This window comes from Pseudomonas sp. NPDC085632, from assembly GCF_044541255.1.
Lineage (GTDB): Bacteria > Pseudomonadota > Gammaproteobacteria > Pseudomonadales > Pseudomonadaceae > Aquipseudomonas.
On record NZ_JBITSX010000019.1, the window covers coordinates 1 to 56,856 of the forward strand.

Sequence of the window (56,856 nt, forward strand, 5' to 3'; positions counted from 1 at the left end):
CACTTAAGAGATATTTGCGCTGAACTAAGTTTCAGCAATGCCTTCAAATTTCTCACGAAATTTATCTAGAGCACGTTTGTAACGCATTTTTGTCGCACTCAAACCCATGTGCATGATGTCTGCGATCTCCTGAAATTCCAGCTCTGCGACAAATCGAAGCACCAGAATTTCACGGTCAATCGGGTTCACATACACCAGCCAGCGATCAAGCCCGCCCTTCTCCTCGGGTTTCGGCGCCTTTTCTTCGGACGCTTCCTCGAGGGGGTCAAGACTCAATGCGTCCATCAAGCGACGCTTTCGCCGTTCCTTCCGATACTGCGTAATACATTCGTTGTACGTGATGCTGTAGAGCCACGTTTTGAACTTCGATTTCCCCTCGAAGTTCTTCAGGCCATACAGCACCTTCAACATGACTTCCTGACAGACATCGTCTGCGTCGCGATCGTTCCCAAGATATCTCGCACAAACGTTAAATAATGTTCGCTGGTAACGCCGCATCAGTTCTTCATAGGCGCGCGTTACGTGAAAAAGCTCGGTATGCGAGCGCGCGACCAACTCCTCATCAGAGAGCTCGCGGGGGTCGTAGCGCGTGGATAGCGTTTGGGCTTTATTCAAAACAAGTCGTGCCGACAGTCAGGTCAATGTCCACCGCAACCAGCATCAGCTGGCATTTTGCGGCGGCATACATTAGCAGGGTTTGCCGGATTAGCGGCTACTCACATGCTGTTCCAGCAGGATCCGATTGGAAAGAGAGACTAGCTCACCCTCATCGGTCAGCAATGTGGTTTTCACCGTGCCGATCTCCTCGATCTGCCCTTCGACCTCGCCAACACGCACTTGTTGCCCAACCTGATACAACTCACGCACATAGATTCCCGCAAGAATCTGACCGGCAATTTCCCGGCTTCCCAAACCCATGGCCAGCGCAACCGCCAGACCAACGGTAATCAATACAATGACAATCACATGGTTCAGCAGGTCGGTTTTGACTTCGAGCTGACTGATTGCCACCGAGATACTGATGATGATCACCAGCCCCTGAGCAATTCGCCCAAGCCCCGAAGCGTAGTCCAGGCCTACGCCTTCTGCCGCCCCGCGTACCAGCCCGTTGGCCAGTTGCGCGAGCAAAACACCCACCAGCAACACCAGTGCGGCGCCGAATACTTTCGGCAAATACAGCGCCAACATATCCAGCGTAGCTGAAACTCGCTCAAGGCCAAGGGATTCTGCTGCAGAAACAAGAAAAATCAGCAGAACGAACCAGTAAACGATTTTGCCGATCAGGGTCGAGATCGGAACTTGCAGCCCGGCTCGCGACATCAATTTGGTCAAACCGGTGCCGCCCATCAGGCGATCGAGGCCGAGTTTTGCGAGCAGTTTCGACAGCAAGGTATCAAGCAGTTTGGCCACGACGAAACCCAACAGCAGCACGACCAGTGCGCCGAACAGGTTCGGAATGAAGTTGGCCACTTTGGTCCACAACGCAGTCATTGCAGTGACGAGGCTCTGAGTCCAGAGGTCGAGTTCCATATTCAATCAGCCTTATCAGCAGTGCGAGCGGTAGGTTTACGAAGACGGGAAACCGGCGAGACATGGGCCGATCCGTTATTCAGGGCGATCATCAGCGCGGGCAGCCAGCGGCCCAGCAGGCTGAACAGATCACCGGCGCCGACCTGGCGGTTGGCGGTTTTGAGTACGCGGCCCAGACAGGCATCGTCGTCGCGGCTGGACGGCGAGGCGTTGAGCATGTCGCGCAAAGACTGTTCAAACGGATCGTGCATACGCACCTCTCGTGATGTCTGTGAAAGACGCGGGCAAATTTGGTCGGGTCACATGCGCCATGTTCAGACCCAGCGCAAACGACGGAATAACCACCACTGACCGAAGGCCAGGGCGAGCACCGTCAAACAGGCAATCAGGAAACCATAAGGGCTGCTGGAGAACGGAATTCCGCCGACGTTGATGCCCAGCAGACCGGTGATGAAACTCATCGGCAAAAAGATGCAGGTGATGATGCCGAAACGGTACATCGTGCGATTCATGCGCTCGCTCAAACGTCGGTCTTCCGCCTCCAGCACAAGCCCCACGCGCTCTCGGGTCAATTCGAGCTCTTCGAGATAGCGGGTCAGGCTGTTGTTCAACTCGTTCCAGTAATCGGCATCGTCATCGACAAACCACGGCAGTTTTATCCGCGTCAGTTGCCCGAAAATATCCCGCTGCGGCGCAAGGAAACGCTTCAGCCCGGCGGCCCTGCGGCGGATGTGCAAAATGGCGCCATGCTCGGGAGTATACCGTTCGTCGGCATCCATCTTTTCTTCTTCCTCATCGGCGATTTCCGAGAGGCAAGTGACCAGATCCTGCACCTTGTTGGTGAGGAACTGCGCCAGGTAAAGGATGAGTTCAGAAGCCGTTTTCGGGCCTTTGCCGTCCGCCAATTGCACCAACAGTTCATCGGTAGCGCGCAACGGGCGCAAACGCAACGAGATTACCCGTTGGGCGGAAGCGAAAATCCGCACCGAGACCATGTCTTCCGGCTCCGCACCCGGATTGAGATTGACCCCACGCAGAAACAGCAGCAGCTCGGAATCCGGCAACGGCAACAGGCGCGGTCGAGTGTTCTCTTCCAGCAGCAGATCGCAGGTGAATTCATTGAGACCGCTGGATTTGCGCAGCCAGGTCTGGGTTTGCGGATGGCTGCGATCCCAATGCAACCACAGGCTTTCGTGGGCCTGCAGCTGCAAATCGTCGAGTTCAGTCCGGACTATCGAACGCGCACCGCCTTTACCGTCCAGCACCAGGGCATGCACCAGCCCCCACTGCGCGTTTTCTTCCTCGAACATCCGCATCCCTTTGTCGAAAATCTTATTCAGGCATCTGCAGCGGGCTCGGCGAGATGATCACGCCGTTGTTGTCCGCATAAATGTAGTGGCCCGGGTGGAACGTCACACCGGCGAACGTCACCGGGACGTTGAGGTCACCGAGACCGCGTTTTTCGGTTTTCATCGGGTGACTGGCCAGTGCCTGCACGCCCAGATCAGTTTGCGCGATAACGTCGACGTCACGGATGCAGCCGTAGATCACCAGCCCTTCCCAGCCGTTTTTTGCAGCTTTCTCGGCAATCATGTCACCCAGCAACGCACGGCGCAGCGAACCGCCGCCATCGACGACCAGCACCTTGCCGTTGCCTTTGAGTTCGGCTTGTTCTTTGACCAGCGAGTTGTCTTCGAAGCATTTGATGGTCACGATTTCGCCGCCGAACGAATCACGGCCACCGAAATTGCTGAACATCGGTTCCAGCACCTGCACCAGCTCCGGATAGGCGTCGCACAGGTCAGGCGTAAGGTAATGGTTCATCGAAAAACTCCTGTAAAAAGCAAGACGATCAAGAATGCTGCGTTCTGAAGAGACGAGTTCCGCTGGTCGCTGTTTACCTTAGCTCATTGAATGTTCGCTGAATGAACCTGAACAAACGCTGAAACGTAATCGCTAAACAGTCACCGAATATGACCGGAATCGCAAAATTCGTCATATCTTAGCCGCAAGCCGACCTGAACGAAATGCCCTTTACCCAGACCTCATCTCAGACTGCAGCAGCCAAATCCGGCTTGTCACCCAGCAACGGCGTCTGCTGATCATTCAACCAGCGCGCCACCAACGGCCACACTTCAGTCTGCGCCGCTTTACTCACCAACATTTCAACATGGCCGAAATTATCGTTGAAGCCTTGCTCGCGCCCCAGATTGATGAATTGCTTGTGATCGGCGCCAATCTGCTCGAACAGTTTGCGGCAGGCCCACGCCGGATCCTGGTGATCCCCCGCCGCCGACACTGCCAGCACCGGCACCTTGACGTCGGCAAGGCCCGCCCACCAATCCTTGTCCTTGTCACCGAAGCGGCCGAACAAGCCGTACCAGCGCATGCTTTCCAACGCCAGACCAATCGGCTCATCTTCCGGACCACGTTTGAGGCGTGAACCCGACAATTGCGCGAAACGCTTGAGAATGAAGCGTCCGCTCCATTCCACCGGCGGAATTTTCAGCGGCCAGTAAGTGCGGCTGACCTGGGTGCCGAAAAACGCTGCCGATGCCACGGCAGGGTCGCCAAGGTATTCACCGCCAAGCGCAGCCGCCAGGGTGATGCCGCCGAGCGAATGGCCGATCCAGTGCGGAACCTGCCCGCTCTGCTCACGAACGAACGCGGCAATCGCCGGCAGATCGTAACGGGCATAGTCGGCGACACGGTTGCGCCGGTATTCCTCGTTGCGCTGCGACAAGCCGTGGCCGCGCATCTCCGGAATCCACACGTCGTAGCCCAGACGCGTCAGATACGCGCCCAGGCCAAGGCCTTTGGGTGAAAACCAGAAGCGCCGATTGGAAAAACTGCCGTGCAGCAAAATGACCGGCACACCGCGAGAGGCCGAGTCATCGGCCATGCCCAAACGGGTCACGGCGATTTCCACGGACCAATCAGGGCTGTTGCCGGGTTTCAAACGATACACGTCTTCGCTCAGATCGCCGCGCCGTTCGGCGCTGATCAGGGCGACAGGAAATAGGTTGCTGCTGCTTTGCATAATGCTCTTGCACAAAAAAGGGCGGCATCTACAGGAGCCCGCCCTACTTGAATCTCAAAGCCCACCCCCACAAAGGGAGCGGGCCGTTCACATACTCATTAAGCCGGGGCCTGGCCTTCGGCAAGGAAGAACCAGGTTTCCAGCACGGTGTCCGGGTTCAGCGACACGCTTTCGATGCCCTGCTCCATCAGCCACTTGGCCAGATCCGGGTGGTCCGAAGGACCCTGACCGCAGATACCGATGTACTTGCCGGCCTTGTTGCACGCGGCAATCGCGTTGGCCAACAGCTTCTTGACCGCCGGATTACGCTCGTCGAACAGGTGCGCGATGATACCGGAATCGCGGTCCAGGCCCAGGGTGAGCTGAGTCAGGTCGTTGGAACCGATCGAGAATCCGTCGAAGAATTCGAGGAATTCTTCAGCAAGGATCGCGTTGGATGGCAGTTCGCACATCATGATCACGCGCAGACCGTTTTCGCCGCGCTTCAAGCCGTTTTCGGCCAGCAGATCGACGACCTGGCTGGCTTCGCCGAGGGTACGCACGAACGGCACCATGATTTCGACGTTGGTCAGGCCCATCTCGTTGCGCACACGTTTCAGCGCGCGGCATTCGAGTTCGAAACAGTCACGGAACGATTCACTGATGTAACGCGAAGCGCCACGGAAGCCCAGCATCGGGTTTTCTTCTTCAGGCTCGTACAGCTTGCCGCCGATCAGGTTGGCGTATTCGTTGGACTTGAAGTCCGACAGGCGCACGATGACTTTCTTCGGCGTGAACGCCGCCGCCAGGGTGCTGATGCCTTCCACCAGTTTGTCGACGTAGAAGTCGACCGGGTCGTTGTAACCGGCGATACGCTTGTCGACGCTGTCCTTGATTTCCTGCGGCAGACCGTCGTAGTTCAACAGCGCTTTCGGGTGCACACCGATCATGCGGTTGATGATGAATTCCAGACGGGCCAGGCCGACACCGGCGTTCGGCAGTTGCGCGAAGTCGAAGGCACGATCCGGGTTGCCGACGTTCATCATGATCTTGAACGGCAGCTCCGGCATGGCGTCGACGGAGTTCTTCTTGATGTCGAAGCCCAACTCGCCTTCGAAGATGTAACCGGTGTCGCCTTCGGCGCAGGACACGGTCACACCCTGGCCATCCTTCAGCAGTTGGGTGGCGTTGCCGCAACCGACCACTGCCGGGATACCCAGCTCGCGAGCAATGATCGCTGCGTGGCAGGTACGACCGCCACGGTTAGTGACGATGGCGCTCGCGCGCTTCATGACCGGTTCCCAATCCGGGTCGGTCATGTCGGAAACCAGCACGTCGCCCGGCTGGACTTTGTCCATCTCGGAAACGTCTTTGATGATGCGCACTTTACCGGCGCCGATGCGCTGGCCAATCGCGCGACCTTCCACCAGCACGGTGCCGGTTTCTTTCAGCAGGTAACGTTCCATGACGTTGGCCTGGGTGCGGCTTTTCACGGTTTCCGGACGCGCCTGCACGATGTACAGCTTGCCGTCGTCACCGTCCTTGGCCCATTCGATGTCCATCGGGCAGCCGTAGTGCTTCTCGATGATCATCGCTTGCTTGGCCAGCTCGCTGACTTCAGCGTCGGACAGGCAGAAACGCGCACGATCAGCCTTGTCGACATCGATGGTCTTGACCGAACGACCGGCCTTGGCCTCGTCGCCGTAGATCATCTTGATGGCTTTGCTGCCCAGGTTGCGACGCAGGATCGCCGGACGACCGGCCTCCAGCGTGCCCTTGTGCACGTAGAACTCGTCCGGGTTGACCGCGCCTTGTACGACGGTTTCGCCCAGGCCGTAGGCGCCGGTGATGAATACCACGTCACGGAAACCGGATTCTGTATCGAGGGTGAACATCACGCCGGCGGTGCCGGTTTCCGAACGCACCATGCGCTGCACGCCAGCCGACAGGGCGACCAGTTTGTGGTCGAAGCCCTGGTGCACGCGGTAGGAAATCGCACGGTCGTTGAACAACGAAGCGAACACCTCTTTGGCGGCGCGGATAACGTTTTCCACACCGCGGATGTTCAGGAAGGTTTCCTGCTGACCGGCGAACGAAGCGTCCGGCAAGTCTTCGGCGGTGGCGGAGGAACGCACGGCCACGGCCACGTCAGGGTTGCCGGCCGACAGCGCGGCGAACGCGGTGCGGATCTCGGCATTCAGTTTTTCAGGGAATTCGGCTTCCATGATCCATTGACGGATCTGTGCGCCGGTCTTGGCCAGGGCGTTGACGTCGTCGACGTCGAGCGCGTCGAGGGCCGCGTGGATCTGGTCGTTGAGGCCGCTCAGTTCGAGGAAATCACGATAGGCCTGAGCCGTCGTGGCGAAGCCGCCGGGGACCGAAACACCGGCGCCTGCCAGGTTACTGATCATCTCGCCCAGGGATGCGTTCTTGCCCCCCACATGCTCAACATCGTGTTTGCCGAGCTTATCGAGGGAAACTACGTACTCTACCAAGGTGATCTCTCCACTACTGTGTTGGAAAAGCTCAGAAACCGGCGGCCCGGGGGAGCCTTGGCCGGTTGTATGGCCTGGACCTGGAAAATAAGTGAGAATGCGGGCCAGTCGCGGCCGACAAATCGCGCCTATCATATCCAAGATTCGTTACTAGCTTAAGGCCCAAGGTGCAAATGAAACGATCTGCTTTCTTCATCTCCGATGGCACCGGCATCACTGCCGAAACCCTGGGTCAAAGCCTTCTGGCGCAGTTCGAAAACATTACCTTCAGCAAATTCACGCGACCGTACATCGACAGCGTGGATAAAGCGCGGGCCATGGTACAACAAATCAACAAAGCCGCTGAAACCGACGGCTTCCGGCCGATCATCTTCGACACCATCGTCAATCAGGACATCCGTGAGATTCTCGCAACGTCCAATGGTTTCATGATCGACATTTTCTCGACCTTCCTCGCCCCACTGGAGCAGGAACTGACCGAGCATTCTTCCTACACCGTCGGCAAGTCCCATTCGATAGGGCACAACTCCAATTACATGGAGCGCATCGAGGCGGTCAACTTTGCCCTCGACAACGACGACGGCGCGCGCACGCACTATTACGACAAAGCCGACCTGATACTAGTGGGCGTGTCGCGCTGCGGTAAGACACCGACGTGTCTGTACATGGCCATGCAATTCGGCATCCGCGCGGCCAACTATCCGCTGACCGAAGACGACATGGAACGCCTGACCCTGCCAGCCGCCCTGCGCGCCCATCAGCACAAGCTGTTCGGCCTGACCATCGACCCGGACCGCCTTACCGCGATCCGCAACGAGCGCAAGCCCAACAGCCGCTATTCGAGCTACGCCCAGTGCGAGTTCGAGGTGCGCGAAGTGGAAAACCTGTTTCGCCGCGAGAACATCCCCAACATCAACTCCACGCATTTTTCGGTGGAAGAGATTTCGGCGAAGATTCTGGTGGAGAAAGGTGTGGAGCGGCGGTTCAAGTAAATCTATGGTGCCTGATCCGTCCCTATCGCTAGCAGGCTAGCTCCCACAGTTTGATCGGGTTCCGCGAGATGGAACGCGGTCGAATGTGGGAGCTAGCCTGCTAGCGATGAACGATCACACGGTCTCTGTCAGAGCCCGGCTTAAAGCTTCAAAGCCTGCCAGCAACAACCCATCATCCCCCACCGCATTGCACACACTCACCCGCACAAACTGCGGCACCGCTGCATGCCCGACCGCAAACGCCTCAGCCGTGGCGACCAGATAGTTGTTCTCCTTCAACTCCGCCGCAATCTGCGACGCCCGCCACAGCTCAGGCACCTCCACCCAGAAATGCGGGCTGTAAGGGTGAGTCTTGTAATTCAAACCCTGCAGCACAGGCGCCACCAAGGCCTTGCGCCGAGCGATCTCGCTGATCTGTTCGTCCAGCAACTGCTTGGCCATGCCGCTTTCGATCCACAGACTGGCCACTTCCATCGAGAGCGGATTGGCCATCCAGCACGTTGCGCGAATGGCGGCACTCAAACGCCCGATCAACGCCTGCGGCGCGTGCAGATAACCGACTCGCAATCCCGCCGAAACAGCCTTGCTCAGGCTGCCGATCAATACCGAACGCTCCGGTGCGAAATAACTCAGCGGCAACGGACGCAGGCGATCCAGCACCGCATGGGCTTCGTCTTCGATAATCAGCAGATTGTGCTGGCGACAGACCTCGGCAATCGCCTCGCGCCGTGAGACGGACATCACCGCCGCCGTAGGATTCTGAATCGTCGGCGTGCAATACAGCGCCGAAACCCGATGCTGACGGCAGATTTCTTCCAGCGCCGACGGCAACAGCCCTTCGTCATCCATCACCGCGCCAATGAGTTTTATCCCGAGTTGACGTGCGACGCCGATCAATCCCGGGTAGGACAATTGCTCGGTGACCACGGTATCGCCGGCCTTGAGCAAGCCCATCAACGCGCACAACAGCCCATGTTGGCCACCGTTGACGCACAACACCTGATCGGCGTGCGGCACGAACGCCGCATGCTGCAACCACACCGCCCCGGCCAATCGGTGCCGGGCCAACCCGGCTTCAGCGGTGTACCCGGTCAATTGCTGCAACACCCGCGGATCGCTGGCGAGGTCTTGCAGGCTCTGGCTCAAGAACGCCGCTTCCTGCGCCGGAATCGGCTGGTTGCGGCTCATGTCGAAGCACGCTGACGGCTCATCGCTGACATTGCGAAAGCCTTTGTCCTGCGGCCGCTCCATCCCGCGCTGACGCACGTAGGTGCCATCTCCGACACGGGCGACGACCAGTCCTACACGCTCCAGTTCACCGTAGGCCCGACTGATGGTGCCGATGGTCACACCAAGGCTGTCGGCCAACAACCGGTGCGGAGGCAGTTTGCTGCCGGCTTCGATAACGCCTTCGTCGATGGCTTGCTCTACCGCGTCAGCGAGGCGTTTGTACTTCACGCCGACGCCGTTGCTGAGGCCATCACGGAGGATTGACACCATGGCAATACTTACTTTGACAGTCATTCTCGCCCCGAATAGCGTGCTTAAAACAAGTTCAATCAGAAATAGACTCTTTCTGTGACCAGGTCAATTCTGCGGTTCGGAGTACCCCCCATGTCGACAGCTGTCAGCGCCCCGATAAACATCAGCAAACCCTGGCTCGCCGGATTGATCACCGGCGTGCTGTTTCTCATCGTCTGCCTGAGTTGGGGTACCACGTGGTTGGGAATCAAGATTGCGGTGGAAAGCGTGCCGCCGCTGACCGCCGCCGGCCTGCGCTTTCTGATCGCTTTTCCGCTGTTTCTGAGCTTCGCGATGGTACGCAAGGAACCATTGCTGTTCCCTCGGCAAAGTCGCTGGTTTTTTGTATTCGTCACACTGTCGTATTTCAGCCTGCCCTACTACCTGCTCAATTACGGCGAGATGCACGTGTCGTCCGGCTTGACGGCGCTGCTGTTCAGTTGCATGCCGGTATTTATCCTGCTGTTTTCCGCGCTCTTTCTGCGCGAGAAAATCTATCCCTCGCAAATGCTCGGCATTGCCATTGGTTTTGGCAGTCTGTTCATGATTATTCGCAGTCAGGGTCTGCACCTGGATCAGGCGGAATGGCTGGGGGTGCTGGCGATTTTGTGCGCGGCGGTGATGCATGCGCTGTGTTACGTGGTGACAAAAAAACACGGCAGCGCGATCACCGTCATCACTTACAACACGCTGCCGATCGGCATTGCCGGGTTGATGTTATTTATTGTCGGCTTGAGTGTTGAAGCGCCGGTGTTTGCGCAAGTGACCACGCGTTCGTGGGGCGCCCTGCTCTACCTCGGACTGGTGGCGTCGGTGGGTGGATTCATCGTTTATTTTTTGCTGCTGAAACGTCTGAGCCCGATCATTCTGTCGTTCGTGTTTATCATCTTCCCGGTGTTCGCCGTGATCATCGGCGCCTGGTACGAAGGGCAAACCCTGTCCCGGGAGCTGATGATCTATTCGGCGATTTTATTGAGCGGTTTTGCGATCACCAAACTGCCTGTAGAAAAGTGGTTCAGATAACCAACATATCCACAAAGCGGTTGACCGGCGTCGCTTCGAGCTGCGCCGGATCCTTGCACAAAGCGAAGATTTCGCCGCTGCGCTGGCCGGTGAAACGCGTGGCCAGATTGGCCTTGAACTTGTCTTCGAGTAATGGAATGCCCTCGGCGCGACGGCGGCGATGGCCGATCGGGTATTCCACGACAACGTTTTCCGTGCTGCTGCCGTCCTTGAAAAACACCTGCACGGCATTCGCAATCGAGCGTTTGTCGGGCTCCAGGTATTCGCGGGTGAAACGCGGCTCTTCGACGATGACCATTTTTTCGCGCAGCACATCGATGATCGGGTGCGACTTGTGGAAATCGTCTTCGTATTGCTCGGCGACCAGATTGCCGAACGCCAGTGGCACGGCAGTCATGTACTGGATGCAGTGGTCGCGGTCGGCGGCATTGGCCAACGGCCCGACCTTGGAAATGATGCGGATCGCCGATTCATGCGTGGTGATGACGATTCTGTCGATTTCGTGCAGGCGATTGCGCACCTGCGGGTGCAGCGTCACCGCCGCTTCGCACGCGGTTTGCGCATGAAATTCAGCGGGGAAGCTGATCTTGAACAGGACGTTTTCCATCACATAACTGCCGAATGGCCGCGAGAAACTGAAGGCGCGTTTATCTTGCGGTTTCAGCGCCAGATCGCTGTTGGTGTGGCTGAACAGCACGTCATAAAAGCCCCACTGTTTCGCAGTCAGCACCCCGGGAATGCCCATCTCTCCGCGCATGGCAATGTCAGCCAGACGTACACCACGACTCGTCGCATCCCCCGCCGCCCAGGATTTTCGCGAACCGGCGTTCGGCGCATGACGATAAGTGCGCAGGGCCTGACCATCGGCAAACGCGTGGGACAACGCCGATAACAGTTGCTCACGATTGGCGCCCATCAGCTTGGCGGTAACGGCGGTCGAGGCGACTTTCACCAGAATGACGTGATCGAGTCCTACACGGTTGAAGGAGTTTTCCAGGGCAATCACGCCTTGGATCTCGTGGGCCATGATCATCGCTTCCAGCACGTCGCGAATCGTCAGCGGCGCTTCAGCGTTGGCCAGACGCTTCTGCGACAGATGATCGGCCACCGCGAGAATCCCGCCGAGGTTGTCGGATGGATGGCCCCACTCGGCAGCGAGCCAGGTGTCGTTGTAGTCGAGCCAGCGGACGATACAGCCGATGTCCCACGCGGCTTTGACCGGGTCGAGGCGATAGGAGGTGCCGGGAACACGCGCGCCAAACGGCACGACGGTGCCCTCGACGATTGGCCCAAGATGCTTGGTGCATTCGGGGAAGCGCAGTGCCAGCAGGCCACAGCCCAGCGTGTCCATCAGGCAATTGCGGGCAGTGTCGAGGGCTTCGGCAGAGGTGACTTTGAAGGTAAAGACGTAGTCGGCAATGTCCTGCAGGACAGGGTCGTAGTCGGGGCGGTTGTTCAGGTCGACGTTGGCGCTCATTGCGGTTCTCCTGTGCGGGAATGATGAGTGGGTGCGGTCTTCCTCAGGGCTTGGCGGTTTTGGGTGATTGCAGGTCTGGGGTGCCTGCTTGTTTTGGGTTTCTTCAGTGGGTGGCCCCTCACCCTAGCCCTCTCCCGAGGGAGAGGGAACCGATTGGGGGATGCTGTAGAGGTTCACCGACGTGAGCGATCTGCGCTGAATCCGTAATCGATCTGGTCAATGAACAACTTCAAACACCTCGATGCCCTCTTGAATCCATAATCGACTCGATCTTTCAGGTCGCTATACAACCTCAGACACCTCGGTCGGCCCCTGAATCCATAATCGCCTCGATCTTTCAGGTCAATGTACTACTCCAGACACCTCGGTCGGCCCCCTCTCCCTCCGGGGGAGGGCTGGGCGGGCGGCGTTCCGATGAGGGTAAAACTTTCGGATCAGAACGAATCTCCGGGGACGCGTACATAGCCTTCCATCAGCACGCGCGCACTGCGGCTCATGATCGCTTTTTTGACGATCCACTCGCCGTTTTCCAGACTGGCTTCAGCGCCAACGCGCAACGTCCCGGACGGATGCCCGAAACGCACGGCATTGCGTTCAACGCCACCGGCCGCGAGGTTTACCAACGTGCCGGAAATCGCTGCCGCAGTCCCGATCGCAACGGCCGCCGTGCCCATCATCGCGTGATGCAACTTGCCCATCGACAACGCACGCACCAGCAAATCCACGTCACCAGCGCCAATCGCTTTGCCACTCGACGCCACGTAATCCGCAGGCTTGGCGACAAACGCGACTTTCGGCGTGTGCTGCCGTTTCGCTGCTTCATCGAGATTGGCAATCAGGCCCATGCGCAAGGCGCCGTAAGCCCGAATCGTCTCGAACATCTGCAGCGCTTTCGGATCGCTGTTGATCGCGCTCTGCAACTCGGTCCCGGTGTAACCGATGTCTTCGGCGTTGACGAAAATCGTCGGGATGCCGGCATTGATCATGGTTGCCTTGAAGGTGCCGACACCCGGCACTTCCAGCTCATCGATCAGGTTGCCGGTAGGAAACATCGAGCCACCGCCGCCCTCTTCTTCCGCCGCGGGGTCCATGAATTCCACTTGCACTTCGGCCGCCGGAAAGGTCACGCCGTCGAGTTCGAAATCACCGGTTTCCTGCACTTCGCCATTGGTGATTGGCACGTGGGCAATAATCGTTTTGCCAATGTTCGCCTGCCAGACGCGCACCACCGCAACACCGTTGTGCGGAATGCGGCTGGCATCGACCAGACCATTGCTGATGGCGAACGAACCGACCGCTGCCGAGAGGTTGCCGCAGTTGCCGCTCCAATCCACGAAGGGCTTGTCGATGGAGACCTGACCGAACAGGTAATCGACGTCGTGATCAGCCTTGATGCTTTTCGACAGGATCACGGTTTTGCTGGTGCTCGACGTCGCGCCGCCCATGCCGTCGATTTGTTTGTCATACGGGTCGGGGCTGCCGATCACGCGCAGCAATAAAGCGTCGCGAGCCGGGCCGGGAATCTGTGCCGTTTCGGGCAGATCCTTGAGGCTGAAGAACACGCCTTTGCTGGTGCCGCCGCGCATGTAGGTGGCGGGGATCTTTATTTGTGGTGCGTGAGCCATGATGCTCCTTACCGAGGACACGGGACTAAAAATCCCGTGCCCACATCAGTTGATTTAAACGGCAACCGCCGACTCTTCAAGGAAGTCCTGAGCGAAGCGCTGCAATACGCCGCCAGCCTCGTAGATCGACACTTCTTCAGCGGTATCCAGACGGCAGGTCACCGGCACATCAACGCGCTCGCCGTTCTTGCGATGGATCACCAGCGTCAGCTCCGCACGCGGTTTGCGCTCGCCGATCACGTCGTAGGTTTCGCTGCCGTCGATGGCCAGCGTGTGACGGTCGGTGCCCGCCTTGAACTCCAGCGGCAATACGCCCATGCCCACCAGGTTGGTGCGGTGGATGCGCTCGAAACCTTCTGCGGCAATCGCCTCGACACCGGCCAGACGCACGCCTTTCGCCGCCCAGTCGCGGGACGAACCCTGACCGTAATCGGCGCCGGCAATGATGATCAGCGGCTGCTTGCGTTCCATGTAGGTTTCGATGGCTTCCCACATGCGCATGACTTTGCCTTCCGGCTCGACCCGCGCCAGTGAACCCTGTTTGACCTTGCCGTTTTCCACGACCATTTCGTTGAACAGCTTCGGGTTGGCGAAGGTGGCGCGCTGTGCAGTCAAGTGGTCGCCACGGTGGGTGGCGTAAGAGTTGAAGTCCTCCTCCGGCAGGCCCATTTTCGCCAGGTATTCGCCAGCGGCGCTGTCGAGCATGATCGCGTTCGATGGCGACAGGTGATCGGTGGTGATGTTGTCCGGCAGCACCGCCAACGGGCGCATGCCCTTCAGTGGACGAGCGCCGGCCAGCGCGCCTTCCCAGTACGGCGGACGGCGGATGTAGGTGCTCATCTCGCGCCAGTCGTACAGCGGCGTAACCTTCGGGCCGGTGTCTTCATGAACGGCGAACATCGGAATGTAGACCTGACGGAACTGCTCAGGCTTGACCGAAGATTTCACCACGGCGTCGATTTCTTCGTCGCTCGGCCAGATGTCTTTGAGGCGGATTTCCTTGCCATCGACCACGCCCAACACGTCCTTCTCGATGTCGAAACGGATGGTCCCGGCGATGGCGTAAGCGACCACCAGTGGCGGCGACGCGAGGAACGCTTGCTTGGCGTACGGGTGGATGCGGCCGTCGAAGTTGCGGTTACCGGAAAGCACGGCGGTGGCATACAGATCGCGGTCGATGATCTCTTGCTGGATCACTGGATCGAGCGCGCCGGACATGCCGTTGCAGGTGGTGCAGGCGAAGGCGACGACACCGAAACCGAGCTGTTCCAGCTCAGTGGTCAGCCCCGCTTCGTCGAGGTACAGCGCGACGGTTTTCGAACCCGGCGCCAGCGAGGATTTCACCCACGGCTTGCGGGTCAGGCCAAGCCTGTTGGCATTACGTGCGATCAGGCCGGCGGCGATGACGTTGCGCGGGTTGCTGGTGTTGGTGCAACTGGTGATGGCGGCGATGATCACTGCGCCGTCAGGCATTTGCCCCGGCACATCATCCCACTGGCCGGAGATGCCTTTGGCCGCCAGATCCGACACTGCAACGCGAGCGTGCGGGTTGCTCGGGCCGGCCATGTTGCGCACTACCGAGGACAGATCGAAGCTCAAACCACGCTCGTATTGCGCGGCTTTGAGGCTGTCGGCCCACAGGCCGGTGAGCTTGGCGTATTGCTCGACCAACTGCACTTGCTGGTCTTCACGACCGGTGAGTTTCAGGTAATCGATGGTCTGCTGATCGATGTAAAACATCGCTGCGGTGGCGCCGTATTCCGGGGCCATGTTGGAGATGGTCGCACGGTCGCCGAGGGTCAGCGCAGCGGCGCCTTCGCCGAAGAACTCCAGCCACGCGCCGACGACTTTCTGTTTACGCAGGTATTCAGTCAATGCCAGCACCATGTCGGTGGCGGTGATGCCCGGTTGCAGCTTGCCGGTCAGTTCGACGCCGACGCTTTCCGGCAGGCGCATCCACGACGCGCGACCGAGCATCACGCTCTCGGCTTCGAGGCCGCCGACGCCAATGGCTATCACACCCAGCGCATCAACGTGCGGCGTGTGGCTGTCGGTACCAACGCAGGTGTCGGGGAACGCCACGCCTTCACGCACCTGGATCACCGGAGACATTTTCTCCAGGTTGATCTGGTGCATGATGCCGTTGCCCGGCGGGATCACATCAACGTTCTTGAAGGCTTTTTTGGTCCAGTTGATGAAGTGAAAACGGTCTTCGTTGCGACGGTCTTCGATGGCGCGGTTTTTCTCGAACGCCTGCTTGTCGAAACCGCCCGCTTCCACCGCCAGCGAGTGGTCGACGATCAATTGCGTCGGCACCACCGGGTTGACTTGCGCCGGGTCGCCGCCCTGCAAAGCGATGGCGTCGCGCAGGCCAGCGAGGTCGACCAGCGCGGTCTGGCCGAGAATGTCGTGGCAGACCACACGCGCCGGGAACCACGGAAAGTCGAGGTCGCGTTTGCGTTCGATCAGTTGCTTGAGGGAATCGTTAAGCGTGGCCGGGTCGCAGCGACGCACGAGGTTTTCCGCCAGCACGCGGGAGGTGTACGGCAGAGTGTCGTAGCTACCGGGCTGAATCGCTTCGACAGCCGCGCGGGCGTCAAAATAATCCAGAGGGCTGCCGGGCAGGGTTTTGCGGAATTCTGTGTTCATCGGGTCAGGACTCGGGTCACGGTAGTTTCAAAGGGTGGGCCTGATACCGACCTCAAATTCACACCGAACCCTGTGGGAGCTGGCTTGCCAGCGATAGCGGTGGGTCAGTCAGCATCATTGTTGGATGTGACGCCGTCATCGCTGGCAAGCCAGCTCCCACAGGGATTTAGGTGAGCTTCGAGATCAGTATTCGGCACTCACCATTTCAGCGACGTTCGATTGGCACGAACTTGCGCTGTTCGACGCCGACGTATTCGGCGCTTGGGCGGATGATGCGGTTGTTGGCGCGCTGCTCGAACACGTGCGCAGCCCAGCCGGTCAGGCGCGAGCAGACGAAGATCGGCGTGAACAGCTTGGTCGGGATGCCCATGAAGTGGTACGCCGAGGCATGGTAGAAATCGGCGTTCGGGAACAGTTTTTTCTGCTCCCACATGGTCTTGTCGATGGCCTCGGAAACCGGGAACAACACCTTGTCACCGACTTCATCAGCCAGCTGTTTCGCCCAGCCTTTGATCACTTCGTTACGCGGGTCGCTGTCCTTATAGATCGCGTGACCGAAGCCCATGATCTTGTCCTTGCGCTCAAGCATGCCGAGGGTGCCTTTGATCGCCTCTTCCGGCGACGAGAAACGCTCGATCATTTCCATCGCTGCTTCGTTGGCGCCGCCGTGCAATGGGCCGCGCAGCGAACCGATGGCTGCAGTCACGCAGGAATACAGGTCGGACAGGGTCGAGGCGCAAACCCGGGCGGTGAAGGTCGAGGCGTTGAATTCGTGCTCGGCGTAAAGGATCAGCGAGACGTTCATCACTTTGACGTGCAGTTCGCTCGGCTTCTTGTCGTGCAGCAAATGCAGGAAGTGGCCGCCGATGGTTGGCTCGTCGCTGACACAGTTGATGCGCTTGCCGTCGTGGCTGAAGCGATACCAGTAGCTCATGATCGCCGGGAACGCGGCGAGCAAGCGGTCAGTCTTGTCGCGCTGCTCGGAGAAGTCTTTCTCCGGTTCGAGGTTGCCAAGGAACGAGCAACCGGTGCGCATCACGTCCATCGGGTGGGCGTCGGCGGGGATGCGTTCGAGCACTTCTTTCAGCGCTGGCGGCAGGTCGCGCAGCTTGCTCAGCTTGCCTTGGTATTCGTCGAGTTGCGCTTTGGTCGGCAGCTCGCCATAAAGCAGCAGGTACGCGACTTCTTCAAATTGTGCATCGGCTGCCAGTTCGCGCACGTCGTAGCCGCGATAGGTCAGCCCGGCACCGGCCTGGCCCACGGTGGACAGTGCGGTTTGCCCGGCAACCTGGCCACGGAGCCCGGCGCCACTGAGTACTTTTGCTTCGGCCATTTCTATCTCCAATCTTGAATTTGTTAGGGAGTGTGGCGAAAAGATCGCAGCCTCGTTGCACTCGTCAGCTCCTACAGGGGAATGCGGTTCATGTAGGAGCTGCCGCAGGCTGCGATCTTTTGATCTTTATTTCTTTGCGGCAAACAACGCGTCGAGCTTCTGCTCGAAGGTGTGGTAATCGATGCGATCGTAAAGCTCCATGCGAGTCTGCATGGTGTCGATGACATTCTGCTGCGTGCCGTCGCGGCGGATCGCGGTGTAAACGTTTTCGGCAGCCTTGTTCATCGCGCGGAACGCCGACAGTGGATACAGCACCAGCGACACGTCGGCGCTGGCTAGTTGTTCGGTGGTGTACAGCGGTGTCGAACCGAACTCGGTGATGTTGGCCAGGATCGGCGCTTTCACGCGGCTGGCGAACAGCTTGTACATTTCCAGTTCAGTGATGGCTTCCGGAAAAATCATGTCAGCACCAGCCTCGATGCACGCGGCGGCGCGGTCCAGTGCCGATTCCAGACCTTCCACCGCCAGCGCATCGGTGCGCGCCATGATCACGAAGCTGTCATCGGTACGCGCGTCGACCGCGGCTTTGATGCGGTCGACCATTTCCTGCTGACTGACGATCTCTTTGTTCGGACGGTGGCCACAGCGCTTGGCGCCAACCTGATCCTCAATATGAATCGCCGCCGCGCCGAACTTGATCATCGACTTGACCGTGCGCGCCACGTTGAACGCCGACGAGCCGAAACCGGTGTCGACGTCGACCAGCAACGGCAGATCGCAAACGTCGGTGATGCGGCGCACGTCGGTGAGCACGTCATCCAGACCGGTGATGCCCAGATCCGGCACGCCGAGCGAGCCTGCGGCCACCCCGCCACCGGACAGGTAGATCGCCTTGAAACCGGCGCGCTTGGCCAGCAGCGCGTGGTTGGCGTTGATCGCGCCGACCACTTGCAATGGATGCTCGCTGGCGACCGCATCGCGGAAACGCTGGCCTGGAGTGCTGTGCTTGGAACTCATGACTCACCTCGTTCAGTGGCTGTCTTATTGTGGGCGCCGTCCTGGTAATGACGGGCGATGTTGCGTTTCGAGGCGCCGATGTGACGGCGCATCAACAATTCCGCGAGCTCGCCGTCACGGTCGGCGATGGCATCGAGAATCCGGTGGTGTTCGGCGAAGGCCTGGCGCGGGCGATTCGGCGTGGTGGAAAACTGGATGCGGTACATGCGCACCAGTTGATACAGCTCGCCGCAGAGCATCTGGGTCAGCGTGCGGTTACCGCTGCCCTGGATGATCCGGTAGTGAAAGTCGAAATCGCCTTCCTGCTGGTAGTAGCCGACGCCAGCCTGAAACGCGGCATCGCGTTCATGGGTTTCCAGCACGCGGCGCAGTTCGTCGATTTCTTCGACGCTCATGCGCTCGGCCGCCAGACGGCAGGCCATGCCTTCGAGGGATTCGCGGATTTCGTAGAGTTCGATCAGCTCGGCATGGTTGAGCGAAACCACCCGCGCGCCGACATGCGGGACGCGTACCAGCAACCGCTGGCCTTCGAGACGGTGAATCGCCTCACGCAGTGGCCCACGGCTGATGCCGTAAGTGCGCGCCAGCTCCGGCTCGGAGATTTTGCTGCCCGGGGCGATCTCGCCTTTGACGATGGCCGCCTGAATACGCCGGAAGACGTTTTCCGAGAGTGTCTCGGAATCGTCGCCGCTGATGACCGGGGGATCGAGTTGATCCAGCATGATTGTCGACACCTTTAAATCCAATGCGGCAAAAACTAGCTAATTCAGCCGAATCAGTCAAAGGATAAATGGGTATTGTCGACAATCGTCTAATAACCCTAAAAGATCTCAGACTTCGGCAGCTCCTACAGGGATCAGTGCAGGAGCTGCCGCAGGCTGCGATCTTTTGATCTTTTATAGACCGGCCCCAGCGCTGGCGCCATAAAACCACCGTGCTAGAATGCCGCCCGCATTTGCTGGCCATTTGTACGGCTTGTCATAAAAAGCTGATAGGCACACGAAGGGCCTTGCGCAAGTTTTGCCAAGGACCTGAACCGACAACGGAACGCTGCGCACCAGGATTTATGAGACTCAAGCCTTTTCCCACATTCTTTGCCCTGTTTTGCCTGCCCGGCCTCGCCGCCGCGGGGGAAAAAACCGTGTACGGCCTCAACGAATACGCTTCGCTTGACGGCATCAATCTCGAAGTCGCGGCCAAACTCGATACGGGTGCGAAAACCGCCTCGCTGAGTGCCCGCGACATCAAACGCTTTAAACGCAACGGTGAATCCTGGGTGCGCTTCTACCTGGCCATCGACGCTGCGCATTCGCACCCGATCGAACGGCCGCTGGCCCGGGTCAGCAAGATCAAGCGCCGCGCCGGCGACTACGACCCGGAGGAAGGCAAAAAGTACACCGCCCGTCCGGTGATCGAGCTGGATATCTGCATGGGCACGGCGTTGCGCAGCATCGAAGTGAACCTGACCGACCGAAGTGCGTTCCAATACCCGCTTTTGATTGGCTCCGAAGCGCTGAAACGCTTCGACGCGCTGGTCGACCCCAGTCTTAAATACGCTGCCGGCAAACCCGCCTGCACCATCGCCGCTCATACCGCCGAGTAATTTCCATGCGTTCTCTAACCTTCCACCTGAAAATCCTGATCACCATTTTGGTGCTGCTGGGCGTTTCGGTTACGGCCTATCAGATTTTCGTGCTCGGCATCCCGGTAACCGAAGATGCGACCGACGACTTGTGGAACATCGACGCCAAGGTCGAGTTCGTCGCCAGCACCAAGGATCCGGTGAAGATCCAGATGTTCGTGCCACCGTTGAGCCGCGACTACGTCAGTCTCAATGAGAGTTTTATTTCCAATAACTACGGCGTGGCCGTGAACCGTGTCGACGGCAACCGCAAGGTCACCTGGTCGGCACGCCGGGCCAAGGGCAACCAGACCCTTTATTACCGTCTGGTGCTGACCAAGCGTTACACCGCGGAAAAATCCAAGATCAAAGGCCCGACCTTCCGCGACAGCATCGCCATCGAAGGCCCGGAGAAAATCGCCGCCGAAGCCCTGCTCGCGCCGATTCGCCAGCACTCGGCCGACGTCGAAACCTTTATTGGCGAGGCGATCAAACGCGTCAACAACCTCAACGACGACAACGTGAAACTGCTGCTGGCCGGTGACCCGTCCACCGCGCACAAAGCCAAAATCGTCGAACTGCTGCTGTCCATCGCCCACGTGCCGGTGGAAAAAGTCCACACCATCCGCCTCGTCGCCGACCAGCCGCAAATGCCGGAACTTTGGCTGCGCAGCTTCAACGGTAACGACTGGCTGTACTTCAATCCGGAAACCGGCGAGCAAGGCCTGCCGACCGACCGCCTGCTGTGGTGGACCGGCGATGAAAACCTGATCACCGTCGACGGCGGCAAGAAAGCCAACGTGACCTTCAGCCTCAACAACAGCGAGATGAACGCGATTCGTCTGGCCAAGCTGACCGACGAGAACACCGACGCCAACTTCCTCGAGTACTCGCTGTACGGCCTGCCGCTGCAGACCCAGCAGACCTTCATGATCATGGTGATGATCCCGATCGGCGTGCTGGTGATCCTGATCCTGCGCAACCTGATCGGCCTGCAGACCCTCGGCACGTTCACCCCGGTGTTGATCGCCCTTGCCTTCCGCGAGACGCAATTGGGCTTCGGCATTCTGCTGTTTACCGTGATTACGGCGCTGGGGCTTTCGTTACGCTCGTACCTGGAACACCTGAAGTTGCAGATGCTGCCGCGACTGTCGGTGGTGCTGACCTTTGTCGTGGTGCTGATCGCGGCAATCAGTCTGTTCAGCCATAAGCTCGGTCTGGAACGTGGTCTTTCGGTGGCGCTGTTCCCGATGGTGATTCTGACCATGACCATCGAACGCCTGTCGATCACCTGGGAAGAACGCGGTGCCAACCATGCGCTGAAAGTCGCCATCGGCACGCTGTTCGCCGCTTCTCTGGCGCACCTGATCATGACCGTGCCTGAGCTGGTCTACTTCGTGTTCACGTTCCCGGCGATCCTGCTGATTCTGGTTGGCTTCATGCTGGCGATGGGACGTTATCGCGGTTACCGCCTGACCGAACTGGTGCGTTTCAAGGCGTTCCTGAAGAAGGCAGACGCCTGATGTTTGGTTTCTGGAAGACCTGGAAGGCCCTGGAGGCGCGGGGCATCATGGGCATTAATCGGCGTAACGCCGACTACGTGCTCAAGTACAACAAGCGCAGCCTGTACCCGATCGTCGATGACAAGATCATCACCAAGGAGCGCGCCATCGAGGCCGGCATTCACGTGCCGGAGTTGTATGGCGTGATCTCCACCGAGAAGGAAATCGACAAGCTCGACGAGATCATCGGCGGGCGCAACGACTTCGTGATCAAACCGGCGCAGGGCGCGGGTGGCGACGGCATCATCGTGATTGCCGACCGCTTCGAGGGCCGCTATCGCACGGTATCGGGCAAAATCCTCGCCCACGAAGAGCTTGAGCATCACATCTCGAGCATCCTCACTGGCCTGTATTCGCTGGGCGGCCACCGTGATCGGGCGCTGATCGAATACCGCGTGACCCCGGATCAGATCTTCAAAAGCATCAGCTACGAAGGCGTGCCGGACATCCGCATCATTGTGCTGATGGGTTATCCAGTGATGGCGATGCTGCGCCTGCCAACCCGGCAATCCGGTGGCAAGGCCAACCTGCACCAGGGCGCCATCGGTGTCGGCGTGGACCTGGCGACCGGTTTGACGTTGCGTGGCACCTGGCTGAACAACATCATCACTAAACACCCTGATACCACCAACGCGGTGGACGGCGTGCAACTGCCCTACTGGGACGGTTTCATGAAACTCGCGGCGGGCTGTTATGAGCTGTGCGGGCTGGGCTATATCGGTGTTGATATGGTGCTGGATCAGGAGAAAGGCCCGCTGATTCTGGAGCTGAATGCGCGGCCGGGGCTGAATATCCAGATCGCCAATGACTGCGGGCTGACGTTGCGTACGCACGCGGTTGAAGCGCGACTGGAAGAATTGAAAGCGCGTGGGGTGACGGAGACGGCTGAAGAGCGGGTGGCGTTTACGCAGGAGATGTTTGGGCATATTCCTGCCGTCGAAGGCTAAAAGCTGAAAAGCCCCTCCACCCTAACCCTCTCCCAAAGGGAGAGGGGACTGACCGAGGTGGATGTTCGAGGTACGCCGACCTGAACGTCTTGAGTCGAACTCAGGTCTTGAAAGCATGAAGATCGGCGCCCTTTCCCCTCGCCAGCTTGAGATATCGAGCTGAACTCGAATCTTGAAAAGCATGAAGATCTGCCCCCTTTCCCCCTCGCCCCCTTGGGGGAGAGGGTTGGGGTGAGGGGGTAGGCTTTTGATTTTGATCTGACAGCCGAGAGAGGACTACAATCCCCTCCCCGCCTCCACGGCCGATCTGCCCCGCCCATGTTGACCTGTTCCGTACACCCGCTGCCCTACCGCGCCAATCCCGCCGACTACTTCGCGGCCATCCGCAACGCCCCCGGCGCCGTGCTGCTCGACAGCGGCCGGCCAAGTGCCGACCGTGGCCGTTATGACCTGCTCAGCGCCTGGCCGCTGGAACAACTGGCGGTGTGGCCGGACGAGAGCGGCGAGCACTTCCTGCAACGTCTGCGGAACAATCTGAGTCGCCTCGGCGAGGCTGATTTGCCTGCCGGTTTCGAGCTGCCATTCGCCGGCGGCTTGATCGGCTACCTGAGCTACGACTTCGGCCGGCATCTGGAAAACCTGCCAAGTCAGGCGCTGGATGACCTGCAATTGCCGGATGCCCGCTTTGGCCTGTACGACTGGGCACTGATCAGTGATCACCAGACAGCCACCAGCCAATTGGTCTTTCATCCGACAGTGCTCGACAGCGAGAAACACCGGCTGATCGCGCTGTTCACCCGGCGACACGCTGACACTTTGGTACCGTTCAAACTGAACAACGCGATGACCGCCGACCTCTCGGCCGACGATTATCGTCAGGCGTTCGAACGCATCCAGCATTACATCCAGGCCGGTGACTGCTATCAGGTCAACTTCGCCCAACGATTCCGCGCTTCGTGCCAGGGCGACCCATGGCTGGCTTATTGCGCATTGCGCGAAGCCTGCCCGACACCGTTCTCCGGTTTCCAAAGCCTGCCCGAGGGCGGCGCCGTGTTGAGCCTGTCGCCAGAGCGCTTCGTCAAAGTCAGCGAACGTCAGGTGGAAACCCGCCCGATCAAAGGCACTCGCCCGCGTGGCCTGACACCTGCCGAAGACGCGGCCAACGCCGCCGAATTGCTGGCCAGCCCCAAGGATCGCGCGGAAAACCTGATGATCGTCGACCTGCTGCGCAACGACCTCGGCCGCACCTGCCGCATCGGTTCGGTGCGGGTGCCGGAGTTGTTCAGCCTGGAAAGCTATCCGAACGTGCATCACCTGGTCAGCAGCGTGACCGGTGAATTGGCGGATGATCGCGACGCATTGGACTTGATTGCCGGCAGTTTCCCCGGCGGCTCGATCACCGGCGCGCCGAAGATCCGCGCCATGCAGATCATCGATGAGCTGGAGCCAACCCGGCGTGGATTGTATTGCGGGTCGCTGCTATATCTGGACGTGCGCGGCGAGATGGACAGCTCCATCGCGATTCGCAGTCTGTTGGTCAAGGATGGGCAGGTGTGCTGCTGGGGCGGCGGCGGGATTGTTGCCGATTCGGACTGGCAGGCCGAGTATCAGGAGTCGATTACCAAAGTCAGAATCCTCCTCGAAACCCTGCAGAACCTCTGAGTAATGATCGTTCCCACGCTCCGCGTGGGAATGCAGCCCGGGACGCTCCGCGTCCCAAGCGGACGCGGAGCGTCCATTGAGACATTCCCACGCAGAGCATGGGAACGATCGTCAGGTGGCGGGGTTTACAGACTGAGGTCGCGGTTGGAGGCTTTGAGGAATTCCTGCTTCAACTCAGCGAAGGTGTGCACTGCAGGGAATTGCGGAAACTCGCGAATCACATTCTCCGGCGCATGGAACAGAATCCCCGCGTCCGCCTCGCCCAGCATCGTCGTGTCGTTGTACGAATCCCCCGCCGCAATCACCCGGTAATACAGGCTCTTGAACGCCAGCACCGACTGGCGCTTCGGGTCTTTCTGCCGCAACTGATAGCTGGTCACCCTACCGGTTTCATCAGTAATCAGCCGATGGCACAGCAACGTCGGGAAGCCCAGCTGACGCATCAACGGCTGCGAGAACTCGTAAAACGTATCCGACAGAATCACCACCTGAAAGCGCTCACGCAGCCAGTTGACGAACTCCACCGCGCCGTCCAGCGGCTTCAGTGTGGCAATCACTTCCTGAATGTCCGACAGCTTCAAGCCGTGCTCATCGAGGATGCGCAGACGCTGCTTCATCAGCACGTCGTAATCGGGAATGTCCCGGGTCGTGGCCTTGAGGGATTCGATTCCGGTTTTTTCGGCGAAGGCGATCCAGATTTCCGGCACCAACACCCCTTCAAGATCCAGGCAAGCAATTTCCACAAGACACTCCCGTTTGTATTGATTATTTGAGTCGAGCGAGGCCGAACTCTAGCGACTCACATGCAGACGCGCAACGCACAGCACGCCCCGAGCCACGCAGCTTTTTGTTACCATCAGCCCATATAGAGCGCCCAGCGCCACCGACCTGTAGGAAGCCGCCCTGATGAGTGCAACGTTCGACGTCGTGGAACTCGCCACGACCTATGCCAACAAATCCGCGCAAGACATCCTCAAACTCGCCTTTGCCGAGTTCGGCGATGACTTGTGGATATCTTTCAGCGGCGCCGAGGATGTGGTGCTGGTGGACATGGCCTGGAAGCTCAACAAGAACGTCAAGGTGTTCAGCCTCGACACCGGCCGCCTGCACCCGGAAACCTACCGCTTCATCGATCAGGTGCGCGAGCACTACAAGATCGACATCGAACTGGTGTCGCCGGACTACACGAAACTGGAACCGTTCGTGAAGGAAAAAGGCCTGTTCAGTTTCTACAAGGACGGCCACGGTGAATGCTGCGGCATCCGCAAGATCGAGCCGCTGCGGCGCAAACTGTCCGGCGTCAAAGCCTGGGCCACCGGCCAGCGCCGCGACCAGAGCCCGGGCACCCGCAGTGCCGTGGCGGCGATGGAAATCGATACCGCGTTCTCTACCTCCGAGCGCACGCTGTACAAGTTCAACCCACTGGCGCAGATGACCAGTGAAGAAATCTGGGGTTACATCCGCATGCTCGAGCTGCCGTACAACAGCCTGCATGAACGCGGCTTTATCAGCATCGGCTGCGAACCGTGCACCCGCCCGGTGCTGCCAAACCAGCACGAGCGTGAAGGTCGTTGGTGGTGGGAAGAGGCGACGCAGAAAGAGTGTGGGCTGCATGCGGGCAATATCATCAGCAAGTCCAACAGCTAAAAGATCGCAGCCTGCGGCAGCTCCTACAGGTGACCGCATTCCCCTGTAGGAGCTGCCGCAGGCTGCGATCTTCTGATCTTGAAAAATGTGTACACACGAATGTCACCATCGGTGCCATTTATGTGTGCACTTTTTTGTTTCCGCGCCCTGAAAAGTTACATCCCTGCGAAAACTTCTTCTCCATCGCCTGCCGACAAAATCCCCCGATAAAAATAAATACCTGTTCAAACGGTCAAATTTTAACCAACCATTTTCAAAGACTTAACGCTCACCGATAACCATTCGAAATGAGCAAGGCTGCGCATAGATCCGCAATTGGCACAAATCTGGCTTTAGTGCATACATGTTTTGTATACAAAACTGCAAAACATAAACACTTTCGATCCGCAAGCCTGAAGCGCCCTATCCCGTACAGGCTGCAGATGCCCCGTAACCAGTGATGCTTTCACTGCCGCGACGAAGATTTGTCGAGCCTGACGGCTTATGCACAGTCATCGCGGCCCTGAACATCAGGAGCCTGCCGGAATGCGTACAAGTCTCTCGAATAACATCGCGCTGAATCTGCCCGCCTCTGCCCTCGATCAACCGTTACCCCATGACGGTCTGAGCGAGCCGTTACAACTCAGTCCGCGTCTGCACAACAGCGATCTCGCGCCGACCAAGGCCGAAGGACGGCGCTGGGGCAAATACAGCATCTTCGCCCTGTGGACGAACGACGTGCACAACATTGCCAACTATTCCTTCGCCATAGGCCTGTACGCCTTGGGCCTTGGGGGCTGGCAGATTCTGCTGTCGCTGGGGATCGGCGCGGCGCTGGTGTATTTCTTCATGAACTTGTCCGGTTACATGGGGCAGAAAACCGGTGTGCCGTTTCCTGTCATCAGCCGGATCAGTTTCGGCATTCATGGGGCGCAAATTCCTGCACTGATCCGGGCAGTTATCGCCATCGCCTGGTTCGGCATTCAGACGTATCTGGCGTCGGTGGTCTTTCGTGTATTGCTCACAGCGGTACACCCCGGTTTCGCCGAATACGACCACAACTCGATTCTTGGACTGTCGACCTTGGGCTGGGTGTGCTTCGTGGCGATCTGGTTCGTGCAACTGGCGATTCTCGCCTACGGCATGGAAATGGTGCGTCGCTACGAGGCGTTCGCCGGGCCAGTGATTCTGCTGACTGTCGCCGCGCTCGCCGCGTGGATGTACTTCCAGGCCAACGCGACCATTGCTTGGTCGACTCGCGACCCGCTGACCGGTGGCGAGATGTGGCGCAACATCTTTGCCGGAGGCGCACTGTGGCTGGCGATCTACGGCACGTTGATTCTCAACTTCTGCGACTTCGCCCGCTCTTCGCCGTGCCGCAAGACCATCAAGGTAGGAAACTTCTGGGGTTTGCCGGTGAATATTCTGGTGTTCGCCACGATTACCGTCCTGCTGTGCGGTGCGCAATTTCAGATCAATGGCCGGATCATCGAGAGCCCTACCGAGATCATCGCCTCGATTCCCAACACCTTCTTCCTGGTGCTCGGTTGCCTGGCATTCCTGATCGTCACTGTGGCGGTGAACATCATGGCCAACTTCGTCGCCCCGGCCTTCGTGCTCAGTAACCTGGCGCCGAAGTACCTGACCTTCCGTCGCGCCGGGCTGATCAGCGCCACCATCGCCGTGTTGATCCTGCCGTGGAATCTCTACAACAGCCCGTTGGTGATCGTGTACTTCCTGTCTGGCCTCGGTGCCCTGCTCGGCCCGTTGTACGGCGTAATCATGGTCGACTACTGGCTGATCCGCAAAGGCCGGATCAATGTCCCGCAGCTTTATAGCGAAGATCCCAACGGCGCTTATTACTACAGCCGAGGCGTCAATTTCCGCGCAGTGGCGGCGTTTATTCCTGCGGCACTGATCGCCATTGTCCTGGCGCTGGTACCGGGTTTCCACAGTGTCTCGCCGTTCTCCTGGCTGATCGGCGCCGGGATCGCCGGAATGCTCTATCTGATCATCGCCAAACGCCAACCGCACTACGCCGACGTCAGTGGCGAATCGATTGCGGTCGACAACGTCTGCCATTAACTCCCTCGCGGCCCGGACTTCGGGCCGCCGAACTGCCCGCTATAAGGATTTCCCCATGCGTATTCTCGTGGTCAACGTCAACACCACCGAGTCCATCACCGAAGCCATCGCCCGTTCGGCGCAGGCTGTTGCGTCACCCGGTACCGAAATCGTCGGTTTGACGCCGTACTTCGGTGCCGACTCGATTGAAGGCAACTTCGAAAGCTATCTGGCTGCCATCGCCGTGATGGATCGGGTGATGGCCTACGATCAGCCGTTCGACGCGGTGATTCAGGCCGGTTACGGCGAGCATGGCCGCGAAGGCTTGCAGGAATTGCTTAACGTGCCGGTGGTGGATATCACCGATGCAGCGGCGAGCACGGCGATGTTTCTCGGCCATGCCTATTCGGTGGTGACGACGCTGGATCGCACCGTGCCGCTGATCGAGGATCGATTGAAATTGTCTGGCCTGTGGGATCGTTGTGCTTCGGTCCGGGCCAGTGGTTTGGCCGTTCTGGAGCTGGAACACGAGCCGCAGCGTGCGCTGGAAGCAATTGTGTATCAGGCTGAACTGGCGGTGACGCAGGACAAAGCCGAGGTGATTTGCCTGGGTTGCGGCGGCATGGCCGGGCTGGATGAGCAGATTCGTCGACGCACTGGCGTACCGGTGGTGGACGGGGTGACGGCGGCGGTGACGATTGCGGAATCGCTGGTGCGCCTGCGCTTGTCAACGTCGAAAGTGCGGACTTATGCGACGCCACGGCCGAAGAACATTATTGGCTGGCCGGGGCGGTTTGCCCGTTAGACCGCGTTATCGTTCATCGCGGGCAAGCCACGCTCCCACAGGCTCTGAGTTGCCCACAGATTTTGTGCACAACACAAAACCCTGTGGGAGCGGGCTTGCCCGCGATGGCAGCGACTCGGTCTAAAGCCTTGCTCAAATCGCACTGAACCGCCGCGCCAACCCCCGCTCCACGAACTGCTCAATCACAAAATCGACAAATGCCCGTGTCTTTCCCGGCAACAACTTGTGCTCGGCGTAGTAAATCGAAATGTTGCCATCATCAACAAACCAGTCCGGTAGCACCCGCTGCAACGTCCCCGCCTCCAGATACCCCACCGCAAACGGCATGCTCACCAGCGCGATGCCCAAACCTTGTGCTGCCGTCCTGCAAGCGGCTTCGGAATCACTCATGGTCATCCGCGCCTTGAGCATCAACGGCCGACAGTTTTGCGGATTGCGCCCGACCAATTGCCAGGAACGCACGCGCCCGGTTTGCGGCGAGCGAATCAAAATACCGTCGTGATGATTAAGTTCGTCCGGTTCGATGATCGGCGGATTGGCCTGTAGATAGTCGGTGGAAGCGACCAATATCCGGTGCGCCGGACTCAGCTTGCGCGCGATCACGCCTTGCGGCAGTTCAAAGCCGCCACCAATGGCCGCATCAAAGCCCTGCCCGATCAGATCGACCTGTCGATTATCGAAATGCCAGTCCGGATTGATCCCAGGGTATCGCTGCAGAAACTCACCGAGCATCGGCACGATATGCAGACAGCCAAAGGCGGCGCCCATGCTGACTTTCAGCGTCCCCGCCGGAAGCCCTTCGACACTGGACAGGTTGGCCACGGCATTTTGAATGGTGGTCAGGCTACCGCTGACTTGGTCCAGAAACAGTTGTCCAGCCTCAGTCAGCGTCAGGCTGCGTGTACTACGCTGGAACAGCCGCACGCCGAGCCGCACTTCGAGTTTGGCCACGCTCTTGCCAACGGCCGCCGGGGTCAGACTCAAACGTCGCGCGGCCTCGGCAAAGCTGCCGACTTCGGCACTGCGCACGAAGCATTCGATGCTGCTGAAAGTTTCCATGGTCACCACTATAAACTTCTGGTTTACACAGACTATAGCAATCATGGTCTACACAGTTGTCGATACCACGCCGATACTCGGCACCAACACCAAGGCATTCCGCCTTGAATAGTCTGGAGATCGAACATGACCACTCAACACCTCCGCGGCAAAGTTGCTCTGATTCAAGGCGGTTCCCGTGGTATCGGCGCTGCCATCGTCAAACGTCTGGCCGCTGAAGGCGCTGCAGTAGCCTTCACTTACGTCAGCTCCGCCGCGAAAGCCGAAGAGTTGCAGAACAGCATCACCAGCAACGGCGGCAAAGCTCTGGCGATCAAGGCCGACAGCGCCGATGCCGCCGCCATCCGCCACGCGGTCGACGCCACCGTTGAAGCCTTTGGCCGTCTCGACATTCTGGTCAACAACGCTGGCGTGCTGGCTGTTGCACCGCTCGAAGACTTCAAACTCGAAGACTTCGACCAGACCGTGGCGATCAACATTCGCAGCGTATTCATCGCCTCCCAGGAAGCCGCCAAACACATGGGCGAAGGCGCACGCATCATCAACATCGGCAGCACCAACGCCGACCGCATGCCCTTCGCCGGTGGCGGTGTGTATGCGATGAGTAAATCGGCGCTGGTCGGTTTGACCAAAGGCCTGGCCCGCGACCTCGGCCCACGCGGCATCACCGTCAATAACGTGCAACCAGGTCCGGTTGATACTGACATGAACCCGGCGCACGGTGATTTCGCCGAAAGCCTGATTCCGCTGATGGCCGTCGGTCGTTACGGTAAAGCCGAAGAAATCGCCAGTTTCGTTGCCTATCTGGCAGGCCCGGAAGCCGGTTACATCACCGGTGCCAGCCTGACCATCGACGGTGGTTTCGGCGCCTGATATCCCGCGTCGCCTGAACGAAAAACGCCGCCCCTCCTTTCACAGAGGGGCGGCGTTTTTTATGCGTTAGTTGTTTAAGCCCATTCCAGCGCGGGCAAACCACAGGCACTTGGCGTGAACGCTTTCAAACTCCGAAGAATCCCGTCAGCGTGCGCGTACTTTTCATCGGCCATGGCCGCGTCGGGAATGGCGATCGCGGTCATGCCTGCGGCTTTCGCGGCGGTCACACCGAACGGCGAATCCTCGAACACCAGGCAATCTTCAGGCGCGACACCCAAACGACGGGCAGCGGTCAGGAAGATATCCGGCGCCGGTTTGGCCGCGCCGACTTCCGGATCGTCCGCCGTGACGATGAAGTCGAACAACGCAAACCAGTCGCGGTGCAACGTGGTTTTCTGGCCGAACGATTGACGCGATGAACTGGTGCCCACCGCGATTGGAATATTGTGCGCCTTGAGGTGGCGAATCAGCTCCTCGGCACCGGGCATCGCTTGCGCTGTTGGGAAACGCTCACGCATCAGTGGTTCGCGGATCACCAGAAATTCTTCGGCGGTGATCGGCAGATCCAGTGCCTGCACCACGTAATTAGCCAGATCGTTGGCCCCACGACCAATGATGTTCTGCTTGATGCTCCAGTCGAAGGTTCGCCCATAGCGCCCGGCAATCAGCGAGGTGACTTCGGTGTAAATGCCCTCGGTGTCCAGCAGCAAACCGTCCATATCGAAAATCACGGCCTTGATTGGGCCGAACGCCTTCAGCGGTGCATTCATCATCGGATCCGTTAACAAAGACATCCCAGGCGGCACGGTTGGCGCCGCTACGCGGATCTGATTAAAGGGTTCAGCAGCATAACGAGCGTGGCGGACATTGAGCAACGGGCAATGTTCTTTGAACCGATGAACTACTCGCAACAATTTAGCGAAACATCCTACAGGCATTACCTACTCGCCCGACTTCTTTCCTGATTGATCCCCCGCAAAGTCCCCGCACCTTTTTGACGTGCGCGAGAGACTGCGAATGCTTCCAACCGATCGGCTTCTAGCCCTGAACAACAGCATCGGCCTGCTCGTTGTTGCTGCTTTGAATCCCGATGAGCCGGACTTCGACAATCTGATCCGCGAATTCCGCCTGTGCCTGAACAACTATGAGGCATGGGCCGAGCAGTTCTGGACCGGGACGGCGCTGGATGTCGAGCAGGTCTTCACTGTCGGCAACGACGTGCGCCTCAGCGCGCCGATCAAATCGCGCCAACCGCTCAGCTCATCGGTGGCCATGTGCTCGGCCAGTGGGTCGCTGACGCTGGTGCACATGTTCGAAGCCGCGCGGTTCGTGCCGATCGGCGATACGCCGGTGACACTCGAACCGGTGCTTGCCAATGTCGGCGGTGAGCTGACTTTCGGCGAAGCGCTGCATTACACCATCGGCCCCAGCGGCATTCTGCAGGTGACCGATTGCGATCGGGGCCAGCGTTATCGCATCACCTTCTTTCCCGATGTGTCCACCGACCATGTGCGTGCCCTGTATGCCTCTTATGAGGGTGTCATTGCAGGCCTGGAAGGCTGGTTGCGCGCTGAATGGGCCGGGTTTCAGCCGCAGTGGGCGGAGTTTTCCAGCGCCGGGTTTCTGGACCGTTACGGGCAGTTGCAACAGGCCGATTGGCGTGGACTCGAGAAAGCCCTGAATGACGTTTGGGACGACATCAAACAGGTATTCGCCCTCCTCGCTGACTTGCAGGCCAACAGTGAAAAATTGCTGGAATACCTCAGCGAGGCCGAGTTGGAGGCGTTATTGAATGCCTCCAGCTCGGCCATCGCCAACGGCTTGCTGATCCTCAGTGACGAACCCCTTCTGTTTATTCATCTGGCCGCGTTCACCAGTTGGTTGAAGATGCTGCCGCCGCAATACCTGGCCGAAGTGGTGGCCGAGGTGCGGGTCGAACTGCTGATCAGTTTTCTGCTGATGGGGTTGTCGGGTGGTGTCGGCGTGCCGCTGCGCTTGAGCAGCAAAGTGCTGGCGAAGGTCAAGTCGCCGCGCGCGCGGGAATGGCTGGCGGCTTCGGCTTTGCGACTCGCGGAATTAACGTCAGCGCCGGAACTGAACAAACATGCGGGCGCGTTGAAGCCGCTGATGTTTCACGCGCGTGACGTTGAGTTGAAACCGACACCGTCGATACCGCTGAACATTCGTCAGGCCGACTCGCTGGTGTTGACGGTGCCGAATCCGGCGCCTGTTGTGCGGAACAAGCCTGGCGGTTCGAGCCGGATCGAGCGGCATGAGCCGCATGACGATTCTCCGGATCAGGCGAAAAACCCTAACGGTGACAGCGCTGATTGCGTGCCCTTCACCTGCACCAATGGTTGTCCGGTGTCGATGGTCACCGGTGAAGAGTTACTGACCCTGACTGATGCGGTGCTCGATGGCGTGTTGCCGTTTGAGTTCAGCCGGTTGTATCGCTCCAGTGCCGCCGAAATCGATGTTGGGTTGGGCTTTGGCTGGAGCCATTCGCTGGCGCATCGGCTGGAGTTTTTCGCTGATGAGGTTGTTTGGGTCGATCACGAAAACCGTCGAACACAGTTTCCGTTGCCGAATAGCGAGCGACCGGCGATTCACAACAGCCTGTCACGGACAGCGATTTTTCTGGGTGATGAGCCGGAGGAACTGATCCTCGCATTGGCCGGCGAAACGGCGCGGTTTTATCACTTTCGTGCAGGACGGCTGACGGCAATCAGCGATGCCTACGGCAATCGTCTGACGGTGCAGCGCGATCGGTCTGACCGGGTGCAGCGCCTGGACAACGGCGCCGGGCGTTCGCTGCTGTTGCGCTATGACCGGGCGCAGTTGTTGGGTGTCGATTATCAGGTGTTTCGCGACGGTGCCTGGAGCACTGAACAAGCGCTGGTCAGCTATCGCTATGACGCCTATCAGCACCTGATCGAAGCCAGCAACGCCGTCGGTGACAGCGAGCGTTACGACTACGACGACGCTCACGTGATCCTGCAGCGGCAACTGGCGGGCGGCGCGAGTTTTTTCTGGGAGTGGGAGCGGTCGGGGAAGGCTGCCCGTTGCGTGCGCCATTGGGCGTCGTTTTCGCAGATGAACACGCGTTACGTCTGGGCGGACGACGGCAGTGTTGCGGTGCATTACGTCGATGGCACCGAAGAGACATTCGTCCACGATGAGCGTGCGCGATTGGTGCGCAAGGTCGAGGCGGATGGTGGTGAGCAGCTCAAGGCTTATGACTCATCGGGCCGTTTGATCGCCGAGCAGGATGCCTTGGGCGCGGTCACCGAATACCGCTACGACGAAGTCGGACAGCTGGTGGCGCTGATTCCACCTGTTGATGCGCCCACGTCCTACGAGTATCGCAACGGTTTCCTGCATCGGCGTTCACGCGGTGACGCGGTATGGATCTATCGGCGCAATGCCGAGGGCGATGTCACCGAAGCGGTCGACCCCGATGGCCAGGTCACCCATTACTACTACGACACCCGGGGTCAGTTGCTGTCGATTCGTTACCCGGACAGCAGCCGGCATCGCTTGGTCTGGAATAGCCTCGGCCAACTCATTGAAGAGACCTTGCCCGACGGCGGCGTGCGGCGTTTTTCCTACGATGCGCTGGGGCGGCGGACCACGACTGCGGACGAACACGGTGCGGTCACCCGACAACATTGGGATGCCGTTGGCCGACTGATCCAGACGACGTTTCCTGACGGTGCGACCCGCGCCTACAGCTACGGCGCTTACGGCCAGGTGACCGCCGAGCGCGATGAACTGGGGCGCATTACTCGTTATGAATATGACGACGATCTGCATCTGGTCTCGCGGCGGATCAACCCCGACGGCACGCAGGTGCAGTACCGCTACGACCATGCGCAACTGCTGCTCACCGAGATTGAAAACGAATCCGGGGAAAAGTATCGCCTGGACTACACGCCGACCGGGCTGATTCGTCAGGAAAGCGGTTTTGAAGGCCGGCGCACGGCGTACGCCTACGACCTCAACGGCCATCTGCTGGAGAAGACCGAGTTCGGGGATGACGGCTCGCAACTGGTCACTGCCTATGCACGCGATGCTGCCGGGCGCCTGTTAATCAAGACCCTGCCCGACGGCATCAAGGTCACCTATCAATACGACCGCCTTGGCCGTTTGATCGGTGTCGACGATGGCCAGAACCATCCGCTGGCCTTCGAGTACGACCGTCAGGACCGCTTGATCACCGAGCATCAGGGCTGGGGCACCCTGCGTTACCGCTACGACGCCTGCGGCCAGCTCAAACGCCTGCGCCTGCCGGACAACAGCGTGCTCGACTACCGCCACGCCAAGGGTGGCGCGCTGACCGACATCGACCTCAACGGCACGCCGCTGACCCGTCACGTCTACCAGTCCGGACGCGAACGGCAACGCCAACAAGGTTTGCTGCTCAGCGAATATACCTACGACGATCAAGGACGATTACTCGCCCACGCCGTAGGCCATCAGCGCGCTGCGCTGTACCGCCGCGATTATGCCTACAGCGCCAACGGCAATCTCGCGCACATCGCCGACAGCCGCCACGGCCAGCGCACCTACGGCTACGACACCCTCGACCGCCTCATTCGCGTACGCCATTCCCGCGACGAACTGCCGGAAAGCTTCGCCCACGACCCGGCCGGCAACCTGCTGATGCAGGACCGCCCCGGCCCGAGCCGGATCAAGGGCAATCGCCTGCTGATGCAGGGCGACCGTCACTACGATTACGACGCTTTCGGCAACCTGATCCGCGAACGCCGCGGCCGCGCGCAGACCCTCGTCACCGAATACCGCTACGACAGCCAACACCGCCTGATCGGCCTGACCCGCCCCGACGGCCAGACCGCGTCCTACCAATACGACGCCTTTGGCCGACGCATCCGCAAAACCGTCGGCGACGCCACCACCGAGTTCTTCTGGCAAGGCGACCACCTCGTCGCCGAAAGCAGCGAAAGCGAATACCGCAGCTACATCTACGAACCCGGCACCTTCCGCCCCCTCGCGCTGCTCGACGGCAAAGGCCCGAAAAAAGCCTGCCCGTTCTACTACCAGCTCGACCACCTCGGCACCCCACAGGAACTCACCGACTACAGCGGCGACATCGTCTGGTCAGCGCAATACGACGCCTACGGCAAAGTCGCCGCACTGACCCTGGCCGGCGAGGACTACCTGAACCAGCCGCTGCGTTTCCAAGGGCAGTATTTCGATGCGGAGAGTGGCCTGCATTACAACCGGCACCGGTATTACGACCCGCGGCTGGGACGGTATCTGACGCCGGATCCGATCAAATTGGCCGGTGGGTTGAATCAGTACCAGTACGTGCCGAATCCGACGGGGTGGGTGGATCCGTTGGGGTTGAGTTCCAATTGCCCACCCAAAGGCCGAAAATCGATCAATTGTTCAAAACCTGATGATGTTGAGCTACCACAGGTTTCCAGACGCGGTGCATTCAGGCAGGCAAAAGTTGATGCAGGAATACCGAAAGGACAACAGCCTGACATTCAAATTGATGAGGTAAGTGGCAGGCAGAAGCAGTTCACCTATGTCAACATGACGGATAGAAAAGGCAATAACATTCTAGACGGCAGTGGAAAGCCGATTACAACCAGAGAATATAGATTCATCCGAGAGGATGGTTTTATATTGACACTCCAAGACCACTCAGCGGGACATAAGTATGGAGATATGAATAACCGAGGAGATCAAGGACCTCACATAAACATACGACCCGCAGATGACACGCGCAATGGCAAAGTAAAAAACACGAACGATCATTATCCATTCAAGGGACGCTAATGAAATACTGGAATGAGATAGAAGGCAGCAAATTCTTCAACATGGTATTCAGCAGGAATATACCCATTGGGGAGGTCAAGCTATTTGCCTTAAACATCGACAACAATCTTTCAATATTGACCTTGGCATTTGATATCAAAGAAACTCCGGACACTCCCCCGAAAAAATGGGAACCCATGGGATACAATGCGTGCCGAATCGGACTAACATGCGGTGAAATTAGAGACTTGACGACATCCAACATTCCAACTCAAAAAAACTTAAATCTATCCATACAAAGCATTGGGGACAGATATATGATTTCCGCGGTATCAAGCACTTCGAATGTAACATTTACCACATCATCATTAAGACTGAGAGAACCTAGCGTATATTTAACAGACTTACCTTTCTGAATTTCATTGATCGACGAGCTTTCTGTTGCCGTGAGGCATCGTAAAACTTTATGCATATACCGAAACCAGTTCAACATTCACTAGCTCAGCATAAATCCAGACAGGTTAAAAAGCTCTAAACTTGAGATTCAGACACCTCACATTTCTAGTACGATAAAAAATCGCCTCTACCTGATTCGCTTCACCAACTTCCAATACTGACGAGCAGCCTTTTTGAGTCACCAATACCTCTGTAGGGCCTGTTGAACTCAGGCCCTTGAAATCGGAGTCACACTCTCAAATCTTCACGAACAGCCGATCACTGCTCATCCTCATCCTCTTCATACTCCATATCCGCCTCATCCGAATCATTCAACGGCACTGTCGCATCATCCATCAGCGACCCCGGATCCTCATTCCCCGGATCATTGATAAACGGCAATCCACTCGAGCCTTTCTCTTCCTTGCCCTCAGTTTCGGGAGTCATGGCAAACCTCATCATCTCGTGGCGTGTATAACGTTCGAAAGGCCCTACGGCCAATCGTTCCGGAGTCCGGCGAGCAAATACAAAAAACCCGGCAAAATGCCGGGTTTCTGCTGAACCACTTGTCAATGATGGCGATTCTTGTGTTTGTTCTTGTGTTTGTGGCCACCACCGGAGTGAGATCCGCCATCGTCGCCCAGGTTATTGCCGACCGCACCGCCGGCCGCGCCGCCCAACCCCGCACCGACCGCCGATCCGGTTGATCCGCCGAGGCTATTACCGACCACTGAGCCACCCGCAGCACCTAGACCACCACCAATGGCAGCCTCGGTGCGATTGCGCTTATTCGCACCAACAGCACTACCCGCCGCGCCACCTACACCAGCACCAACCGCTGCACCGGTGCTGCCGCCAAGCTGACCGCCGACTACGTTGCCCAGTACGCCACCCAATCCACCGCCCACGGCAGCCGAGCCATCCCCGGCGGCCATCGCACCTTGGGTGACCAGCAATCCGAAAAACAGTGCAGATAATGACAAGCGCATATGAACCTCACAGTTCCCGAAGCGGGACAGTCGGCCCGGACAAGGACCTATGTACGATTGGAGACGCAAACGGGAAAAACGTTCAGCCATGAAAAAGCCCGGCATCAAGCCGGGCTTTGTCTGACAAACGATCAAATGATCGATCTCAGTGACGCTTATGACCTTTGGACAAATTGCTACCAACCGCGCCGCCAGCTGCACCGCCCAAGCCTGCACCAATCGTGGCGCCGGTTCTGCCGCCCAGGCTGTTGCCGATCACCGAACCACCGGCCGCGCCAACACCGCCGCCAATGGCCGCTTTAGTCCGGCTCCCCTTGCGCGCGGCCATTGCGCTGCCCGCCGCGCCTGCTACACCAGCGCCAATGGCTGCGCCAGTGCTGCCGCCCATTTTCTGGCCGACGACATTACCCAATGCGCCACCCAGACCACCGCCCAGCGCCGCAGTACCATCACCCGCAGCCATTGCACCTTGAGCAACCAGAAGGCCCAGAACCAGAGCCGGCAGTGTTAAACGCATGACGAAAACCTCAAAATTGGGATGACAAAAAGGGCCGGGATTTAATGCCTTCGACGCGCAAAAGTCCAGCCGAAAACAAAGGCTTCGCGCACTCGGCGCCGATTGGACAGCGATTATGGAAAAGGTTTTATAACAGGCAAAAAAAAGCCCGCTGGGGAAACGGGCTGGAGACTTGCTTTCTAACGGATGGCTTCACCCTACTGCGGTAGACGTGAAAAGTTTGTGAAAGCTCAGCGAATTCTTTGCCATCGCCTGTAAGAGATTTCTTCACTCGTTCAGCCATAAAAAACCCCGTTCAATGACGGGGTTGTTCAAAAAAAGTTTATTTTCTGACTCGCGCGGTGACCTTGGGCAAGAATTTTGCCTTTGGTCCTTTCGGTGCCGTGGATTTGATCTTGCCGGTCTGAACCGGATCCTCGCCAAAGCCTGCCTGATACTCGGTCTGGCCGCACCGTACGCAGTTATTGAAGGAAAATTCAGCACCATCGTCTTCGATATACGGATCAGTCATACCCTCGCCCCTTCGCAACAGGTCAACACCGGCAAACCCTTTTGCCTGAAAAAATATCGACCTCCAAGGCTTTTGAGACTAGCTGGTCATTAGTGGACTTGTTATTCAGATCAGCTGATGACCGACGAATGGCCTACAAAAAATCAACGCGATGAAGTGCCATTGGCCCTACACCGCTAAGATTTCCGGAGACAGGCCATTGCCCTTTTTCATACAAATGAATTTCAAGGAGAGAACATGCAAATCAACGGATTCCCGAATCTACCCGTCGTAAAGCTCACGGACGAACAAATCGAAGCCGGCAAGGCTGGCGCGGAAAAACTCAAGGAAAAGATCGATTCCGGTGAAGTCACCATTAAATATCCGGGTCCAGGTACACCGGTTCTGCAACCAGGGGTCATTTACCATCCCAGCACGCCAGTCGAACCCAACCCACCTTCTGATACACCCCCTCTCGTCGCCATCGATACACCACTGACCTATGACGAAAGAGGCACCGTGATCCTCAAGCTACAAGGCTGATTAAACAGAAAGATTGAGCCCATTCAACTTCTGAATGGGCTCACACCCCCGTCAAACAAACTCAGCGCAACTTCACCGCCGTCCCCGTCACAAACACCACAACCATCCCGCCCTTGCCGCCGGGCATGCTGATCTCGAAATCCACCCCGACCACCGCATCAGCCTGCAGAGCACGCGCACGCTCCCGTATTTCTTCGGTCGCCTGAATACGCGCCTCCTTCAAAGCCCGCTCCAGCGTCTGCGAACGCCCGCCGAAAAAATCGCGCATACCGGCAAACAGGTCACGGATCACATTGACGCCCTGCACCGACTCGGCACTGACGATGTCCAGGTACGCAGTGATCGGTCGGCCTTCGATGGCATGCGTGGTGGAAATGATCATGGAATGGCGTCCCTTTACTGATAAATAAGCCGGCGATTGTAATCGCTCAACGCTGTTCTCAACTCGCCGCTAATAAAATCCAAACGCCAGAATGCACAAAACCCCGGACTTCTTTCGAAATCAGGGGTTTTGCGTACTAAATGTGGCGGTGAAGGAGAGATTCGAACTCTCGATACAGTTTCCTGTATACACACTTTCCAGGCGTGCTCCTTAAGCCACTCGGACACTTCACCGTATCTCTTCAAACATGTTCTGTCTGTCGAGGCGCGCTAATGTAGTCGAAAGCTTTTCCAATGGCAAACTTTTTTTCAGAATTTTCATGTGGTTAAGAGAAAAAGTCGTTTCGCCCATGGTCAGGCCATGGCAAACCGGCCAATCTTCGGTGGGCGCGGCCCTTCTATATAGAAGCGGAATGCCTCGCTACGCTGGGTGGGCCGGGAAACGGTGACTGGCGGGTCAGTCACGGCGCTTTACCTGGCCTGCGGCGGTGGGTAACGTCTGCCCATCTTTCTTACAAGGAATAGCGTCATGAGTGAGTTGATTTCCTACCATCTCGAAGACGGTATCGCGACCCTGACTTTGAGCAATGGCAAGGTCAATGCCATTTCTCCGGACGTGATTGCGGCATTCAACGCGGCGCTGGATCAGGCGGTGACTGATCGTGCCATCGTGATCATTACCGGTCAGCCAGGGATTTTGTCCGGCGGTTATGACCTGAAAGTGATGACTGCCGGCCCTAAAGAGGCGGTGGCGCTGGTAACGGCGGGCTCGACGTTGGCGCGTCGCCTGCTCTCTCACCCGTTCCCGGTGATCGTCGCGTGCCCGGGTCATGCCGTGGCGAAGGGCGCGTTCATTCTGTTGTCTGCGGATTACCGTATCGGTGTCGATGGCCCGTTCAGCATCGGTCTGAACGAAGTGCAGATCGGTATGACCATGCATCACGCGGGTATCGAGCTGGCGCGTGATCGTCTGCGTCGTTCCGCGTTCAACCGCTCGGTGATCAACGGCGAGATGTTCGATCCGAAAAGCGCCGTTGACGCCGGTTTCCTCGACAAGGTGGTTTCCGCCGAGGAACTGCAAGGTGCCGCCCTCGCCGCTGCCCGCCAGCTGAAGAAAATCAATATGCTCGCGCACAAGAACACCAAGTTGAAGGTGCGTAAGGCACTGCTGGAAACCCTCGATAACGCCATCATCCAGGATCAGGAGCATCTGGGTTAAGCCCGAGCCCCTGCCTTAAAGACAAACCCGACCGTCGTGTCGGGTTTTTTCTTGCACGTCCGGTTTAAAAGGCAGTAACAGCTCTAGGACAGGTCTGACAAGCAAGTCTGAAACATGCGCTTAAACATCGGCCATCTCCGGGCTCTATAGTGGCAATTGCCGAAAACAGTGCACATCCGTACACTGCGCCACCTTTTGTCCCGGCGGGGCCTGAAAATGTTGTTCGTGTTTCGTATGTTATTGATGGGCCTGCACTTTATTTTGGCGGGCGTGCTCGGGGTGATTCTCGGGATCTGCCGCCCGTTCAATCCGGACAACAGCCGTCTGTGCGCCCGCCTCTACGCGCTGCCGGCGATGTGTATTTTGCGTTTACGAGTGAAGTCAGAGGTCAGTGGTTTGATGAACAAACCTGACAGCTGCGTGATCATCGCCAACCATCAGTCCAACTATGACTTATTCGTGTTCGGCAACGTAGTACCGCGCCGTACCGTATGCATCGGCAAAAAGAGCCTCAAGTGGGTGCCACTGTTCGGGCAATTGTTCTGGCTGGCCGGCAATGTGTTGATCGACCGTGGCAATGCGCACAAGGCACGCCAGTCGATGCTGACCACCACCAATACCTTACAGAACGAAGACACTTCGATCTGGGTGTTCCCGGAAGGCACGCGCAATCTCGGCGAAGAATTGCTGCCGTTCAAGAAAGGTGCGTTCCAGATGGCGATTGCCGCCGGCGTGCCGATCGTTCCGGTTTGCGTCAGCAGTTACATCAAGCACATGCGTCTGAATCGCTGGCGCAGCGGGAAAATTCTCATACGCTCGCTGCCGGCGATTCCTACAGCCGGATTGACCATGGATGACATGCCCATGCTCATCAGTCAGTGCCGCGAACAGATGCGCGAGTGCATTGAGTCGATGGATCGGCAACTGCAAGCCGCCTGAAAAGACAACCCGCCCTGTGCAGGTTTTCTTTTGCCCGGTGAACTGTACAGATTTCACTGACTCTCAAGCAGCGACACGGCTAAGCTGAAGTCTTGTATTCCCTGCCACCTGCCAAGAAGAAGTGAATCACCACCATGGGTCGAGTTGTTGCTGCTGCGGTGTACAGCGCAGGCAAGAAAGTCACCAATATTACCCTCGACGAAGGCGCCGCCTGGGCCGCGAAAACCGGTCACTTTGTCTGGATAGGCCTTGAAGAGCCGGATGCTCAGGAGCTGTCCAATCTGCAACGCCAGTTCAACCTGCACGAACTGGCCATTGAAGACGCCCTGGAAAAACACAGCCGACCGAAGCTGGAAACCTTTGGCGACGCTTTGTTTATCGTCACCTACTCGCCCATCCGCGAACACGGCGTTCTGCAGTTCATCGAAACGCACATCTTTGCCGGCAAGGGCTACATCATCACCGCGCGTAACGGTCACTCGGCGTCCTACGCCCATGTCCGCCAACGTTGTGAGGCACGCCCGCTCTTGCTGGAACACGGGGAAGATTTCGTACTGTATGCGCTGCTCGATTTCGTCATCGAGAACTACCAACCGGTGGGCGAAGCCATTCATGCCGAAATCGATGAACTGGAACGCAACGTGTTGTGTAGCGCGTTGAACGAGCGTGACATCCAGAAGCTGCATGGCTTGCGCCGCGATGTCGTGCGCCTGCGCCGGTACGCGGCGCCGATGGTGGAAATTGGCGAGGAACTGCAGAAGCTGAGCTTCCCGTTTATCGACAAGAACATGCGCCCGTACTTCCGCGATGTGCAGATCCACGTAACGCGGCAGATGGAAGACCTGAGCACACTGGCCGATATCGCTAGCCAGACCATCGAGATCGGTGTGTTGCTCGAGGCTTCAAGGCAAAGCGTGGTGCAGCGCAAGTTCGCTGCCTGGGCGGCGATTCTGGCGTTTCCGACGGCGGTGGCGGGGATTTACGGGATGAACTTCCAGAACATGCCGGAACTGAGTTGGCACTATGGCTACTTCGGTGTGCTGGGGTTTATTACGGTGGGGTGTGTGAGTTTGTGGGCGAGTTTCAAGAAGTCCGGGTGGTTGTAGAGCAGACCGAGTTGTCTGGAACATTCGCGAGCAGGCTCGCTCCCACATTGATCTCTGTTGAATCGAAGATCTATGTGGGAGCGAGCCTGCTCGCGAAGCTTTTAGCCTTAGGCTGTTTCTGGCTTATGCGCCACAAAGCGCATCATCCATTCCGCTACCGTAGCGCCGTGGTGTTCCTGTTCCAGGCTCGCCACGCCTTTGCTGTAGATCTGCGTCCCCAACGCTTCCTGACGCAGATCCAGCAGCGCACGCGAGTAATCGTGGATGAATTCCGGGTGGCCCTGGAAGCACAACACCTGATCGTTGATGTGGTAAGCCGCAAACGGGCAAAAATCGCTGGAAGCGATCACCGTGGCGTTTTCCGGCAGCGCGGTGACCTGATCCTGATGGCTGATCAGCAGCGTCAGTTCCTCACGCACCGGGCTCATCCAAGGCGCCTTCGCCGCCAGTTTGTAGTTGTGGGTGCCGACGCCCCAACCTTGCGTTGCGCGCTCGCTCTTGCCGCCGAGCAGCAGCGCCAGCAGCTGATGGCCGAAGCACACGCCAAGCAGTTTGTCGCCGCGCTCGTAACGCGTCAGCAGGTATTCCTTGAGGGTCTGAATCCACGGATCAGTGCCGAACGAATCGGCCTTGCTGCCGGTGACGAGGTATGCGTCGAAGGTCAGGTCGTCGCTTGGGTATTCGCCGTGCATCACGTTGTAGACGGTGAACTCGGCGGCAATCGGTTGCTGCGAGAACAGGCGCTGAAACATCTGCCCGTAACCCTGATATTGATCGACCAGTTCCGGACGCAGGATGTCGGTTTCCAGAATGCAGATGCGTAGCGACATAAAAAATACCTGACACGTGATGGGAATAATGAACACCCCAGAGCCTGCCTTGAAACACCCTGACAAGGCAAGCCCCGGGACGCTCGTTGCCCTTAGAACATTTCACCTTTCGCTGCTTTATCCAACAGCAGCGCAGGCGGCGCAAAACGCTCGCCATATTGCTCAGCCAGATACTGCGCGCGAGCGACGAAATCCTTCACGCCGTACTGGTTGATGAACTGCAACGCACCACCGGTCCATGGCGCAAACCCGATACCGAAGATTGAGCCGACATTGGCGTCCGCCGTCGAGGTCAACACGCCCTCCTCCACACAGCGCACGGTTTCGATGGCCTGCACGAACAACAGCCGATCACGCACGTCTTTGGGCGAAATCTGCCCGTCGGACTTCTCGAAGCGCGCCTTCAACTCGGGCCACAAATACTTCTGACCACCGGCCGGATAATCATAAAAACCGCCACCCGCCGCCTTGCCTGGGCGCTTGTATTCGTTGAGGAGCAAGTCAATCACGGCGAAGGCCGGGTGCTCAATCAGCGGTTTCCCTTCTGCCTGTAGGTCTTTGGCGGTTTGCTGGCGGATATGGCTCATCAGGCTGAGGGAAACTTCGTCGGAGATCGCCAGAGGCCCGACCGGCATCCCGGCCTTGCGCGCTTCGGTCTCGATCATCGGCGCACTCACGCCCTCGCCGAGCATGGCGATGCCTTCGTTGGTGAAGGTGCCGAACACACGTGAGGTGAAGAAGCCGCGACTGTCGTTGACCACGATCGGGGTTTTCTTGATTTGCAGGACGAAATCGAAACCGCGGGCGAGGGTTTCATCGCTGGTTTTTGCGCCTTTGATGATTTCCACCAGCGGCATTTTTTCTACCGGGCTGAAAAAATGCAGGCCGATGAATTTGCTTTGATCAGGCACGGCAGCCGCCAGCCCGGTGATCGGCAAAGTCGAAGTATTGGAAGCGATGACGGCTTCGGCACCAACAACCCGCTGGGCTGCAGCAGAGACCTTGGCCTTCAGATCGCGGTCTTCAAACACCGCCTCGATGATCAGATCGCAACCCGCGAGGTCGGCATCACTTTCGGACGGCTTGATCCGCGCCAACACCTCATCACGCGTCGAAGCATCCATCCGTCCGCGAGAGACTTTCTTGTCCAGCAACGCGGCAGAATGTGCTTTGCCTTTTTCGGCGGCAGCCAGATTTACGTCCTTGAGCACCACTTCAATACCCGCCGAAGCACTGACAAACGCAATCCCCGCGCCCATCATCCCTGCGCCAAGCACGCCGACCTTCTGCGTCTTGTAAGGCGCAAAGCCCTGCGGCCGCGAACCACCGGCGTTGATCTCATTAAGTTGAAACCAGAACGTGCCGATCAGGTTTTTCGAGATTTGGCCGGTGGTCAGTTCGGTGAAATAACGGGTTTCGATCAGATGCGCAGTGTCGAAATCAACCTGAGCGCCCTCGACTGCAGCGCAGAGGATTTTCTCCGGCGCCGGCATCGTCCCTTGGGTCTTGCTGCGCAGAATCGACGGCGCAATCGCCAGCATCTGCGCCACTTTCGGATTCGAAGGCGTGCCGCCCGGAATCTGATAGCCCTTCACATCCCAACGCTGCACCGCCGTCGGGTTGGCCACGATCCAGGCTCGTGCTTTGCCCAGCAACTCCTCGCGATCCGCTGCGAGTTCATCGATCAAACCCGCCTGCAATGCCTGTTGCGGACGCACCTTCTTGCCTTCAAGCAAATAAGGCAGCGCTTTCTCGATGCCGAGCATGCGCACCATGCGCACCACCCCGCCGCCACCCGGCAACAGGCCGAGAGTCACTTCCGGCAGACCGAGTTGCACCGATGCATCGTCCAGCGCCACGCGATGATGACAGGCGAGGCAGATTTCCCAACCGCCGCCCAACGCCGCGCCGTTGATCGCCGCGACCACCGGTTTGCCGAGGGTTTCCAGAGTGCGCAATTGCCCCTTGAGGGTCAGCACCATGTCGTAGAAGGCTTTGGCTTCTGGCTTGCCGACCTTGATCAACTCATTCAGGTCGCCGCCGGCAAAGAAGGTTTTCTTTGCCGAGGTAATGATCACCCCGGCAATGTGGTCTTTTTCCGCCACCAGCCGGGCGACGCACGCGGCCATGGCCTCGCGGTACACGGCATTCATGGTGTTGGCGCTCTGGCCCGGCATGTCGATGGTCAGCACGACGATAGCGTCCTGGCCTTTTTCGTAACGAATGGCTTCGCTCATAGCAAGGTTCCTTGAATTCGGGGCTCAGAGGCGTTCGATGATGGTGGCAATGCCCATGCCGCCGCCGACGCACAGCGTCGCCAGGCCATAGCGCAGGCGTCGCGCTTCCAGCTCATCGAGCAAGGTGCCGAGGATCGCGCAACCGGTCGCGCCCAGCGGGTGGCCCATGGCGATGGAGCCGCCGTTGACATTGACCTTGTCGGGGTCGACGGCCATGTCCTTGATGAACTTCAGCACCACCGACGCAAACGCTTCGTTGACCTCGAACAGGTCGATGTCCTCTACGCGCAACCCGGCCTTGGCCAGTGCCTTGCGCGTCGCCGGCGCAGGGCCGGTGAGCATGATGGTCGGGTCGGTGCTGGTAACCGCTGTGGCGACAATGCGCGCCCGAGGTTGCAAACCCAGCGTCCGCCCTTTGGCTTCGGAGCCGATCAGCATCAGCGCCGCACCGTCGACGATCCCGGAACTGTTACCCGGCGTGTGCACGTGATTGATCCGCTCGACATGGCTGTATACCCGCAATGCCGTGGCGTCGAAGCCCATCTGCCCGATCATTTCGAAACTCGGTTTGAGCTTGCCCAAGCCCTCAAGGGTCGATTCGGCGCGAATGAATTCATCGTGATCAAGCAGGATGATCCCGTTCTGATCCTGCACCGGCACCAGCGACTTGTTGAACGAGCCGTCAGCCCGCGCCCGTGCGGCTTTCTGCTGCGAGTACAGCGCGTAGGCATCGACGTCCTGACGGCTGAAGCCTTCAAGCGTGGCGATCAGGTCGGCACCGACGCCTTGCGGGGTGAAATGGCTGTGCAGGTTGGTCTGCGGGTCCAGCGCCCAGGCACCGCCATCGCTGCCCATCGGCACTCGGGACATCGACTCGACGCCGCCGACCACCACCAGATCTTCAAACCCGGAGCGCACTTTCATCGCGCCGAGGTTCACCGCTTCGAGCCCCGAGGCGCAGAAACGGTTGATCTGCACACCCGCGACGCTGACGTCCCAATCGGCCACTTGTACGGCGGTTTTGGCGATGTCCGAGCCTTGATCGCCAATCGGCGTCACGCAGCCGAGCACCACGTCGTCGACCTGGCTGGTGTCCAGCGCGGTGCGTGATTGCAGCGCGGCCAGCAAACCGGCAACCAGATTCACCGGTTTGACGCTGTGCAGGGCGCCATCGGTCTTGCCTTTGCCGCGTGGCGTGCGTAACGCATCGAATATCAAAGCTTGGGTCATGACGTCCTCGAACCTGTGCGGGGAGTGATTTCTTATGCCTCCACTCTTGGTCCGAGCGGTCATGTATTCAATGACCGCAGCGCTCAATGCACTTGACCCACACGCTCAGACGGACGGTCACCAGAGACCGGGTGAACCGGTTCAGGTCAGCGAGTTGTCTAGCCAGCGGGCGGCAAAGAAGCTGGCAATACGCCTCATGCCTTTTTAATCGCAAATCACAAAGTCTCCATATGAAATGGATCTAAGCCACGCGTGACGCGGGCCCTAAGGTAGTACATGTACGTCAGGGTCGTCGGGTTTTGCCGAGGCCGACGTTCTTCAACAGGAAGTGCAGCGCTTGCCGTCATGGATATGCAGGCAAGCATCAGGAAAAAACAATAAAGGCGGTCAAGCCATGTTCAAAAAACCGAAAGTTCGTCAAGCAGGGCTCATTCTTTTCGCCACGACGCTGTTGTTGATTTTGCCGAATCTGACCAAGGTCATCGGCTGAATCGAGCGGCAGGTGCTGTTTATCGCCACTGAAAATGTGACTGGCCCGCTACCCGGGCCAGCGTGGCTGTGCCAACCTTGGCGCACTCCCACGACATGGACGACGATCATTTGAAAGCGCTCATTGTGTTCGGGGTCATGCTGCTGAGCATGCCCTTGTCTGCCGCCCAGTTGGATCTGCAACTGGGCGCAAACAGCCGCACCTGGCAGACCGAGGATTTGCTCAAGCATCCTCAGGTGCAAAGCATCACCATCAAAAACGATGTGTCCTACAAGAAGGACATGACCTATCGCGCCGTGCCCGTGGCCGCGCTGCTGACCGGGATCAAACCGCAAGATCATCTGCAAGCGGTGGCACTGGACGGGTTCGCCGCCGAGCTGGCTGCAGCGCCACTGCTCAATATACAAGGTGCGCGGGCATGGCTGGCCATTGAGGACCCGGCGCAACCTTGGCCACCGCTATCGGAAGGCAAGCACAGCGCCGGGCCGTTTTATCTGGTGTGGACGGATCCGCAGGCGGGCAATATCAGTCCGGAGCAATGGCCGTTCGAAGTCGCTGGCATCAAGCGCATGGCGCCGGTGACCGAGCGCTTCCCTGCCCTGTTGCCAGACCCTGCGTTGAAGGCGGATGACCCGGTGAATCTGGGGTTTGCGCTGTTTCAGAAGAATTGCCTGGCGTGTCACCGGTTGAATGGTGCGGGGGATGCGCAGTTCGGGCCGGATCTGAATATTCCGTATAACCCGACCGAGTATTTCGGCGCGGACTTCTTGCAGCGCTACATTCGCGATCCGCAAAGCTTGCGTCAGTGGCCGCAGGCGAAGATGCCGGGGTTTTCGGAGGCGGTGTTGCCGAAGGGGGATCTGGACTTGCTGGTGGGTTATTTGAAACATATGGCTGGGCGCAAGGTTAAGCCCTGAGCCTTGGGGTGTTTTCACTGGCCTCTTCGATGGCAAGCCAGCTCCCACAGGGTATGCGCCGATTCTGAATCAGCGGCAATCCTGTGGGAGCTGGCTTGCCAGCGATAGCGGTATCCCGGATCTACTGTTGTTGGACGGAGATAACTGGCGTCGGCGAGACGAACACTTTCGCGTGCATCTGCTCGCATCCACCGCCCCGGCGCATGCCGCGCACCGGGCAGGCATCGAGATAATCCAGCCCCACCGCCAGTTTCAAATGTCGCTCCGGCCGCGCCAGTTCATTGGTCACGTCAAAGCTGTACCAGGCGTCATCCAGCCACGCTTCCGCCCAGGCATGACTGGCCAGATGTTCACAATCTTCGCTGTACAGATACCCCGACACGTAACGTGATGGAACGCCCAGACTGCGCGCGCAGGCGAGAAACGCGTGGGTGTGGTCCTGACAAACCCCGGCACGTCCGGCGAAGGCTTCAGCGGCGCTTGTGTCAACTTCGGTGGAGCCCGGCGTATAGGTCATGTGCTGATTCAAACCGTGCATCAAATCAATCAGCGCCGTGCGATCGCGCCGTTGCTTGCAGGACTTCTCGGCAAACGCGCGCAAGGCCTCGTCCGCCTCGGTCAACCGGGTAAAGCGCAGAAACGGCAGCGCCGACTGGCTCTCATGCTCGGCCTCGCGCAGCTCATCAATATCAACCTGACCTCGCGCACCGATGATGATCGCCTCGTGCGGTTCGTCCATGGTCAGCACATGCAGAATATTACCGAACGGATCGAGCTGCGCGCGCACCGGGCGCGGCAGATCGAGTTGCCAGCTCAACACGTGCTGACGCTCGCTGTCGTGGGGGGTCAGTCGCAGGTACTGGATGCTCGCCCGCACCTGATCTTCGTAGTGATAGGTGGTCTCGTGGCTAATGGACAGTCTCATGCAGCCTCCAGGTAGGAACTGTGAATGGCGTTACCCAACTGGCGCACCAGCGGGATGAATTCGGTGAGCCAGGCGTGCAGGCCTTCCTCGAGAATTTCGTTGATGCCGGTGTAGCGCAGGCGTGCATCCATTTCCGCCGCCAGACGTTGAGCCGGACGGCCATTGGCGCCGGGTAACTGCGCAAGAATCTGGTCGATCTCTTCGGTGCAGGCCCGCAGCGAGCGCGGCACATCGGCACGCAACAGCAGCAGCTCGGCGACATGCCGGGCGCCGGGCGCATCGCGGTAGATTTCGGTGTAGGCCTCGAACGAAGACAAGGCGCGCAGCAAGGCACTCCACTGGTAATAGGCATGGGCCGTACCGTCGCTGACCGCTTCGGCCTGATCGCCAGCCATTTCATAGCGGGCATCGAGCAACCGCAGCGTATTGTCCGCACGTTCGATGAAGGTCCCGAGACGAATGAAACGAAACGCATCGTTACGCATGATCGTGCCGTACGACGCACCACGGAACAGGTGCGAACGTTCCTTGATCCACTCGCAGAAACGGCTCATGCCATAGCGACTGAGACCCTGTTCGGCGATCCCGCGAATCTCCAGCCACGTCGCGTTGATGTTCTCCCACATGTCCGCCGTGATGCGTCCGCGAACCGCGTGCGCACTGGCCCGCGCTGCACCGAGGCAGCTGTAAATGCTCGCCGGATTGGCCGCATCGAGGGCGAAGAAGTGCAGCAGCCGTTCGGCATGCAACGCGCCGTGACGTTCCAGGTAATCGTCGAGGGTGCCGGTGATGAGCAGCGGCATGGCCAATTCGTGCAGACCGTCGCCGCGACCGTCCTGCGGCATCAGCGACAGCGAATAACTGATATCGAGCATCCGTGCGAGGTTTTCCGCCCGCTCCAGGTAACGCGACATCCAATACAGATCCGAGGCAGTTCTACTTAACATGGCAAGCTTCCTTCAATCCTCGACCACCCAGGTGTCCTTGGTTCCGCCGCCCTGGGAGGAATTCACCACCAGGGAGCCTTCGCGCAGTGCGACGCGAGTCAAACCGCCGGGCACCACGCGGGTTTCGCGACCGGACAAGACAAACGGACGCAAGTCGATATGGCGCGGTGCGATGCCGTTTTCGACAAAGGTCGGACAGGTCGACAGCGACAGCGTCGGCTGCGCGATGTACGCGTGGGGTTTGGCCTTGATGCGTTCACGGAAGGCATCGATCTCCGCCTTCGTCGACGCCGGTCCCACTAACATTCCGTAACCACCGGAGCCCTGGGTTTCCTTGACCACCAGATCTGGAAGATTGGCCAGCACATGGGAAAGTTCAGACGGGTTGCGGCACTGCCAGGTCGGCACGTTCTTCAGGATCGGCTCTTCGTCGAGGTAGAAACGGATCATGTCGGTGACAAACGGATACACCGATTTGTCGTCCGCCACCCCGGTGCCGATGGCGTTGGCCAGTACCACGTTGCCGGAGCGATAGGACGACAGCAGCCCCGGCACGCCGAGCATTGAGTCGGGGTTGAACGCCAACGGATCAAGGAACGCGTCGTCGAGGCGACGGTAGATCACGTCCACCGCTTTCGGGCCGTCAGTGGTGCGCATGAAGACCTTGTCGTCTCGCACGAACAGATCCGCGCCCTCGACCAGTTCCACGCCCATTTCCCGGGCCAGGAACGCGTGCTCGAAAAAGGCACTGTTAAAGCGCCCGGGCGTCAGCACCACTACGCTCGGATCATCAATCGCGCTGGAGCTTTTCAGGGTGTCGAGCAGCAGGTTCGGATAGTGATCGATCGGCGCGATACGTTGCGCGGCGAACAACTCCGGGAACAAACGCATCATCATCTTGCGGTCTTCGAGCATGTAGCTCACGCCGCTCGGTGTGCGCAGGTTGTCTTCGAGCACGTAATAGGTGCCGTCGCCATCGCGCACCAGATCGACGCCGGAGATGTGCGAATAGATATCGCGGTGCAGATCGAGGCCTTGCATCGCCAACTGATATTGCTCGTTGGCCAGCACCTGTTCGGCAGGAATGATCCCGGCGTTGATGATGCGCTGCTCGTGATAGAGGTCGGCGAGGAACATGTTCAGCGCTTTGACCCGCTGGATGCAGCCGCGCTCGACGACTCGCCACTCGCTGGCGGGAATGCTGCGCGGGATGGTGTCGAAAGGAATCAGGCGCTCGGTGCCCTGCTCGTCCCCATAGAGCGTGAAAGTGATCCCGGCGCGATGGAACAGCAAGTCAGCCTCGCGTCGCCGTTGAGCCAGCAGTTCGTCAGGCGTTTCGGCCAGCCAGCGGGCAAACTCCCGATAATGCGGGCGAACCTGGCCGCCGGCATCGTACATCTCATCAAAATAGGTGCGGATCATGCCGTACTCCTTGTCACCCGGACATACAGGCCTTCGCAAGGCCCGTGCCATCGGCATAAACGCTTTGATTTCAATCGGTTGGAAATACACGCCGCAGGCACCGCACCATTCCTGTGCGGCAATTGCCCCAACCGGATTGCCCCCGCTTCATTGCGACGCACCGCATCGCCTATCACCAGCATAGTCAGAGTTGATTTCACTGCCCGGCGCTGCTTGCGGATAATCCGTGCATTCGCTGCAAAACTTCCCCGCGCACAGCGCCGCGAAGTCGCCAGCTCAACTGACCTGGACTGCCCTCGCAGCCCGCCCCGCTGTAACCCTGACCGGTTTCCTCTCCTTATCGGTCTTCCCTTTTAGCCACCCTCTCCGGTGGCTTTTTTTTGCCTCGGTTTCTTGTTTCAGGGTTTTGCCACAGCGCCTTGCATACGCCGGAGACGACAACGGCCAACCCGAAGGTCAGCCGTTGCTCAACTGTTGATTCAAGAGATCAGTTCAAACGGTGACGGCTACGCACCTCCTGTTTCACACCCCAGCCTTCGATAATGCCGCCCAGCGGTTCGACCACAGCGGAAAAGCCCTGCTCGAAGTCGCCGATATCGTCATATGTCGCGTACATCACCTTGCTCAATTCCAACGCCCACGCACCGTCATCACGCACGCTGACCTGGGCATTGATGGATTCACCGCGAAATTTGCCTGCCGCCCTGCGCGCCCGCTCCTCGTCCGGGAAAATGGCGTAGAACTCGATGGGATGGAATCGGGAAAAATCGAAACCGCCTTCTTTCATGCGGCGCAGAACATTGCTGCTGATGTCTTCTTGATAGGCTGTGCTCATGAATCGTCCCCCTCGCATAGATGGATAGACTTTCCGTATTCCCGCCCCGGGCCTTTGGCCGAAGTACTACGGCAACGTGGTTGCACGCGGGAAACAAGCATGTAGCTGACAAGACCAGACCTTAGCGATCCGTTCGCTGATCTCGCTTGCAGAGTAGCCCCAAGTTAGAGCCGCTGCCAAGGCCTGGTGTGAAAGGTGACAGGAAGAGTGTCAGACGGGAGTAATGCTGCGGATTTCGATGCTGTTCTGGGTTTTCAGGCTTTTCACCCCGGCATCGGCGGTGCGCCCTTCCAGATCGTTCAGATCCAGTTCGGCGGCGACAGGAAGAAAGCGCTCCTTGATGAGTTTGGCCGCCCGCTCATGACTCGGGCACTCCTCGCACTCGAAGACTTCATTGATCGTTTCACCATGATCGTCCACGAAAGTGACTTTCCACTTTTGCATCGGTGCCTCCTCGATCAAACCCGCAAATGGGCTTACACCTATCTCGACTGTGTACGCCGAAAGTTGGTTCAAAAGGATTACAGCCGACGAAGATGAAAAAAACGACATCTGTCACTGTAGGAGCTGCCGCAGGCTGCGATCTTTTGGGACGCAGAGCGTCCCCGGCTGCGTTCCCACGCTTCGCGTGGGAACGATCAAAAACAAGATCAAAAGATCGCAGCCTGCGGCAGCGCCTGCAGGTTCAATATCAGTCGTTGCTTGGCTTGTTGATCGCCTGCAGCACGTACTGCGGCAACGCGAACGCGCCGATATGGATTTCCGGGTTGTAGTATCGCGTGACAATGCCGCTGCCGATGAAGCGCTGTTGCAGGGTTTCACGGCTGAGCTTGCGGTAGGCCGGGTTGGTCGAGCCCCAGGCGAAGGTCATCGAGCCACCGATGTAAGTCGGAACTGCGGCTTGATAGAAGTGCCAGTCCGGGAACAGGCTTTTCAGGCGGCCGGCGGTGGTTTTCACTTCGTCGATCTGCATGAACGGCGTGCCGTTCTGAGTGACGAGGATGCCGCCTTCGTTCAGGCAGCGGTGGCAAGCCTGGTAGAAGTTTTCCGAGAACAACACTTCGCCCGGGCCGATCGGGTCGGTGGAGTCAGAGATGATCACGTCGAATTTTTCCGTGGTGGTGGCGACGAAACGCATGCCGTCGTCGATCACCAGGTTCAGACGTGGATCGTCGTAGGCGCCACTGGAGTGGTTCGGCAGGAATTCTTTGCACATGTCGACCACGGTGCCGTCGATCTCGACCATGGTGATGTGCTCAACGCCCGCGTGCTTGCTCACTTCACGCAGCATTCCGCCGTCACCGCCACCGATGATCAGCACGCGCTTGGCGCTGCCGTGGGCGAGGATCGGCACGTGGGTGAGCATTTCGTGGTAGATGAATTCGTCGGCTTCGGTGGTCTGGATCACGCCGTCCAGCGCCATGACCCGGCCCATGCGCGGGTTCTGGAAAATCACCAGATGCTGGTGTTCGGTGCGCACTTCGTGCAGCAGTTTTTCCATGCGAAAACGCTGGCCGTAGCCTTCGTAGAGGGTTTCCAGGTACTCGCTGGTTTTGGTGACGGTCATGGTCAAGTGCTCCGATGAATGCGCGGGCGCCAATCGTGGGGACGATTGCCCGGGAAAGGCGCGCATTCTACGTTGCCGAAGATGACAGGTCGAACCTCACAACCACAATCTCTGTAGGAGCTGCCGAAGGCTGCGATCTTTTGATCTTGTTTTTACAATCAACATCAAAAGATCGCAGCCTTCGGCAGCTCCTACAGGGGTATCGCGGTGTTAGCTGATTCAGATCCGCACGTTGCCGCGTGGTCCGGCAATCGCCCAGATGATCAGGCCCAGTACAGGCAGGAGGATGATCAGCAACACCCAGACGATTTTCATTCCGGTGGTCGCGCCGCTTTTCAGCACATTGATGATGGCCCAGATGTCGAGGGCAAGGATGATCAGGCCAATCAGACCGTTGAACGTGGAACCCATGGTGTCGCTCCAGAATAGTGGCATGCACTTTTAGGATAGACGGTCGCGCGCAGGGTTCCCTTTTATTGCTCTCAGACGTGAACGGCGATCTTCAAGGCTTCGAGCGATGGCGCGGCGGCGATACCGACTTCGGCGCACAATTCCAGCACCCGAGGCACGTCATTGCCGAAGACCAGGACCATTTGCAGTTCGTCGTCGAGCAACTGGCTGAAGTTCATCAGCGTGTAACCGCCGTTTTCCTTGTTCATGCTGCTCATCTGCACCTGGATGCGATTGAGCGCAGTCAGCGCTTCGGTCTTGGCCAGTTGCTTGGGCTTGAGGTTGAAATCCACGCCCGGGCCGAACGAGGCGACGATCTGCGCAAACAGATCAACGTAGGTGTCGGCCTGAAACAGCACGGTTTCCGGCAGGCTGCCGACCACCACCCACTCGCCCAACGGAATCGGGAAAGTATCGTCGTAGTTGATGTCCGGATTGGCGGTCAGAAAGGCACCGGCATCGGCGTAGGCTTGCGCGGCTTCGTCGGCCACTTTCAGGATCTCGTCCTCGCCCATGCAGCCGGAGCTGATTTTGCTGATGAGTTCGACGAGTGCGGCTTTCATGAGGGCGGATCCTGTGGATTTGAATTTTGAGGGCGCGGAGGATAGCGCACAAAGCAAAAGATCGCAGCCTGCGGCAGCTCCTACAAGGGATCAGTGTAGGAGCTGCCGCAGGCTGCGATCTTTTGACCTTATCAGGCCTGGAGTTTTTCCAGTTGAGCGGTGGTATCGACCGCGCCCATGGTGCGCGCCGCTTCCAGCGCGGTCACGCCATTGGCATCCTTGGCTTGCGCATTGGCGCCTTTGCTGATCAGGTAATCAACGATCTCAACACGGTTGAACATCGCCGCCATCATCAAGGCAGTCCGGCCGTCAAACGACGAGCCTTCGATCTCGGCGCCCGCCTCGACCAACGCCTTGACCACCGCCAGATCGCCCTTGAACGCCGCACCCGCAATCGGGCTCTGGCCGTTGCCATTGCGCATTTCCGGGTCAGCCTTGTGTTTAAGCAGCACTTGCACCGCATCGACATGGCCGTAATAGCTGGCGAGCATCAGCAGCGTGTCGCCCTTGCTGTTCTTCAGGTTCACCGGCAAACCAGCGGTGACCAGGCGATCGAGCATCTCGGCATCACCGTCGCGCGCCTTGTTGAAAACCTGCTCGGTGAATTCGGCAGCTTCTTCAGGGGTCATCTGGCGGCTTTGGTCGGACATGGGGCAACTCCACTTTCGGTCTATCGGAAAGCCGACAGTTTCCCGAGCGAGACCGTGGCTGTCACCCCCTTTTTCTCAAGCCGCCCCATAGCCAGATTCAATAGCGATGTTTGCCCTGATGAATTTCTGCCAGCACTTCGTCAGTGACCCGAACGTAAGTCTGCGTGCCCGGCAGCCATGCGTAGATCGGATCATCGCCCGTCTGGCCCGGGTCGAAGCCTTCATTTTTTAGTCGGGTTTTCTGGTATTTGAAGGTGCCTGTGGTTTCCATTTTCACCTTCACCCGCAGAAATAACGGCACCGCGTAGGCCGGCATGCGCTCCCGGGCGAAGGTCAGCAACTCGGCGAAATCCAGCGTCGCAAGGGACTCTGCTGGCGTGATCGCCGCCATGCCGGCGCGGCCGTTGGTATTGCAGATCTCCACGCCATAAGCCACCGCCTCGGAAATATGCGGGTGTTGCAGCAGAAGATTTTCGACTTCGGTGGTCGA

At 58.6% G+C, this 56,856-nt stretch carries 53 protein-coding genes and 1 tRNA gene (1 of these 54 only partly in view); 18 read left to right on the forward strand and 36 right to left on the reverse strand.

Annotated elements, in window-relative coordinates:
* Positions 1-24: 24 nt before the first annotated feature.
* From sigX to ppsA, 7 genes are all read right to left on the reverse strand, one after another.
* Entirely contained in the window at positions 25-615 is a 591-nt protein-coding gene (gene sigX / locus ACIF4X_RS14425) for an RNA polymerase sigma factor SigX (protein WP_397482654.1), read from the reverse strand.
* A 90-nt stretch (positions 616-705) separates the two neighbouring features.
* A complete protein-coding gene (locus tag ACIF4X_RS14430) occupies positions 706-1,530 on the reverse strand; it encodes a mechanosensitive ion channel domain-containing protein (protein ID WP_007916401.1) in 825 nt (274 codons plus the stop codon).
* A 2-nt stretch (positions 1,531-1,532) separates the two neighbouring features.
* Positions 1,533-1,781, reverse strand: a complete 249-nt coding sequence (locus ACIF4X_RS14435; RefSeq protein ID WP_008076827.1) for a hypothetical protein — start codon at positions 1,779-1,781, stop codon at positions 1,533-1,535.
* Positions 1,782-1,844: 63 nt separating this feature from the next.
* Complete coding sequence (locus ACIF4X_RS14440; RefSeq protein ID WP_397482655.1) at positions 1,845-2,840, reverse strand: zinc transporter ZntB; 996 nt, start codon at positions 2,838-2,840, stop codon at positions 1,845-1,847.
* A 22-nt stretch (positions 2,841-2,862) separates the two neighbouring features.
* The gene (gene rraA / locus ACIF4X_RS14445) at positions 2,863-3,354 is read right to left on the reverse strand and encodes a ribonuclease E activity regulator RraA (protein WP_053118708.1); all 492 of its coding nucleotides are present in this window, start codon (positions 3,352-3,354) and stop codon (positions 2,863-2,865) included.
* A gap of 226 nt (positions 3,355-3,580) precedes the next feature.
* A complete protein-coding gene (locus tag ACIF4X_RS14450; RefSeq protein WP_397482656.1) occupies positions 3,581-4,570 on the reverse strand; it encodes an alpha/beta fold hydrolase in 990 nt (329 codons plus the stop codon).
* A gap of 98 nt (positions 4,571-4,668) precedes the next feature.
* A complete protein-coding gene (ppsA, locus tag ACIF4X_RS14455; RefSeq protein WP_016985585.1) occupies positions 4,669-7,044 on the reverse strand; it encodes a phosphoenolpyruvate synthase in 2,376 nt (791 codons plus the stop codon).
* Positions 7,045-7,217: 173 nt separating this feature from the next.
* Between ppsA and ACIF4X_RS14460 the strand changes: the two genes are divergently transcribed.
* Positions 7,218-8,036 (forward strand): pyruvate, water dikinase regulatory protein, encoded by an 819-nt coding sequence (locus ACIF4X_RS14460; RefSeq protein ID WP_095189437.1) that lies wholly within the window; start codon positions 7,218-7,220, stop codon positions 8,034-8,036.
* 114 nt (positions 8,037-8,150) lie between these two features.
* Here ACIF4X_RS14460 and ACIF4X_RS14465 read toward each other — a convergent pair whose 3' ends face one another.
* Positions 8,151-9,560 (reverse strand): PLP-dependent aminotransferase family protein, encoded by a 1,410-nt coding sequence (locus ACIF4X_RS14465; protein WP_397482657.1) that lies wholly within the window; start codon positions 9,558-9,560, stop codon positions 8,151-8,153.
* 90 nt (positions 9,561-9,650) lie between these two features.
* Between ACIF4X_RS14465 and ACIF4X_RS14470 the strand changes: the two genes are divergently transcribed.
* The gene (locus ACIF4X_RS14470; RefSeq protein WP_397482658.1) at positions 9,651-10,580 is read left to right on the forward strand and encodes a DMT family transporter; all 930 of its coding nucleotides are present in this window, start codon (positions 9,651-9,653) and stop codon (positions 10,578-10,580) included.
* On the opposite strand, the gene prpD is transcribed toward ACIF4X_RS14470, so the two are convergent.
* The 6 genes from prpD to ACIF4X_RS14500 form a co-directional block, all read right to left on the reverse strand.
* Positions 10,573-12,057: a 2-methylcitrate dehydratase gene (prpD, locus tag ACIF4X_RS14475; protein ID WP_397482659.1), complete on the reverse strand. Its 1,485-nt coding sequence runs from the start codon at positions 12,055-12,057 to the stop codon at positions 10,573-10,575. The two genes, ACIF4X_RS14470 and prpD, sit on opposite strands and share 8 nt — an antisense overlap.
* 434 nt (positions 12,058-12,491) lie before the next feature.
* Positions 12,492-13,682, reverse strand: coding sequence for a 2-methylaconitate cis-trans isomerase PrpF (gene prpF, locus ACIF4X_RS14480; protein ID WP_397482660.1), 1,191 nt, complete (start codon positions 13,680-13,682; stop codon positions 12,492-12,494).
* A 54-nt stretch (positions 13,683-13,736) separates the two neighbouring features.
* Complete coding sequence (gene acnD / locus ACIF4X_RS14485) at positions 13,737-16,331, reverse strand: Fe/S-dependent 2-methylisocitrate dehydratase AcnD (protein ID WP_397482661.1); 2,595 nt, start codon at positions 16,329-16,331, stop codon at positions 13,737-13,739.
* Positions 16,332-16,536: 205 nt separating this feature from the next.
* The gene (gene prpC, locus ACIF4X_RS14490) at positions 16,537-17,664 is read right to left on the reverse strand and encodes a 2-methylcitrate synthase (RefSeq protein ID WP_397482662.1); all 1,128 of its coding nucleotides are present in this window, start codon (positions 17,662-17,664) and stop codon (positions 16,537-16,539) included.
* 126 nt (positions 17,665-17,790) lie between these two features.
* On the reverse strand, positions 17,791-18,681 hold the full coding sequence (gene prpB, locus ACIF4X_RS14495; RefSeq protein ID WP_397482663.1) for a methylisocitrate lyase: 891 nt from the start codon (positions 18,679-18,681) through the stop codon (positions 17,791-17,793).
* On the reverse strand, positions 18,678-19,400 hold the full coding sequence (locus tag ACIF4X_RS14500) for a GntR family transcriptional regulator (RefSeq protein WP_171057355.1): 723 nt from the start codon (positions 19,398-19,400) through the stop codon (positions 18,678-18,680). Before ACIF4X_RS14500 ends, prpB begins: the two co-directional genes overlap by 4 nt.
* 347 nt (positions 19,401-19,747) lie before the next feature.
* On the opposite strand from ACIF4X_RS14500, the gene ACIF4X_RS14505 reads away from it, so the two are divergent.
* From ACIF4X_RS14505 to pabB, 4 genes are all read left to right on the forward strand, one after another.
* Positions 19,748-20,284, forward strand: a complete 537-nt coding sequence (locus ACIF4X_RS14505) for an ATP-dependent zinc protease (protein WP_008081000.1) — start codon at positions 19,748-19,750, stop codon at positions 20,282-20,284.
* Between the two features lie 5 nt (positions 20,285-20,289).
* A complete protein-coding gene (locus ACIF4X_RS14510) occupies positions 20,290-21,825 on the forward strand; it encodes an inactive transglutaminase family protein (protein WP_397482664.1) in 1,536 nt (511 codons plus the stop codon).
* The gene (locus ACIF4X_RS14515) at positions 21,825-22,811 is read left to right on the forward strand and encodes an alpha-L-glutamate ligase-like protein (protein WP_397482665.1); all 987 of its coding nucleotides are present in this window, start codon (positions 21,825-21,827) and stop codon (positions 22,809-22,811) included. Before ACIF4X_RS14510 ends, ACIF4X_RS14515 begins: the two co-directional genes overlap by 1 nt.
* Positions 22,812-23,129: 318 nt before the next feature.
* Complete coding sequence (pabB, locus tag ACIF4X_RS14520; protein WP_397482666.1) at positions 23,130-24,473, forward strand: aminodeoxychorismate synthase component I; 1,344 nt, start codon at positions 23,130-23,132, stop codon at positions 24,471-24,473.
* A gap of 125 nt (positions 24,474-24,598) precedes the next feature.
* Here the strand turns inward: pabB and thrH are convergent, their stop codons facing one another.
* Positions 24,599-25,216, reverse strand: a complete 618-nt coding sequence (thrH, locus tag ACIF4X_RS14525) for a bifunctional phosphoserine phosphatase/homoserine phosphotransferase ThrH (RefSeq protein WP_007916444.1) — start codon at positions 25,214-25,216, stop codon at positions 24,599-24,601.
* A 163-nt stretch (positions 25,217-25,379) separates the two neighbouring features.
* On the opposite strand from thrH, the gene ACIF4X_RS14530 reads away from it, so the two are divergent.
* From ACIF4X_RS14530 to ACIF4X_RS14540, 3 genes are all read left to right on the forward strand, one after another.
* Complete coding sequence (locus ACIF4X_RS14530) at positions 25,380-26,120, forward strand: phosphoadenylyl-sulfate reductase (protein ID WP_397482667.1); 741 nt, start codon at positions 25,380-25,382, stop codon at positions 26,118-26,120.
* A gap of 525 nt (positions 26,121-26,645) precedes the next feature.
* Entirely contained in the window at positions 26,646-28,184 is a 1,539-nt protein-coding gene (locus tag ACIF4X_RS14535) for an NCS1 family nucleobase:cation symporter-1 (protein WP_397482668.1), read from the forward strand.
* Positions 28,185-28,239: 55 nt separating this feature from the next.
* Complete coding sequence (locus ACIF4X_RS14540) at positions 28,240-28,968, forward strand: aspartate/glutamate racemase family protein (protein WP_397482669.1); 729 nt, start codon at positions 28,240-28,242, stop codon at positions 28,966-28,968.
* Between the two features lie 132 nt (positions 28,969-29,100).
* On the opposite strand, the gene ACIF4X_RS14545 is transcribed toward ACIF4X_RS14540, so the two are convergent.
* Complete coding sequence (locus tag ACIF4X_RS14545; protein WP_397482670.1) at positions 29,101-30,027, reverse strand: LysR family transcriptional regulator; 927 nt, start codon at positions 30,025-30,027, stop codon at positions 29,101-29,103.
* 126 nt (positions 30,028-30,153) lie between these two features.
* Here ACIF4X_RS14545 and ACIF4X_RS14550 point away from each other — a divergent pair, with 126 nt between their 5' ends.
* Positions 30,154-30,900 (forward strand): 3-oxoacyl-ACP reductase family protein, encoded by a 747-nt coding sequence (locus tag ACIF4X_RS14550; protein WP_397482671.1) that lies wholly within the window; start codon positions 30,154-30,156, stop codon positions 30,898-30,900.
* Between the two features lie 74 nt (positions 30,901-30,974).
* Here the strand turns inward: ACIF4X_RS14550 and ACIF4X_RS14555 are convergent, their stop codons facing one another.
* Complete coding sequence (locus ACIF4X_RS14555) at positions 30,975-31,670, reverse strand: HAD-IA family hydrolase (protein WP_277761335.1); 696 nt, start codon at positions 31,668-31,670, stop codon at positions 30,975-30,977.
* A gap of 247 nt (positions 31,671-31,917) precedes the next feature.
* Between ACIF4X_RS14555 and ACIF4X_RS14560 the strand changes: the two genes are divergently transcribed.
* The gene (locus ACIF4X_RS14560; RefSeq protein WP_397482672.1) at positions 31,918-36,705 is read left to right on the forward strand and encodes an RHS repeat-associated core domain-containing protein; all 4,788 of its coding nucleotides are present in this window, start codon (positions 31,918-31,920) and stop codon (positions 36,703-36,705) included.
* A gap of 41 nt (positions 36,706-36,746) precedes the next feature.
* Positions 36,747-37,100, forward strand: a complete 354-nt coding sequence (locus tag ACIF4X_RS14565) for an Imm50 family immunity protein (protein ID WP_397482709.1) — start codon at positions 36,747-36,749, stop codon at positions 37,098-37,100.
* Between the two features lie 298 nt (positions 37,101-37,398).
* Here the strand turns inward: ACIF4X_RS14565 and ACIF4X_RS14570 are convergent, their stop codons facing one another.
* The 4 genes from ACIF4X_RS14570 to ACIF4X_RS14585 all read right to left on the reverse strand — a co-directional run bounded on the left by ACIF4X_RS14570 (position 37,399) and on the right by ACIF4X_RS14585 (position 39,136).
* On the reverse strand, positions 37,399-37,566 hold the full coding sequence (locus ACIF4X_RS14570) for a hypothetical protein (protein WP_007914082.1): 168 nt from the start codon (positions 37,564-37,566) through the stop codon (positions 37,399-37,401).
* 122 nt (positions 37,567-37,688) lie between these two features.
* Entirely contained in the window at positions 37,689-38,108 is a 420-nt protein-coding gene (locus ACIF4X_RS14575) for a YMGG-like glycine zipper-containing protein (protein WP_397482673.1), read from the reverse strand.
* A 145-nt stretch (positions 38,109-38,253) separates the two neighbouring features.
* Positions 38,254-38,625 (reverse strand): glycine zipper domain-containing protein, encoded by a 372-nt coding sequence (locus tag ACIF4X_RS14580; protein ID WP_016983669.1) that lies wholly within the window; start codon positions 38,623-38,625, stop codon positions 38,254-38,256.
* 322 nt (positions 38,626-38,947) lie between these two features.
* A complete protein-coding gene (locus tag ACIF4X_RS14585; protein ID WP_158957509.1) occupies positions 38,948-39,136 on the reverse strand; it encodes a hypothetical protein in 189 nt (62 codons plus the stop codon).
* 237 nt (positions 39,137-39,373) lie between these two features.
* On the opposite strand from ACIF4X_RS14585, the gene ACIF4X_RS14590 reads away from it, so the two are divergent.
* Positions 39,374-39,658, forward strand: a complete 285-nt coding sequence (locus ACIF4X_RS14590) for a hypothetical protein (protein ID WP_397482674.1) — start codon at positions 39,374-39,376, stop codon at positions 39,656-39,658.
* 61 nt (positions 39,659-39,719) lie between these two features.
* On the opposite strand, the gene ACIF4X_RS14595 is transcribed toward ACIF4X_RS14590, so the two are convergent.
* Together ACIF4X_RS14595 and ACIF4X_RS14600 are read right to left on the reverse strand one after the other, a co-directional pair.
* A complete protein-coding gene (locus ACIF4X_RS14595; RefSeq protein WP_397482675.1) occupies positions 39,720-40,040 on the reverse strand; it encodes a YbjQ family protein in 321 nt (106 codons plus the stop codon).
* A gap of 143 nt (positions 40,041-40,183) precedes the next feature.
* Positions 40,184-40,273: transfer RNA gene (locus ACIF4X_RS14600), tRNA-Ser, on the reverse strand.
* Between the two features lie 295 nt (positions 40,274-40,568).
* Between ACIF4X_RS14600 and ACIF4X_RS14605 the strand changes: the two genes are divergently transcribed.
* The 3 genes from ACIF4X_RS14605 (at position 40,569) to ACIF4X_RS14615 (ending at position 43,303) form a co-directional block, all read left to right on the forward strand.
* The gene (locus tag ACIF4X_RS14605) at positions 40,569-41,258 is read left to right on the forward strand and encodes a crotonase/enoyl-CoA hydratase family protein (RefSeq protein ID WP_397482676.1); all 690 of its coding nucleotides are present in this window, start codon (positions 40,569-40,571) and stop codon (positions 41,256-41,258) included.
* Positions 41,259-41,474: 216 nt separating this feature from the next.
* Positions 41,475-42,197, forward strand: a complete 723-nt coding sequence (locus ACIF4X_RS14610; RefSeq protein ID WP_397482677.1) for a lysophospholipid acyltransferase family protein — start codon at positions 41,475-41,477, stop codon at positions 42,195-42,197.
* Between the two features lie 134 nt (positions 42,198-42,331).
* Positions 42,332-43,303: a magnesium and cobalt transport protein CorA gene (locus ACIF4X_RS14615; protein ID WP_007914072.1), complete on the forward strand. Its 972-nt coding sequence runs from the start codon at positions 42,332-42,334 to the stop codon at positions 43,301-43,303.
* 107 nt (positions 43,304-43,410) lie between these two features.
* Here the strand turns inward: ACIF4X_RS14615 and ACIF4X_RS14620 are convergent, their stop codons facing one another.
* The 3 genes from ACIF4X_RS14620 to ACIF4X_RS14630 all read right to left on the reverse strand — a co-directional run bounded on the left by ACIF4X_RS14620 (position 43,411) and on the right by ACIF4X_RS14630 (position 47,600).
* Positions 43,411-44,133: an amidotransferase gene (locus ACIF4X_RS14620; protein ID WP_397482678.1), complete on the reverse strand. Its 723-nt coding sequence runs from the start codon at positions 44,131-44,133 to the stop codon at positions 43,411-43,413.
* Between the two features lie 92 nt (positions 44,134-44,225).
* Complete coding sequence (locus tag ACIF4X_RS14625) at positions 44,226-46,370, reverse strand: 3-hydroxyacyl-CoA dehydrogenase NAD-binding domain-containing protein (RefSeq protein WP_397482679.1); 2,145 nt, start codon at positions 46,368-46,370, stop codon at positions 44,226-44,228.
* 24 nt (positions 46,371-46,394) lie between these two features.
* Positions 46,395-47,600 (reverse strand): acetyl-CoA C-acetyltransferase, encoded by a 1,206-nt coding sequence (locus tag ACIF4X_RS14630; RefSeq protein ID WP_397482680.1) that lies wholly within the window; start codon positions 47,598-47,600, stop codon positions 46,395-46,397.
* Between the two features lie 337 nt (positions 47,601-47,937).
* Here ACIF4X_RS14630 and ACIF4X_RS14635 point away from each other — a divergent pair, with 337 nt between their 5' ends.
* Together ACIF4X_RS14635 and ACIF4X_RS14640 are read left to right on the forward strand one after the other, a co-directional pair.
* Positions 47,938-48,090 carry a hypothetical protein gene (locus ACIF4X_RS14635; protein ID WP_397482711.1) on the forward strand — a complete coding sequence of 51 codons (153 nt, stop codon included), beginning with the start codon at positions 47,938-47,940 and terminating at the stop codon, positions 48,088-48,090.
* Positions 48,091-48,185: 95 nt separating this feature from the next.
* Entirely contained in the window at positions 48,186-49,007 is an 822-nt protein-coding gene (locus ACIF4X_RS14640; RefSeq protein WP_397482710.1) for a c-type cytochrome, read from the forward strand.
* A 121-nt stretch (positions 49,008-49,128) separates the two neighbouring features.
* Here the strand turns inward: ACIF4X_RS14640 and ACIF4X_RS14645 are convergent, their stop codons facing one another.
* From ACIF4X_RS14645 to ACIF4X_RS14690, 10 genes are all read right to left on the reverse strand, one after another.
* Complete coding sequence (locus ACIF4X_RS14645) at positions 49,129-49,932, reverse strand: transglutaminase N-terminal domain-containing protein (protein ID WP_397482681.1); 804 nt, start codon at positions 49,930-49,932, stop codon at positions 49,129-49,131.
* Complete coding sequence (locus ACIF4X_RS14650) at positions 49,929-50,879, reverse strand: alpha-E domain-containing protein (protein ID WP_007914063.1); 951 nt, start codon at positions 50,877-50,879, stop codon at positions 49,929-49,931. Before ACIF4X_RS14650 ends, ACIF4X_RS14645 begins: the two co-directional genes overlap by 4 nt.
* 12 nt (positions 50,880-50,891) lie before the next feature.
* Positions 50,892-52,301, reverse strand: coding sequence for a circularly permuted type 2 ATP-grasp protein (locus tag ACIF4X_RS14655; protein WP_397482682.1), 1,410 nt, complete (start codon positions 52,299-52,301; stop codon positions 50,892-50,894).
* A 487-nt stretch (positions 52,302-52,788) separates the two neighbouring features.
* Entirely contained in the window at positions 52,789-53,136 is a 348-nt protein-coding gene (locus tag ACIF4X_RS14660; RefSeq protein ID WP_008080948.1) for a ribonuclease E inhibitor RraB, read from the reverse strand.
* Positions 53,137-53,346: 210 nt separating this feature from the next.
* On the reverse strand, positions 53,347-53,580 hold the full coding sequence (locus ACIF4X_RS14665; protein ID WP_397482683.1) for a hypothetical protein: 234 nt from the start codon (positions 53,578-53,580) through the stop codon (positions 53,347-53,349).
* Positions 53,581-53,827: 247 nt separating this feature from the next.
* Positions 53,828-54,703, reverse strand: a complete 876-nt coding sequence (speE, locus tag ACIF4X_RS14670; protein WP_397482684.1) for a polyamine aminopropyltransferase — start codon at positions 54,701-54,703, stop codon at positions 53,828-53,830.
* Positions 54,704-54,922: 219 nt separating this feature from the next.
* Entirely contained in the window at positions 54,923-55,114 is a 192-nt protein-coding gene (locus ACIF4X_RS14675) for a PLDc N-terminal domain-containing protein (RefSeq protein WP_007914053.1), read from the reverse strand.
* Between the two features lie 71 nt (positions 55,115-55,185).
* Positions 55,186-55,716, reverse strand: coding sequence for a hypothetical protein (locus ACIF4X_RS14680; protein ID WP_397482685.1), 531 nt, complete (start codon positions 55,714-55,716; stop codon positions 55,186-55,188).
* Between the two features lie 131 nt (positions 55,717-55,847).
* Complete coding sequence (locus ACIF4X_RS14685; protein ID WP_397482686.1) at positions 55,848-56,366, reverse strand: ankyrin repeat domain-containing protein; 519 nt, start codon at positions 56,364-56,366, stop codon at positions 55,848-55,850.
* A gap of 97 nt (positions 56,367-56,463) precedes the next feature.
* A protein-coding gene (locus tag ACIF4X_RS14690; RefSeq protein ID WP_397482687.1) for a long-chain-acyl-CoA synthetase crosses the window boundary here: on the reverse strand, positions 56,464-56,856 show its 3' portion. 1,446 nt of this gene lie beyond the right edge of the window; only the last 393 of its 1,839 coding nucleotides appear in the window; its start codon lies beyond the right edge, outside the window; the stop codon is at positions 56,464-56,466.

What these genes read in the sequence shown, in the direction of transcription:
- ACIF4X_RS14450 (WP_397482656.1), bottom strand. Translation starts at nt 4,570, where the DNA reads ATGCAAAGCAGCAGCAACCTATTTCCTGTCGCCCTGATCAGCGCCGAA.
- ACIF4X_RS14640 (WP_397482710.1), top strand. Translation starts at nt 48,186, where the DNA reads ATGGACGACGATCATTTGAAAGCGCTCATTGTGTTCGGGGTCATGCTG.
- ACIF4X_RS14665 (WP_397482683.1), bottom strand. Translation starts at nt 53,580, where the DNA reads ATGCAAAAGTGGAAAGTCACTTTCGTGGACGATCATGGTGAAACGATC.
- ACIF4X_RS14550 (WP_397482671.1), top strand. Translation starts at nt 30,154, where the DNA reads ATGACCACTCAACACCTCCGCGGCAAAGTTGCTCTGATTCAAGGCGGT.
- ACIF4X_RS14470 (WP_397482658.1), top strand. Translation starts at nt 9,651, where the DNA reads ATGTCGACAGCTGTCAGCGCCCCGATAAACATCAGCAAACCCTGGCTC.
- ACIF4X_RS14660 (WP_008080948.1), bottom strand. Translation starts at nt 53,136, where the DNA reads ATGAGCACAGCCTATCAAGAAGACATCAGCAGCAATGTTCTGCGCCGC.
- ACIF4X_RS14530 (WP_397482667.1), top strand. Translation starts at nt 25,380, where the DNA reads ATGAGTGCAACGTTCGACGTCGTGGAACTCGCCACGACCTATGCCAAC.
- ACIF4X_RS14465 (WP_397482657.1), bottom strand. Translation starts at nt 9,560, where the DNA reads ATGACTGTCAAAGTAAGTATTGCCATGGTGTCAATCCTCCGTGATGGC.
- ACIF4X_RS14565 (WP_397482709.1), top strand. Translation starts at nt 36,747, where the DNA reads ATGGTATTCAGCAGGAATATACCCATTGGGGAGGTCAAGCTATTTGCC.
- ACIF4X_RS14685 (WP_397482686.1), bottom strand. Translation starts at nt 56,366, where the DNA reads ATGTCCGACCAAAGCCGCCAGATGACCCCTGAAGAAGCTGCCGAATTC.
- ACIF4X_RS14510 (WP_397482664.1), top strand. Translation starts at nt 20,290, where the DNA reads ATGCGTTCTCTAACCTTCCACCTGAAAATCCTGATCACCATTTTGGTG.
- ACIF4X_RS14590 (WP_397482674.1), top strand. Translation starts at nt 39,374, where the DNA reads ATGCAAATCAACGGATTCCCGAATCTACCCGTCGTAAAGCTCACGGAC.
- ACIF4X_RS14460 (WP_095189437.1), top strand. Translation starts at nt 7,218, where the DNA reads ATGAAACGATCTGCTTTCTTCATCTCCGATGGCACCGGCATCACTGCC.
- ACIF4X_RS14645 (WP_397482681.1), bottom strand. Translation starts at nt 49,932, where the DNA reads ATGAGACTGTCCATTAGCCACGAGACCACCTATCACTACGAAGATCAG.
- ACIF4X_RS14585 (WP_158957509.1), bottom strand. Translation starts at nt 39,136, where the DNA reads ATGACTGATCCGTATATCGAAGACGATGGTGCTGAATTTTCCTTCAAT.
- ACIF4X_RS14435 (WP_008076827.1), bottom strand. Translation starts at nt 1,781, where the DNA reads ATGCACGATCCGTTTGAACAGTCTTTGCGCGACATGCTCAACGCCTCG.
- prpB (WP_397482663.1), bottom strand. Translation starts at nt 18,681, where the DNA reads ATGAGTTCCAAGCACAGCACTCCAGGCCAGCGTTTCCGCGATGCGGTC.
- prpC (WP_397482662.1), bottom strand. Translation starts at nt 17,664, where the DNA reads ATGGCCGAAGCAAAAGTACTCAGTGGCGCCGGGCTCCGTGGCCAGGTT.
- ACIF4X_RS14595 (WP_397482675.1), bottom strand. Translation starts at nt 40,040, where the DNA reads ATGATCATTTCCACCACGCATGCCATCGAAGGCCGACCGATCACTGCG.
- ACIF4X_RS14610 (WP_397482677.1), top strand. Translation starts at nt 41,475, where the DNA reads ATGTTGTTCGTGTTTCGTATGTTATTGATGGGCCTGCACTTTATTTTG.
- ACIF4X_RS14430 (WP_007916401.1), bottom strand. Translation starts at nt 1,530, where the DNA reads ATGGAACTCGACCTCTGGACTCAGAGCCTCGTCACTGCAATGACTGCG.
- ACIF4X_RS14505 (WP_008081000.1), top strand. Translation starts at nt 19,748, where the DNA reads ATGAGACTCAAGCCTTTTCCCACATTCTTTGCCCTGTTTTGCCTGCCC.
- ACIF4X_RS14630 (WP_397482680.1), bottom strand. Translation starts at nt 47,600, where the DNA reads ATGACCCAAGCTTTGATATTCGATGCGTTACGCACGCCACGCGGCAAA.
- prpD (WP_397482659.1), bottom strand. Translation starts at nt 12,057, where the DNA reads ATGAGCGCCAACGTCGACCTGAACAACCGCCCCGACTACGACCCTGTC.
- ACIF4X_RS14570 (WP_007914082.1), bottom strand. Translation starts at nt 37,566, where the DNA reads ATGACTCCCGAAACTGAGGGCAAGGAAGAGAAAGGCTCGAGTGGATTG.
- prpF (WP_397482660.1), bottom strand. Translation starts at nt 13,682, where the DNA reads ATGGCTCACGCACCACAAATAAAGATCCCCGCCACCTACATGCGCGGC.
- pabB (WP_397482666.1), top strand. Translation starts at nt 23,130, where the DNA reads ATGTTGACCTGTTCCGTACACCCGCTGCCCTACCGCGCCAATCCCGCC.
- ACIF4X_RS14545 (WP_397482670.1), bottom strand. Translation starts at nt 30,027, where the DNA reads ATGGAAACTTTCAGCAGCATCGAATGCTTCGTGCGCAGTGCCGAAGTC.
- ACIF4X_RS14580 (WP_016983669.1), bottom strand. Translation starts at nt 38,625, where the DNA reads ATGCGTTTAACACTGCCGGCTCTGGTTCTGGGCCTTCTGGTTGCTCAA.
- speE (WP_397482684.1), bottom strand. Translation starts at nt 54,703, where the DNA reads ATGACCGTCACCAAAACCAGCGAGTACCTGGAAACCCTCTACGAAGGC.
- ACIF4X_RS14605 (WP_397482676.1), top strand. Translation starts at nt 40,569, where the DNA reads ATGAGTGAGTTGATTTCCTACCATCTCGAAGACGGTATCGCGACCCTG.
- ACIF4X_RS14625 (WP_397482679.1), bottom strand. Translation starts at nt 46,370, where the DNA reads ATGAGCGAAGCCATTCGTTACGAAAAAGGCCAGGACGCTATCGTCGTG.
- ACIF4X_RS14675 (WP_007914053.1), bottom strand. Translation starts at nt 55,114, where the DNA reads ATGGGTTCCACGTTCAACGGTCTGATTGGCCTGATCATCCTTGCCCTC.
- ACIF4X_RS14680 (WP_397482685.1), bottom strand. Translation starts at nt 55,716, where the DNA reads ATGAAAGCCGCACTCGTCGAACTCATCAGCAAAATCAGCTCCGGCTGC.
- ACIF4X_RS14535 (WP_397482668.1), top strand. Translation starts at nt 26,646, where the DNA reads ATGCGTACAAGTCTCTCGAATAACATCGCGCTGAATCTGCCCGCCTCT.
- ACIF4X_RS14575 (WP_397482673.1), bottom strand. Translation starts at nt 38,108, where the DNA reads ATGCGCTTGTCATTATCTGCACTGTTTTTCGGATTGCTGGTCACCCAA.
- acnD (WP_397482661.1), bottom strand. Translation starts at nt 16,331, where the DNA reads ATGAACACAGAATTCCGCAAAACCCTGCCCGGCAGCCCTCTGGATTAT.
- rraA (WP_053118708.1), bottom strand. Translation starts at nt 3,354, where the DNA reads ATGAACCATTACCTTACGCCTGACCTGTGCGACGCCTATCCGGAGCTG.
- ACIF4X_RS14615 (WP_007914072.1), top strand. Translation starts at nt 42,332, where the DNA reads ATGGGTCGAGTTGTTGCTGCTGCGGTGTACAGCGCAGGCAAGAAAGTC.
- ACIF4X_RS14555 (WP_277761335.1), bottom strand. Translation starts at nt 31,670, where the DNA reads ATGAATGCACCGCTGAAGGCGTTCGGCCCAATCAAGGCCGTGATTTTC.
- ACIF4X_RS14440 (WP_397482655.1), bottom strand. Translation starts at nt 2,840, where the DNA reads ATGTTCGAGGAAGAAAACGCGCAGTGGGGGCTGGTGCATGCCCTGGTG.
- ACIF4X_RS14560 (WP_397482672.1), top strand. Translation starts at nt 31,918, where the DNA reads ATGCTTCCAACCGATCGGCTTCTAGCCCTGAACAACAGCATCGGCCTG.
- ACIF4X_RS14540 (WP_397482669.1), top strand. Translation starts at nt 28,240, where the DNA reads ATGCGTATTCTCGTGGTCAACGTCAACACCACCGAGTCCATCACCGAA.
- ACIF4X_RS14650 (WP_007914063.1), bottom strand. Translation starts at nt 50,879, where the DNA reads ATGTTAAGTAGAACTGCCTCGGATCTGTATTGGATGTCGCGTTACCTG.
- ACIF4X_RS14515 (WP_397482665.1), top strand. Translation starts at nt 21,825, where the DNA reads ATGTTTGGTTTCTGGAAGACCTGGAAGGCCCTGGAGGCGCGGGGCATC.
- ACIF4X_RS14620 (WP_397482678.1), bottom strand. Translation starts at nt 44,133, where the DNA reads ATGTCGCTACGCATCTGCATTCTGGAAACCGACATCCTGCGTCCGGAA.
- ACIF4X_RS14655 (WP_397482682.1), bottom strand. Translation starts at nt 52,301, where the DNA reads ATGATCCGCACCTATTTTGATGAGATGTACGATGCCGGCGGCCAGGTT.